The sequence below is a fragment of the Pseudanabaena sp. FACHB-2040 genome, assembly GCF_014696715.1.
Lineage (GTDB): Bacteria > Cyanobacteriota > Cyanobacteriia > Phormidesmidales > Phormidesmidaceae > JACVSF01.
On the sequence record NZ_JACJQO010000005.1, the window covers coordinates 571,460 to 629,130 of the forward strand.

General features: G+C 55.3%; 49 protein-coding genes and 1 riboswitch (2 of these 50 running past the window's edge). Of the genes, 31 read left to right on the top strand and 18 right to left on the bottom strand.

The features are described 5' to 3' along the window. Positions 1-778, bottom strand: the 5' portion of a protein-coding gene (locus H6G13_RS06335; RefSeq protein WP_190482307.1) for a polyphosphate kinase 2 family protein. Its footprint begins 113 nt before the window's first position; only the first 778 of its 891 coding nucleotides appear in the window; it begins with the start codon at positions 776-778; the stop codon falls past the left edge of the window. 128 nt (positions 779-906) lie between these two features. On the opposite strand from H6G13_RS06335, the gene H6G13_RS06340 reads away from it, so the two are divergent. Then, entirely contained in the window at positions 907-1,800 is an 894-nt protein-coding gene (locus H6G13_RS06340) for a DUF72 domain-containing protein (RefSeq protein ID WP_347277438.1), read from the top strand. A gap of 24 nt (positions 1,801-1,824) precedes the next feature. On the opposite strand, the gene H6G13_RS06345 is transcribed toward H6G13_RS06340, so the two are convergent. After that, positions 1,825-2,046: a DUF4327 family protein gene (locus tag H6G13_RS06345; protein WP_190482309.1), complete on the bottom strand. Its 222-nt coding sequence runs from the start codon at positions 2,044-2,046 to the stop codon at positions 1,825-1,827. Between the two features lie 426 nt (positions 2,047-2,472). Continuing rightward, on the bottom strand, positions 2,473-3,549 hold the full coding sequence (gene pdxA, locus H6G13_RS06350; protein WP_190482310.1) for a 4-hydroxythreonine-4-phosphate dehydrogenase PdxA: 1,077 nt from the start codon (positions 3,547-3,549) through the stop codon (positions 2,473-2,475). 124 nt (positions 3,550-3,673) lie between these two features. On the opposite strand from pdxA, the gene petM reads away from it, so the two are divergent. Both petM and H6G13_RS06360 read left to right on the top strand, forming a co-directional pair. After that, positions 3,674-3,778 (top strand): cytochrome b6-f complex subunit PetM, encoded by a 105-nt coding sequence (gene petM, locus H6G13_RS06355; protein WP_190482311.1) that lies wholly within the window; start codon positions 3,674-3,676, stop codon positions 3,776-3,778. 85 nt (positions 3,779-3,863) lie between these two features. After that, positions 3,864-4,820: an SDR family oxidoreductase gene (locus tag H6G13_RS06360; RefSeq protein ID WP_190482312.1), complete on the top strand. Its 957-nt coding sequence runs from the start codon at positions 3,864-3,866 to the stop codon at positions 4,818-4,820. Positions 4,821-4,889: 69 nt separating this feature from the next. On the opposite strand, the gene H6G13_RS06365 is transcribed toward H6G13_RS06360, so the two are convergent. From H6G13_RS06365 to dnaK, 4 genes are all read right to left on the bottom strand, one after another. Then, on the bottom strand, positions 4,890-5,375 hold the full coding sequence (locus tag H6G13_RS06365; protein WP_190482313.1) for a pentapeptide repeat-containing protein: 486 nt from the start codon (positions 5,373-5,375) through the stop codon (positions 4,890-4,892). Positions 5,376-5,482: 107 nt separating this feature from the next. Next, positions 5,483-8,788: a PAS domain S-box protein gene (locus tag H6G13_RS06370; RefSeq protein WP_190482314.1), complete on the bottom strand. Its 3,306-nt coding sequence runs from the start codon at positions 8,786-8,788 to the stop codon at positions 5,483-5,485. A 319-nt stretch (positions 8,789-9,107) separates the two neighbouring features. Then, complete coding sequence (locus H6G13_RS06375) at positions 9,108-10,127, bottom strand: alpha/beta fold hydrolase (protein ID WP_190482315.1); 1,020 nt, start codon at positions 10,125-10,127, stop codon at positions 9,108-9,110. Between the two features lie 237 nt (positions 10,128-10,364). Further along, the gene (dnaK, locus tag H6G13_RS06380) at positions 10,365-12,272 is read right to left on the bottom strand and encodes a molecular chaperone DnaK (RefSeq protein WP_190482316.1); all 1,908 of its coding nucleotides are present in this window, start codon (positions 12,270-12,272) and stop codon (positions 10,365-10,367) included. Positions 12,273-12,639: 367 nt separating this feature from the next. Here dnaK and H6G13_RS06385 point away from each other — a divergent pair, with 367 nt between their 5' ends. From H6G13_RS06385 to corA, 5 genes are all read left to right on the top strand, one after another. After that, positions 12,640-12,996: a glutamyl-tRNA amidotransferase gene (locus tag H6G13_RS06385; protein WP_190482908.1), complete on the top strand. Its 357-nt coding sequence runs from the start codon at positions 12,640-12,642 to the stop codon at positions 12,994-12,996. Between the two features lie 155 nt (positions 12,997-13,151). Next, positions 13,152-14,177, top strand: coding sequence for a formamidase (locus H6G13_RS06390; protein WP_190482317.1), 1,026 nt, complete (start codon positions 13,152-13,154; stop codon positions 14,175-14,177). A gap of 236 nt (positions 14,178-14,413) precedes the next feature. Continuing rightward, the gene (locus H6G13_RS06395) at positions 14,414-15,298 is read left to right on the top strand and encodes a 4-hydroxybenzoate solanesyltransferase (RefSeq protein ID WP_190482318.1); all 885 of its coding nucleotides are present in this window, start codon (positions 14,414-14,416) and stop codon (positions 15,296-15,298) included. A 99-nt stretch (positions 15,299-15,397) separates the two neighbouring features. Further along, on the top strand, positions 15,398-16,906 hold the full coding sequence (locus tag H6G13_RS06400; RefSeq protein WP_190482319.1) for a DnaJ domain-containing protein: 1,509 nt from the start codon (positions 15,398-15,400) through the stop codon (positions 16,904-16,906). A gap of 56 nt (positions 16,907-16,962) precedes the next feature. Beyond that, positions 16,963-18,108 carry a magnesium/cobalt transporter CorA gene (gene corA / locus H6G13_RS06405; RefSeq protein ID WP_190482320.1) on the top strand — a complete coding sequence of 382 codons (1,146 nt, stop codon included), beginning with the start codon at positions 16,963-16,965 and terminating at the stop codon, positions 18,106-18,108. A gap of 70 nt (positions 18,109-18,178) precedes the next feature. On the opposite strand, the gene alaS is transcribed toward corA, so the two are convergent. Continuing rightward, entirely contained in the window at positions 18,179-20,833 is a 2,655-nt protein-coding gene (gene alaS, locus H6G13_RS06410; RefSeq protein ID WP_190482321.1) for an alanine--tRNA ligase, read from the bottom strand. Positions 20,834-21,563: 730 nt separating this feature from the next. Here alaS and H6G13_RS06415 point away from each other — a divergent pair. Further along, positions 21,564-22,547, top strand: coding sequence for a diguanylate cyclase (locus H6G13_RS06415; protein ID WP_190482322.1), 984 nt, complete (start codon positions 21,564-21,566; stop codon positions 22,545-22,547). Here the strand turns inward: H6G13_RS06415 and H6G13_RS06420 are convergent. Both H6G13_RS06420 and H6G13_RS06425 read right to left on the bottom strand, forming a co-directional pair. Then, entirely contained in the window at positions 22,544-23,239 is a 696-nt protein-coding gene (locus H6G13_RS06420; protein ID WP_190482323.1) for an ATP-dependent Zn protease, read from the bottom strand. The two genes, H6G13_RS06415 and H6G13_RS06420, sit on opposite strands and share 4 nt — an antisense overlap. Positions 23,240-23,293: 54 nt before the next feature. Next, on the bottom strand, positions 23,294-24,277 hold the full coding sequence (locus H6G13_RS06425) for a M15 family metallopeptidase (RefSeq protein WP_242028167.1): 984 nt from the start codon (positions 24,275-24,277) through the stop codon (positions 23,294-23,296). Between the two features lie 138 nt (positions 24,278-24,415). Here H6G13_RS06425 and H6G13_RS06430 point away from each other — a divergent pair, with 138 nt between their 5' ends. From H6G13_RS06430 to H6G13_RS06440, 3 genes are all read left to right on the top strand, one after another. Next, positions 24,416-25,399 (top strand): AEC family transporter, encoded by a 984-nt coding sequence (locus H6G13_RS06430; RefSeq protein ID WP_347277439.1) that lies wholly within the window; start codon positions 24,416-24,418, stop codon positions 25,397-25,399. Positions 25,400-25,474: 75 nt separating this feature from the next. Continuing rightward, positions 25,475-26,146, top strand: coding sequence for a peptidoglycan-binding domain-containing protein (locus tag H6G13_RS06435; protein WP_199305747.1), 672 nt, complete (start codon positions 25,475-25,477; stop codon positions 26,144-26,146). Continuing rightward, positions 26,143-27,714, top strand: coding sequence for an endo-1,4-beta-xylanase (locus H6G13_RS06440; RefSeq protein ID WP_190482324.1), 1,572 nt, complete (start codon positions 26,143-26,145; stop codon positions 27,712-27,714). Before H6G13_RS06435 ends, H6G13_RS06440 begins: the two co-directional genes overlap by 4 nt. Before the next feature lie 83 nt (positions 27,715-27,797). Here H6G13_RS06440 and H6G13_RS06445 read toward each other — a convergent pair whose 3' ends face one another. Continuing rightward, on the bottom strand, positions 27,798-27,989 hold the full coding sequence (locus tag H6G13_RS06445; protein WP_190482325.1) for a hypothetical protein: 192 nt from the start codon (positions 27,987-27,989) through the stop codon (positions 27,798-27,800). 298 nt (positions 27,990-28,287) lie between these two features. Here H6G13_RS06445 and H6G13_RS06450 point away from each other — a divergent pair, with 298 nt between their 5' ends. The 3 genes from H6G13_RS06450 to H6G13_RS06460 all read left to right on the top strand — a co-directional run bounded on the left by H6G13_RS06450 (position 28,288) and on the right by H6G13_RS06460 (position 31,186). Then, positions 28,288-29,835, top strand: a complete 1,548-nt coding sequence (locus H6G13_RS06450; protein ID WP_190482326.1) for an FAD-binding oxidoreductase — start codon at positions 28,288-28,290, stop codon at positions 29,833-29,835. Positions 29,836-29,850: 15 nt separating this feature from the next. After that, on the top strand, positions 29,851-30,681 hold the full coding sequence (locus tag H6G13_RS06455; protein WP_190482327.1) for a SirB1 family protein: 831 nt from the start codon (positions 29,851-29,853) through the stop codon (positions 30,679-30,681). A 316-nt stretch (positions 30,682-30,997) separates the two neighbouring features. Next, complete coding sequence (locus tag H6G13_RS06460) at positions 30,998-31,186, top strand: hypothetical protein (protein ID WP_190482328.1); 189 nt, start codon at positions 30,998-31,000, stop codon at positions 31,184-31,186. Between the two features lie 84 nt (positions 31,187-31,270). On the opposite strand, the gene H6G13_RS06465 is transcribed toward H6G13_RS06460, so the two are convergent. The 3 genes from H6G13_RS06465 to H6G13_RS06475 form a co-directional block, all read right to left on the bottom strand. Further along, on the bottom strand, positions 31,271-32,476 hold the full coding sequence (locus tag H6G13_RS06465; protein ID WP_190482329.1) for an argininosuccinate synthase: 1,206 nt from the start codon (positions 32,474-32,476) through the stop codon (positions 31,271-31,273). Positions 32,477-32,803: 327 nt separating this feature from the next. After that, complete coding sequence (locus H6G13_RS06470) at positions 32,804-33,256, bottom strand: cupin domain-containing protein (protein WP_190482330.1); 453 nt, start codon at positions 33,254-33,256, stop codon at positions 32,804-32,806. A gap of 246 nt (positions 33,257-33,502) precedes the next feature. Continuing rightward, complete coding sequence (locus H6G13_RS06475) at positions 33,503-35,128, bottom strand: cation:proton antiporter (protein WP_190482331.1); 1,626 nt, start codon at positions 35,126-35,128, stop codon at positions 33,503-33,505. 97 nt (positions 35,129-35,225) lie between these two features. Continuing rightward, positions 35,226-35,304, bottom strand: a riboswitch (Fluoride riboswitch). 198 nt (positions 35,305-35,502) lie between these two features. Between H6G13_RS06475 and H6G13_RS06480 the strand changes: the two genes are divergently transcribed. The 3 genes from H6G13_RS06480 (at position 35,503) to H6G13_RS06490 (ending at position 38,336) form a co-directional block, all read left to right on the top strand. Beyond that, positions 35,503-35,820 carry a hypothetical protein gene (locus H6G13_RS06480; RefSeq protein WP_190482332.1) on the top strand — a complete coding sequence of 106 codons (318 nt, stop codon included), beginning with the start codon at positions 35,503-35,505 and terminating at the stop codon, positions 35,818-35,820. A 265-nt stretch (positions 35,821-36,085) separates the two neighbouring features. Then, on the top strand, positions 36,086-37,108 hold the full coding sequence (locus H6G13_RS06485) for a spore photoproduct lyase family protein (RefSeq protein ID WP_190482912.1): 1,023 nt from the start codon (positions 36,086-36,088) through the stop codon (positions 37,106-37,108). 262 nt (positions 37,109-37,370) lie between these two features. Next, positions 37,371-38,336, top strand: coding sequence for a hypothetical protein (locus H6G13_RS06490; RefSeq protein WP_190482333.1), 966 nt, complete (start codon positions 37,371-37,373; stop codon positions 38,334-38,336). A gap of 146 nt (positions 38,337-38,482) precedes the next feature. On the opposite strand, the gene H6G13_RS06495 is transcribed toward H6G13_RS06490, so the two are convergent. Both H6G13_RS06495 and H6G13_RS06500 read right to left on the bottom strand, forming a co-directional pair. After that, positions 38,483-39,586, bottom strand: a complete 1,104-nt coding sequence (locus H6G13_RS06495; RefSeq protein WP_190482334.1) for a glycosyltransferase — start codon at positions 39,584-39,586, stop codon at positions 38,483-38,485. 3 nt (positions 39,587-39,589) lie between these two features. Continuing rightward, on the bottom strand, positions 39,590-40,777 hold the full coding sequence (locus H6G13_RS06500; protein ID WP_190482335.1) for a helix-turn-helix domain-containing protein: 1,188 nt from the start codon (positions 40,775-40,777) through the stop codon (positions 39,590-39,592). 496 nt (positions 40,778-41,273) lie between these two features. Between H6G13_RS06500 and H6G13_RS06505 the strand changes: the two genes are divergently transcribed. The 13 genes from H6G13_RS06505 to H6G13_RS06565 all read left to right on the top strand — a co-directional run bounded on the left by H6G13_RS06505 (position 41,274) and on the right by H6G13_RS06565 (position 55,119). Continuing rightward, positions 41,274-42,305, top strand: a complete 1,032-nt coding sequence (locus tag H6G13_RS06505; RefSeq protein WP_190482336.1) for a glycosyltransferase family 9 protein — start codon at positions 41,274-41,276, stop codon at positions 42,303-42,305. Beyond that, a complete protein-coding gene (locus H6G13_RS06510) occupies positions 42,295-42,696 on the top strand; it encodes a hypothetical protein (protein WP_190482337.1) in 402 nt (133 codons plus the stop codon). The genes H6G13_RS06505 and H6G13_RS06510 overlap by 11 nt, the downstream gene beginning before the upstream one ends. A 112-nt stretch (positions 42,697-42,808) precedes the next feature. Further along, entirely contained in the window at positions 42,809-43,789 is a 981-nt protein-coding gene (locus H6G13_RS06515) for a glycosyltransferase family 4 protein (protein ID WP_190482338.1), read from the top strand. A gap of 109 nt (positions 43,790-43,898) precedes the next feature. Continuing rightward, positions 43,899-45,878 carry a glycosyltransferase gene (locus H6G13_RS06520; RefSeq protein ID WP_190482339.1) on the top strand — a complete coding sequence of 660 codons (1,980 nt, stop codon included), beginning with the start codon at positions 43,899-43,901 and terminating at the stop codon, positions 45,876-45,878. A gap of 42 nt (positions 45,879-45,920) precedes the next feature. Continuing rightward, complete coding sequence (locus H6G13_RS06525; protein ID WP_190482340.1) at positions 45,921-46,676, top strand: SDR family oxidoreductase; 756 nt, start codon at positions 45,921-45,923, stop codon at positions 46,674-46,676. Positions 46,677-46,815: 139 nt separating this feature from the next. Next, positions 46,816-47,406 (top strand): HAD family hydrolase, encoded by a 591-nt coding sequence (locus tag H6G13_RS06530; protein ID WP_190482341.1) that lies wholly within the window; start codon positions 46,816-46,818, stop codon positions 47,404-47,406. Beyond that, entirely contained in the window at positions 47,369-48,853 is a 1,485-nt protein-coding gene (gene rfaE2, locus H6G13_RS06535; RefSeq protein ID WP_190482342.1) for a D-glycero-beta-D-manno-heptose 1-phosphate adenylyltransferase, read from the top strand. Before H6G13_RS06530 ends, rfaE2 begins: the two co-directional genes overlap by 38 nt. Further along, a complete protein-coding gene (locus tag H6G13_RS06540; protein WP_190482343.1) occupies positions 48,850-50,010 on the top strand; it encodes a glycosyltransferase family 9 protein in 1,161 nt (386 codons plus the stop codon). The genes rfaE2 and H6G13_RS06540 overlap by 4 nt, the downstream gene beginning before the upstream one ends. Before the next feature lie 161 nt (positions 50,011-50,171). Further along, the gene (locus H6G13_RS06545) at positions 50,172-50,579 is read left to right on the top strand and encodes a glycosyltransferase family A protein (protein ID WP_190482344.1); all 408 of its coding nucleotides are present in this window, start codon (positions 50,172-50,174) and stop codon (positions 50,577-50,579) included. 6 nt (positions 50,580-50,585) lie between these two features. After that, positions 50,586-52,712 carry a glycosyltransferase family 9 protein gene (locus tag H6G13_RS29070; protein ID WP_190482345.1) on the top strand — a complete coding sequence of 709 codons (2,127 nt, stop codon included), beginning with the start codon at positions 50,586-50,588 and terminating at the stop codon, positions 52,710-52,712. 68 nt (positions 52,713-52,780) lie between these two features. Further along, positions 52,781-53,992, top strand: a complete 1,212-nt coding sequence (locus H6G13_RS06555; RefSeq protein WP_190482346.1) for a sensor histidine kinase — start codon at positions 52,781-52,783, stop codon at positions 53,990-53,992. An 85-nt stretch (positions 53,993-54,077) separates the two neighbouring features. Then, a complete protein-coding gene (locus tag H6G13_RS06560) occupies positions 54,078-54,788 on the top strand; it encodes a metallophosphoesterase (RefSeq protein WP_190482347.1) in 711 nt (236 codons plus the stop codon). Positions 54,789-54,792: 4 nt separating this feature from the next. Further along, positions 54,793-55,119, top strand: a complete 327-nt coding sequence (locus H6G13_RS06565) for a cupin domain-containing protein (RefSeq protein ID WP_190482348.1) — start codon at positions 54,793-54,795, stop codon at positions 55,117-55,119. 38 nt (positions 55,120-55,157) lie between these two features. Here the strand turns inward: H6G13_RS06565 and H6G13_RS06570 are convergent, their stop codons facing one another. After that, positions 55,158-55,955, bottom strand: a complete 798-nt coding sequence (locus tag H6G13_RS06570; RefSeq protein ID WP_190482349.1) for an energy-coupling factor transporter transmembrane component T — start codon at positions 55,953-55,955, stop codon at positions 55,158-55,160. Next, positions 55,956-57,671 carry the 3' portion of an ATP-binding cassette domain-containing protein gene (locus tag H6G13_RS06575; RefSeq protein ID WP_190482350.1) on the bottom strand. 33 nt of this gene lie beyond the right edge of the window, so 1,716 of the gene's 1,749 nt are visible here — the last part of the coding sequence; the start codon falls outside the window, past its right edge; the stop codon is at positions 55,956-55,958.

The window sequence follows — 57,671 nt, forward strand, 5'->3', positions numbered from 1 at the left end:
CCACTGATAAGCGAGTAAACCACTTGTGGTCGGCTGGAATAACGTGCCAGGGTGCCCAGTCGGTGCTGGTGTTATTAAAGACATCCTCATAGGAGGCCATGTAGTCATCCCAATAGGCCCGCTCTTTGGCATCGCTAGGAGATAGTTTCCAGTTCTTTTCGGGGCGGTTGATTCGCTCCATGAAGCGTTTTTTTTGCTCCTCTTTGGAGACATGCAAAAAGAACTTGAGAACCAAAATGCCGTTGTTAACTAAATATTTTTCGAAGTGATTGATTTCTTCAAACCGCTGTTGCCAGATGTGATCACCTTTGGCAGTCGGGGGCAGCTGCTGCTTCTCCAACAGCTTGGGGTGAACCCGTACGGCTAATACTTCTTCGTAATAGGAGCGGTTAAAGATGCCAATTCGACCTCTTTCGGGCAGCGCTTTGAAGCAGCGCCAGAGGTAGTCGTGGTCTAGCTCTTCGGCGGAAGGGGCTTTGAAGCTAAAAACCTGACAGCCCTGAGGGTTAAGCCCTGACATGACGTGCTTGATGGTGCCATCTTTGCCCGCCGCATCCATAGCCTGCAAAATAATAAGCAGGGCATAGGTATCTTGAGCATAGAGCATATCTTGAAAGCGGGCCAGCTGCTCTTTGCTCTGCTGCAGAAAATCTTGGGAATCAATTTTGCTCAGCGTTCCGGTAAAGCTGGCATCAAATTCTTTCAGCGTTACAACTTGACCTGGCTTTACCACCATTCCTTGAGGCTGAAGCGCCTCCACAAAGGTTTCGGTTCTCATAGTTCTTTCCAGCCAGAAAAACCTGATCCTACCTGCTCAGATCGGCGGTGACATCTGGATTTAGGCTGTTTAATTCTTTAGCTTTATAGTGTTCAGGAATGCCGCCGCAGCGCTTTGGGGGAACAGGCGTGACTACATCTTTTTATATTGGCTGTGCCGTTTGGGCTTATAAGGACTGGGTGGGCAATTTTTATCCCAAGGGCAGCAAGGCGCGAGATTTCCTGGGACTGTATTGCGATCGCTTCACAGCTGTCGAAGGCAACACGACTTTTTATTCCCTACCCGATGCCAAAACGGTGGAGCGTTGGGCAGCAGAAATGCCGCCGACCTTTCGCTTCTGCCCCAAGCTGCCCAAGGTCTTTTCGCACCAGGGCAAGCTGGGGCCTCACCGAGAAGGAGCGCTGCAGTTTCTAGAGTCACTGAAGCCTTTGGGCTCGCGTCTAGGTCCGCTGTTTATTCAGCTGCCGCCTAGCTATAGTCCGGCGCTGTTTTCTGATCTGCGAGAATTTCTTACGGACTGGCCTCGGCAGGCATTTCCTCTGGCGGTGGAGGTGCGGCACCTAGACTGGTTTCAAGACCCAGTCGCTAGCCGATTGAACCAAATGCTGTCTGCGCTGGGGGTCGGTCGGGTGCTGCTAGACACGCGCCCCATTTACGACAGCATCGAGACTCCTGCCGACGATCCGCAAATTGGCTCAGAACGCAAAAAGCCGCAGGTTCCCCTACAGCCTGTGGTGACGGCTCCTTTTACCCTAGTTCGCTATATCAGCCATCCAGACCTGGCGCAGAATCAGCCCTACTTTAAGGAGTGGGTGCCCCGCCTGAAGCAGTGGCTAGATGAGGGAACAGAAGTGTACTTCTTTGCTCACTGCCCAAAAGAGGAATACTCCCCTGAGCTGGCTCGTTACGTCTATCACCAGCTGCAGGAGGAGGGGGCAAGCATACCCCCTCTGCAATGGGACTTGACTGAAGCTAAAGGCGGTGACGATCAGGAGCCGCCAGCCCAATTAAGTTTGTTTTGAGGCGTTTGTTCCGGAGCAGGGAATTTAGTCGTTTTCCCAGTCTTCTCGGCCCATCAGGTCGCTAATGCGATCGCGCAGTAAATAGCCCTCGGTTTCCAGTTCCCCTTCAACCAGCGCCCACTCACGGGCAGGAATGTAGCGACAGAGCGTGTAGATCGGCTGTTGGCGGCTGACGGCACCCTTTTGCACAAGTTGCCGAGCTTCGTCACGGATAACGTCAATAGTGTAGCGAAGAGACTGAAGCATACCTCATCCTTAGAAAAACGTCGGGTCTTGCAGCGGGAACATCAAGAAATGTAGACAAGAAACTTTGCAAACTGTATCTAATATTACTGATATTCCCAGAGGTCTGGCTAGCTAACGTCCATTTATTCTCACCCCAATCATCTATTTACAGCATTAATAAATGTTGTAGTTCCCTGTAAGCAGGGCCTCAAAATGCTGTATATCTAGATTTTGGTCTTTTTGGCTAAGAAATCGGCATATTCTTGGTTTCTGGGCTTCTGATATAGCCAAGTAGGTTTTACAGAAGATTAAGAGTTGCAGGCCAGCAGGCCAAGGTAACGCGATTGCCACAAATTTTGCCGCAATCGCGCGAGAAAGCTACCTGAATCATGACTTAGGCAGGTTAAACCAGCCCTAAGCTTTTTAGCCAGCACTATTAACTTGCTCTTAAGCCTGGGTAAGGGACGGGGTGAGGTTTTTTTGTCGTTGGGCAACCAGCTCAACAGCCAATTCGATAGCGGCAACCATGCTGGTGGCGTCGGCAATGCCCTGCCCCGCAATGTCAAAAGCGGTGCCGTGGTCGGGCGACGTGCGCACAAAGGGCAGCCCCACGGTAGTATTGACTGCCCGATCAAAGGCCATCAGCTTGACCGGAATTAGGCCCTGATCGTGATAGAGCGCCAGATAGGCATCGTGGGCACGAGCAACTGCTGCCGTGTCGGTGCCAAACCAGGCTTGCCCTGGCAGCACCCACATTGTGTCGGGCGGCAGCGGCCCTACTAGGTGAACTTGGGGGTAGCGGTGGCGCTGCTCCTCTAGCCAAGGAATAAGCCAGTCTTGCTCTTCGCGGCCTAGCTGCCCCTGCTCGCCGCTGTGGGGGTTGAGCCCTGCGATCGCAATGCGCGGCGTCTCTAAACCAAAGTCTTGGCGCAGGTGCTCAATCAAGAGATCGAGCTTGCGGCTCAAGAGGTCTGCCGACAGCACCTGAGGCACCTGGGCTAGGGAAATGTGGGTGGTGGCTAGGAGCGATCGCAACGTCCAGCCCGTATGGGGAGAGCGGGCTACAAACGCCATGCCAAAGCGATCGGTGCCCGCTCCTTCGGCCAGCAGCTCAGTTTGACCGGGGTAGAGGTGCCCGGCTGCTTTCCAGGCCGACTTGGCAATGGGAGCTGTAACAATGCCATCGAAGTGCCCTGCCACAGTTTTTGCGATCGCACTTTTAAGAAAAGCAAAGCTAGCCGCCCCGCTGCTGGCATCGCCCTGCCCCGTCTGAAGGGCCTCTAGAGAAGTCCCTAGCGGTACTTCCAGCAGCGTTAGCGAGTTTAGGAGCGGCAATCCGGCCAGGCTGGGCAACTCATCGTAGGCCCGCTTCAAGAGGGCAGCAGTGCCAACCACGGTAATATCAGCCACCTCATGCCAGGGTTTTGCCCCCAAGGCTTTTAGCACCACTTCTGGCCCAATTCCAGCCGGATCGCCTAGGGTAATGGCCAGCCGAGGCCGCTGCTTACGTGTCGTAGTAGGCATATTAAATAGAGGTATAGAGCGGTTAGAGGGGTAGACAAACTGTTCTAAAATGAGGCTGCTAGGAACACAGGTTTTATACCTGGTACCCGCATGTTGGCACTGTTTCAGGAGGTTTTAGGCAGCTATGACTAGCGAAATTCTCAGTACTGCGATCATACTTTTCACACTGGTGCTTGTGGGCTTGGGTGCTGGCTTTGTGCTGCTCCGCCTACAGGGGGGTGAGGAGTAACCTCAGGCATATCTGTCTCCTGTCGAACCGGATGGGAGACATCTGATATCCTTAGAGTAAGGTTACATTTTGTTTCAAATCCCTCATGAAAATTTTGATTGTAGGTGCTACCGGCACATTAGGAAGACAGATTGTACGCCGCGCCCTAGATGAGGGATACGAGGTGCGTTGTTTGGTCAGGAGCTTCCAGCGGGCCGCTTTTTTGAGGGAGTGGGGGGTAGAGCTGGTTAGGGGCGATCTGGTCAAGCCAGAGACTCTCATAAAACCCTTAGAAGGGGTTGAGGCGGTAATTGATGCCGCTACCGCTAGGCCGACCGAACGAGCAGAGGCAGTCGATTGGCAGGGGCAAGTCAATCTAATTAAGGCCACTCAAGTAGCTGGCATTAAGCGCTTTATCTTTATTTCTATTTTGGATGCTGAGAAGTTTCCTCACGTGCCGCTGATGGAAATCAAGCGCTGCACTGAGAAGTACTTGGCAGAATCGGGGCTGGAGTATACGATTTTGCGGCCCTGTGGTTTTTTGCAGGGATTGATTGGGCAATACGCCATTCCTACCCTGGAAAAGCAGGCAATCTGGGTCATGGGCGAAGCCGGCCCGATTGCTTATATGGATACTCAAGATATTGCTAAATTTGCTGTTAAGGCCCTATCGCTACCCGCTACGATCAACCGCAGCTTTCCGCTCGCCGGACCTCGGGCCTGGGGCGCTTATGAAATTCTTCGCCTGTGTGAGCGCAAGTCGGGGCAGACTGCTCGGGTTTCGCGCATTTCAATGGGCCTGCTAAAGCAGATCCGTCGAGTTGCCCAATTTTTTCAATGGGGCTGGAATTTTGCTGACCGGCTGGCCTTTATTGAAGTCGTTGCAGGCAGCCAGCCCATTGATGCGCCGATGGAGGAGGTCTATCAGGTCTTTGAAATCGACCCTAATGAGATTACAACCCTGGAAGACTACATGCAGGAATACTTCAGCCGCATTATGAAGAAGCTGAAGGAACTCGAGTTTGACAGCGATAAGGCCAACAGAAAGAAACTGCCGTTCTAGAGCGCTGAACCAAGATTCTTGAACGAGGTTATAGAGACGCGATTAATCGCGTCTCTATCTTTTTGGCAATTATCGGCAGCCCAAAGAATCGCGGGTATCAACGCCAGTTTTGGGGTTGGTGCCGCTTGCGATCGCACACAGCTTTCTCACCTGAGCCCCATCAAGCAGCGCCCCCGAAAAGTCGGCCCCAGTAATGTCAGTTTCTTCAAAGCGGGCACGCAACAAAATCGTGTCTGCCAAAACAGCGTCTCTCAGGTTAGCGCGGGTAAACGTAACTACGTCTAGCATCCCCGTTGTAAAGTCAGCTCCCTGAAAGTTCGTTTCAGTCGCCACCGAGCCGCTAAAAATTGCGCCCCGCACATCGGCATCGCTAAAGTTTGCCCGCTCTAAGTTGGCATTAGAAAATTCAGCCGCTTGCAGGGTCTGACCAGAGAAGTCTTTTCCTTTTAGCTCAGAATTGCTGTAGGAAAGCGGCGGCGGATAGTCGTTGGCCAAAGCTGGCTGTCCACCCACTAAGCACAGCAGCAAGCACAGAGCAAACATCAAACGGAGCATCCTGGAGTTCCTCAGTGAGAGAGTAGAGGCAATAGCAGAGGACTTTAACACTATCTCCAAGCGTCATACAACTGGCCCTACAAAAACTTCTGCCCTCTGCCCTCTCCCTACCCAACCAGCCTAAGAATTAATTCAACCAGCCGATCCGAATCAACCGGCTTGGGCACGTGGATGTTGAAACCGGCCTCGAAAGCCCGTCGGTGATCGAGTTCACCCGCATAGGCCGTGAGCGCGATCGCAGGCAGCGTGCCGCCCCGCTCGGGAGGTTGCGATCGCAGCGATCGCACCAGCGTGTAGCCATCCATGCCCGGCATGCCGATATCGCTAATCAAAATATCAGGCAGCGACTCCTCTAGCGCCAATAGCGCGGCTGGGGCTGAAGCAACAGCTGTGACCGTAGCACCCATTTGTTGCAGCATGAAAGTGATAAATTCGCGGGTGTCTGCCTCATCTTCGGCCACTAAAATGCGAACACCTTCTAGAGAAAGGGGGCATAACGGCTGGTGCAGACCATCCTCGGCCGAGAGCACTGGTTCGAGCTGCTCTGCACAGGGAATCCGCAGGGTAAAAACAGAACCTAACCCTTCACCAGGGCTGTCAGCGCTGACGGTGCCGCCGTGCATTTCAACTAAATAGCGAACAATTGCCAGGCCCAAGCCGAGGCCGCCAAACCGCCGGGTGGTAGAGCCATCTTCTTGGCGGAAATACTCAAACACATGGGGCAAGAAGCTGGGGCTAATGCCTTTGCCGGTGTCCTGCACCTGCACCTGAATCTCATTGCCAACCTGGTCTAGCCAAATCGTAATCTGGCCGCCATTGGGGGTGAACTTGACAGCGTTGGAGAGAAGGTTCCAGATAATCTGCTGTAGCCGTCCGGCATCTCCTCGAACTCGACCGGTGCCTCTGGCGAACTGCGTTTGCACCTCAATGGTTTTAGCTTCGGCAGAGAGCCGGACCGTTTCAATGGCAGCGGTGATTACGGTCGAGAGATCGACCGACTCTAGATTCAGATTGAGCTTGCCGCGCAAAATGCGGGAGACATCAAGCAGATCGTCGATCAGCTGGAGCTGGAGCTTGATGTTGCGCTCAATTGTGGTCAGCGCTTTTTCTAAGGTCTTTTCATCGACCTTGCGACGCTGCAGCAGGGTGGCCCAGCCCAAAATGGGGTTGAGAGGCGACCTCAGTTCATGGGAGAGCACTGCCAAAAATTCGTCTTTGATGCGGTTGGCTTGCTCAGCTTCGGCTCGGGCCGCTTTTTCTAGCGCCAGCAGACGATCGCGCTCAGCTTCGGCTCGCTGGCGCTCACTCAGGTCGATGATGAAGGTGACGGCCTCTGTGCGCACCGGCTCTACTAGAGAAAACCCCACCAGTACTGGTACCCGGCTGCCGTCCTTGCGAATGTATTCCTTTTCAAAGGGGGTGCAGGCTCCCTTGTCTTGGGCCTCGGCAATGCGTTCGGCCTCCTGCGGCAGGTACTCAGGTGGGGTGATGTCAGTCCAGCGCAGCAGACCCGACTCCAAATCTTGCCGGGAGTAGCCAATAATTCTCAGCAGCTCATCGTTGGCTCCCCGAATACCGCCATAGATATCGGCAAAGAGAATGCCGATGACGTTGGCCTCTACAAAGCTATTGAGCTTAGACTCGCTGATTTGGATCTGGGCTTCGACGGCTTTGCGATCGCGAATGTCGCGCACAAATAGCTGCCAACGACCATCGGCCAAAATCTTGGCGCTAATTTCTACGGGCAGCAGCTTGCCCAGAGCATCAATCAGCCGCCATTCGCCAACGTGAGTTTCGCCGCTGGCCAGGGTAATCTGAACCGACTCTAGCAGCGGCAACTCCTCTTGGGGCAGCAGGTCGACGAATTGTTTGCCAATCAGTTCGGTGGATTCGTACTGCAACAGGCGACAGGCATTGGTATTGACGTCGATCAAAATGCCCTGATGGTTGGCAATAAAAATAGCGTCGGGAGCATCTTCAAACAGCGCTCGAAAGCGTTCTTTGCTGCGGCGCAGCGCTGCCTCGGCAGCTTTGCGATCGCTAATATTAATCGTGCTGCCCACAATCCTCAGTGGGTTGCCAGCAGCATCTCGCTCGGCAATCAGCCCCTGATCAAGGACATCGACATACTGGTTGTCGCGGTTGAGCACCCGGTACTCATTGGTGTAGTAGTCGTTAGTGAATTGGGACACTCCCTGTTCAATCAGGCGCTTCAGGTCTTCGGGATGCATGCGATCGCGCCACCAATCCGCAGTCGGCTCTGCCTCCTCTAGGGGAAACCCCACAACATGTATCAGCCCCTCAGTTCGCTCCACCCAATTGTTAGGCACATCCCAGTCGTAGATCAGAGACTTAACAGCGCGGGCAGCCAGCTGAAACCGCTCATTGGCTCTTTTTAGCTGTTCCTGGCTCTGGCGCAGCGCTGCTTCGGCCTGCTTCCGCGCAGTGACATCTAAAAAGGCCCCCACCACACCCCGCACATTGCCCTGCTCATCTCGCAGAGGTACCGCTTTGCCATACAGGGAATGTATGTCATCCTCCCCAAAAGCAAACTCAAACTCCTCCTCAATCGCCTGCCCAGTTTTACCCGCCCGCTGCATGGGCAGATGCTCCGCAGCAATCACCTGGCCATCTTTATAAAGCTTAAAGGGAAACTGAAACTGCCGATTTTGGGGCGATTGGCCTGTGATTGAGCCCAGCGGCATCCGCATCAGATCATAGGCTGTCCGGTTGGCTGTCATGGACTGGCAGTCTGGATCAGAGGCCACCCAGACCGCTGCCGGCACCGTCTCCATAATGGTTTCCAATTCTTCTGCCTTGGCTCTAGCTACCTCTTCGCTAGATCGCAGTGCCGCTTCTGTTCGCTGACGCTCCTGCACCTCCTGCTGCAGCTGTTGGTTCGTCAGAGCCAGCTCTGCAGTGCGCTCCTGCACCCTCTGCTCTAGCAGGTTTTGAGACTGGCGGAGATTTTCTTCAGCCTGCAGACGCTCCTGAATTTGAATACTCAGCGCTTTGTTTGCCTCTTCCAACTGAGCCGGACTGGGCAGCGCCAACGCCAGCGGCACCAGCGGAATCAGCTCCAGCGCGGTAAAGACCGAAATCAAGGCGGTCAATGCTTTGATTAAGCCAGATAGCCAGTAGGTTGGGTACCAGAGGGTCCAAATTTCCGCTAGGTGGGTTGTTCCACAAGAGACAATAAAGGCCGCAAATAGCAGAAAGATCCGGTTAAAGGGCAGATCTTCCCTCTTGCGAACAAAGTACAGCAGGGTAATAGGGATGGAGTAATAGGCAGCCGCTATCAGCGCATCGGAAACCAAGTGGAGAGAAACAAGCTCTGGTTTCCAGAGATAGCAGTGGCCATGAGGAATAAAAGGCCCGCTCAACAACCCAAACATTTTTAGCAAGTCGTCCATAGACAGGCAAGGAAGACCCAAGCCAGAAGCTGCCCGATAGCAGAAAAACTTAAAAGCCTAACGCTGGGTCGTCCGTTAGGCTTCTGCTGGCATTTCTATACGCTTTGAGCAGGCAAAACCTGTATTTTTCTACGGTCTACCCCTAGGACGATAGAGCATTTTTTATACCTAATGTCTCTGCCTTAGGGGAGAACACATAGGCAACCTAAGCTGATACGCCAGCCGCTATCAGCGGTTTCACTATGGTAGCGATTATGGGGACGTGGGGACACGGAGACGTGAGGATACGAGGGCACGGAGATGGGGGAGATGCATATTGCTAATACCTGCGGCCTTTGGAACTGAGTTCTCGGCTGACCACAATAGCCCACTTATCGACCATCGTCATCATGGCAGGCATGTCTTTAGAGACTTTGGCCTCTAGCCCTAAATCAGCCACCACTGAGCGAAAAGTACGGCCTTTGGTCATGTAGTAGGCAATTTCCTCGACTTCAATCCAGGTCAGTTTGCTCTCAACAAAAGCTTGAGTCATGACAATTAACAGATTTTGATAGCGGTTTCCCTCCTGTTCCGTCATCATCGTGTGGGGAATATCGAGCACTTTGTCAAAGCGGTTGTACCAGGTCAGCGGCTGTTGCTTGAGGGCTGCTTCAAAAAAGCGTTTGTGGTCAAGGTTGCTAACGGCCTTGTCGCTCTCGCTGGAGATGGTAAAGGTAGGGGCTACAGGGGATTGACGAACCCGCTTCAGGCAGTGCTGACCAATATCGAGGATGGCCCGTAGCGCTGCTATGTCAAATCCGGCGTAGGAGGGGGCTACGGTCTTGGTCCAGCTAAAAAAAGTATCGACGTGTTGGACGAACAGATCGATGACTTTACTGCTGCCGCTTAAATAGGGAGCAAACAAGATTGCCCGCTCAATGGCAGTGGCCCTTTCCAAAGCTAACCAGGCCGCTAGAGTGCCACCCCCAGAAAGACCGCAGACAACTACCCGGTGCCCTAAACGCTGGGCTAGGTTGAGCCACTGCACCGCAAACTGAAGATACTCCTTGGGGTCTTCCGGCAGGGGCGGCGGATTGTCTTTGCCCCAGTTACCCGCTCTACCGTGGCCGGGCAGAAGTGGAACTACAACGTTGTACCCAGCATTGAAAAAACGTCGGCCCAGGGGCTCAAACTGGTACGGGCCAGCTGTAAAGCCGTGAAAGCAGAGGCAGACGCGTTCGGTGGGCTTTCTGTGGAGCAACATCAAACTGTGAAATGCCTCGCCCATCAGAGGGTAGGCCCGCTCTTGCTGCCTCAGCTCAGTCTCCAAAAGGGTCTTGACGGTAATGTAGTCGGTCATGGTAGATCGAGCCGATTGTTTAAGGTGGCAGTTGTTTTTGCATTTATAGCAATTGCCGGAGAAATTAGAACATTTCTAGGGAAGCAATCAGTCCCAACCTTTGCTTCAACCTTCTGGCCCTCTGTAAAAACTGGGTATAGCTAACAAAAAAAGCGGATGGAATTTATCCATCCGCCTCTTGCTAGCCGGAGCAAGTCCAGGCGCTAAGTTTTAAGGTCTCTTAAATGGCCTGATTACTTACTTGTTCTCAGGTTCGGAAAACTCAGCGTCAATCACGTCGTCACCGCCACTGCTGTCGCTGGCGCTAGGCTCAGGGCCGCCTGCGGCTGCCTCTGCTTCACTGCCAGCCTGTTGATACAGGTTGGTGCTGATGGCGTAGAGGGTTTGCTGCAGTTCGGTGGTCAGGGACTTGATCTTGTCGAAGTCTTCGCCTGCGATCGCATCCTTGAGCTCCTTAATCTGCCCTTCTGCCTTTTCCTTGTCAGCAGCAGGTACCTTGTCAGCCATATCGGTGAGCTGTTTCTCTGCCTGGTAAGTTAGAGAGTCGGCCTGGTTCTTCAGGTCAATCCGCTCACGACGCTCTCGGTCAGCAGTAGAGTTGGCCTCAGCATCACGCACCATACGCTCAACTTCCTTCTCATCCAAGGTAGAAGCACCCGAGATGGTAATGGACTGCTCTTTGCCGGTGCCCTTGTCTTTAGCAGTAACGTTCAAGATACCGTTAGCATCGATGTCGAAGATGACTTCGATTTGGGGCACGCCACGAGGAGCCGGGGGAATGCCGTCTAGACGGAAAACACCCAGGTCTTTGTTGTCGTTGGCCATTTCCCGCTCACCCTGCAGGACGTGGATTTCCACGTTGGTCTGACCATCTACAGCAGTTGAGAACACTTCGGACTTCTTGGTAGGAATCGTAGTGTTGCGGGTGATCAGCTTGGTCATTACGCCGCCTAGGGTTTCTACACCCAGAGATAGCGGGGTGACATCCAGCAGCAGAATGTCCTTGACTTCACCGGCTAGCACACCACCCTGAATAGCTGCGCCAACAGCAACCACTTCATCGGGGTTAACGGTTTCGTTGGGCTCTTTGTCCAAAACCCGCTGCACCAGCGACTTGATCGCCGGAATTCGGGTGGAACCACCCACTAGAACCACTTCATCAATGTCGGTCTTGCTCAGCTTCGCATCCTTGAGGGCTTGCTCAACTGGCACGCGGCAGCGGTCAATCAGATCAGCGCACAGTTCTTCAAACTTGGCGCGGGTCAGAGACATTTCCAGGTGCTTCGGCCCGTCTTGGGTGGCGGTGATGAAGGGCAGGTTGACTTCTGCCTGGGTCACACTGGAAAGTTCGATCTTGGCTTTTTCAGCAGCTTCGGTTAGGCGCTGTAGGGCCTGCTTGTCTTTGCGCAGCTCAATGCCTTCGTTGCGCTGAAACTCCGCGGCTAAGTAGTCCACGATCTTCTTATCGAAGTCGTCGCCGCCTAGGTGGGTGTCACCTGATGTGGCCAGCACTTCAAATACGCCCTCGCCTACTTCCAGAATAGACACGTCGAAGGTACCGCCGCCCAAGTCAAAGACCAGGATGGTTTCGTTGCTCTTCTTGTCTAGGCCGTAGGCCAGAGAAGCTGCAGTTGGCTCGTTGATGATCCGCAGCACTTCTAGACCAGCAATCTTCCCGGCATCTTTGGTGGCCTGACGCTGGGAGTCGTTGAAGTACGCAGGAACGGTGATGACAGCCTGGGTCACTTTCTCGCCCAGGTATTTGCTGGCGTCATCGGCCAGCTTCCGCAGCACTTGAGCGGAAATTTCTTCGGGGGAAAACTGCTTCCCTGCAATGGGGCAGTCCAGCTTTACACTGTTGCCCGCTGTGAGAACTTTGTAAGCAACTTCAGTAGATTCGTTGCTCACCTCATCCACACGACGGCCGATAAAGCGCTTCACAGAGTAAAAGGTGTTCTCTGTGTTCATAACGGCCTGACGCTTGGCGATTTGACCAACCAGGCGGTCACCGTTTTTGGCGTAGGCCACGACCGAAGGCGTGGTTCGGAAACCTTCAGCATTTGCAATGACGGTGGGCTTACCGCCTTCCATAACGGCCACTACCGAGTTGGTGGTGCCTAAGTCGATACCGACTACCTTACCCATAAGTTTTCTTACTCCGGCTTGACAGATATCTCTATAGTGCGTGGCTGGGCCTTTTATCTGAAGGAGGGGATACCGAACAAGAGGGTTGGGGTTGCGCGGTTTTGGGTAGATGAGTGAGTGGGGGATGGGTGAGTGAGTCGACGGGTAGAGGGGTGGATGAGGGGATGGGGGGATAGGTGATACGTTCTTGAAAGAGATTGCAAGGTTTTCCGTCTTCGGCTAGCGTTTGGTTGTAGCTGTTGCATCTAGGAATGCGAGCGTTGGTTGCAAAGCGACGTAAGCAGTAAGCATTAGTTTGGCAGGTTTGGATTTGGCGTCTTTAAACTCCAAAACAGAATTCATTAAATTGGCAGTCAATGGCACCCTAATGCGGGGGCTGGAGCTGAATCAAAACTTGCTGCAGGTGGGAGCCGAGTTTGTTTGCGAGGCGACGACGGCTCCGGTGTACCGGCTGTGGTCGATTGGAGATGTGCATCCGGCAATGGTGCGGGTGCGGCAGGGGGGAGTTGCGATCGCACTCGAAGTCTGGGCCGTCCCTGCACTCGGTCTGATCCAGGTGCTGCAGCAAGAGCCGCCTGGGCTCTGCATTGGCAAGGTAACGCTAGCCGATGGCGAAGAAGTGCTGGGAGTGCTGGGGGAGCCGATTCTCTGTGAAGGGCAAAAAGAGATTACCGAATACGGCGGCTGGCGAGCCTACCTCAAAGCCAGCGACAAATCGGCGTAATTGGTAACAGAATTGCGGCCCCCAAACCCTCAGATTAGAAACACATCCTGTAGAGGGTAGGGGCTGACAGTGCGGCGCAGGCTGAGAGCCGCAAGACCATTCCCGCAATGCTATGCTTCCACGACCCCTGTAACAGTTCAACCTGAGGAAAATCTATGAGCGGACTCGGCGGACTTAACAAAACTCCCAACGGCGTAGTGCTAGGCATGGTGCAGCTGCAGCTGCCCAACGTGGTCACCCCAGCCGACCTGGCAGCCCAAACCCAACGCATTGTAGACATGGTTGGCAAAGCCCGACGCAACCTGCCCACAATGGATCTGGTGGTGTTTCCTGAATACTCCCTGCATGGCCTATCGATGGACACCAACCCCGACATCATGTGCCGGCTTGATGGGCCAGAGGTAGAAGCGTTTCGCAAAGCCTGCATCGACAACGACATTTGGGGCTGCTTCTCCATCATGGAGTACAACCCTAGCGGCAACCCTTACAACAGCGGCATCATTATCGATAACTCTGGGGAACTCAAGCTCTACTACCGCAAGCTCCACCCCTGGGTGCCGGTAGAGCCTTGGGAACCGGGCAACCTAGGCATTCCTGTGTGCGATGGCCCCAACGGCAGCAAGCTTGCCCTGATCATTTGCCACGACGGCATGTTCCCAGAGATGGCCCGCGAATGTGCCTACAAAGGGGCCGAAATCATGATTCGCACCGCAGGCTACACAGCCCCCATTCGCCATTCTTGGCAGGTGACTAACCAGGTCAATGCCTTCTGCAACCTGATGGTGACCGCTTCGGTCTGTATGTGCGGCTCTGATGGCACCTTTGACTCGATGGGCGAAGGGATGATCGTCAACTTCGATGGCACTCCGCTAGTCATGGGCAGCCACCGCCCGGATGAAATCATTACTGCCGAAGTCCGTCCTGACTTGGTGCGTGAGGCCCGCCTTCACTGGAGCGTGGAAAACAATATTTATCAGTTTGGCCACCGGGGCTATGTGGCCGTTAAAGGCGGTGCCCAAGACTGCCCTTACACCTACATGAAAGACATGGTAGACGGCTCTTACCGCCTGCCTTGGGAAGACCAAGTCATCCACAAAGATGGCACTGCCTGCGGTTTCCCGAGCCCAACACGAGAGTACAAGGGTGAGGAACTGCCGCCAAGGCTAGCCCGAGCTGAGTAGGTACGCTGAGTAGGTGCGTTGACAAAGGGGCTAGTACCGAGGCTTTTAAGAAGCCCCTCAGTCTATCCGGGATTGCGTTCTCAGGGATTGCTTCGCGGCCCGCAATGACTATAGCGGAGCAATCCCTGATCAAGCCCTTTGCAGATGCGATTAGTACTGGGATGTCGGGTAGACCGCTATGCTGAAATAGAGCGATCCCAACGGATCGAAATTTGACTCAGCCTCATCGAGCAACTATGACAACTCCCCAGGCCCAGTCTCCGGAACCCACTTGGCGTTTAGTTTTTCGGCTGCTGCGGTGGGATAAGCCTACCGGGCGGCTGATTCTGATGGTACCGGCCCTGTGGTCTGTGTTTTTGGCTGCTGGGGGTACGCCGCCGTGGCAGTTGGTAGGGGTGATTATTCTAGGTACTTTGGCCACGAGTGCCGCCGGTTGTGTAGTCAATGACCTGTGGGACCGCAACATCGATCCTCGGGTGCAGCGCACCCGCAACCGACCGCTGGCCTCACGGGCGTTGTCGGTGCAGGTGGGGCTGGTGGTGTTTGCGGTGTCGCTGGTGTGTGCCTACGGCCTGTCGCTCTATCTCAATGTTTTGAGCTTTGTGCTCTGTGTGCTGGCGGTGCCGGTGATTGTGCTGTACCCGCTAGCGAAGCGAAAATTTGCGGTGCCGCAGCTGGTGCTTGCGATCGCATGGGGCTTTGCTGTTCTGATTCCCTGGGCTGCCGTCGCCGGAAACTTGACCCTGCCTGCCTGGATTCTCTGGCTAGCAGTGGTGCTGTGGACTCTGGGCTTCGATACAGTCTACGCCATTCCCGATCGGCAGTACGATACGCAGCTTGGCATCAACTCCAGCGCTATTTTCTTTGGCGACCAGACGCCCCAAGCTGTGGGCTTTTTCTACCTAGGTACCTGGCTGATGCTGATCTGGTTGGGGCTGGTGATGGCGCTGGCCTGGCCGTTTTGGGTGGGGCTTGCGATCGCACTGCTAATCTGGGCCCGCCAAACCTATCGGCTCAATCAGTACAACCCGCCCGCCAAACTCTACGGCCAAGTGTTTCGGCAAAACGTTCTGCTGGGCTTTGTTTTGCTGGTGGGAATGATCTCTGGGAGTTTACTGTAGAGAGCTTATCTGGGCTGATATCTCAAGCAGATCGTTTGACATGGCTGGGTAGTCTAGTTACGGGGCGCTACCGTAGGAGTTGGAGACGCCGCATGAGCCATGAACGACATTGACCGCTGCTTTGAGATTTTAGAATTAAAGCCAGGGGCCTCAAAACAGCAGATCAAGGAAGCCTATCGCAGGCTCGCTAAAATTTGGCACCCAGATCAGTTTGGGCAAAGTGAGCCGCAAAGGCGGCAGGCTGAAGAAAAGATTAAGCGCATTAATGACGCGTACCAGAAGCTCAAAGAAATTTCAGTTTCTCAGCCCACCAAACCTTCTTCATCTCAAGCTGTCAGAACTGACTTTAAGACTCGGCCAATTACCCCTCAAGAGTACTGTGAAGAAGCTAACGCTCTGGTTCAGGACGGGAAATATCAGGAGGCTACAGAGATTCTTGGCATCGTCATAAAACGGTATCCTGACTATGCCGATGCTTACCGCTATCGAGGGTTAATCTACTCTGTACTGGGCTATGAATTACGGGCTGAAGCTGACTTAAACAAGGCCAATTCTCTAGGTTTCAAAAAGACTCAAGCCTCACGAAGAAGCGCTAAAAATGCCCAGCCTAGCCAGCCTCGCCAGGCAGCTTGGGCGACCCGTCAACCCTCGAAGACTGAAGCTGGCCCCTTCAAAGCTGAAGCCCGCCCACGGCCAGAAAGCTCCTTTTCGGTTGAAATAGCGTGCCAGCTGACCTTTGCCGAAAGTTCAGTGCCACTAAATGCGATCGCAGTTAGCCCCAATGTCAAACTGATGGCGGCTGGGGGTGAAAATGGCGTGATTTATTTGTGGAATTACAAAACTAGGAAGGCATTCCATACCCTGGCAGACCATACTGGAGCAATTCATGCCCTGCTCTTTAGTGAAGATAGCCAGTTCCTATTTAGCAGCAGCGCAGACGGCACCATTAAGCTTTGGCATTTAGCCTCAGGCAGTTTGATCAGAACATTGGCTGGTCATACAGGAGGTGTTGCCAGTATTGCCATTAGCTGGCCTCACAAAGTGTTAGTTAGTGGCGGTGACGATGGCACCGTTGGAGTTTGGGATCTCAAAAGCAACCAGCTCATCCGCAAGGTCTTGAATCAAGATGTGCCGGTGCAAGCTGTGGCCTTAAATCCGGACGGTGAGATTGCCATCTGCGGCAGCGTAGACGGTTCGATCAAGCTGTGCCATGTGTTGCGCGGCGGCATTTTGCAATGGTCAGAGCAGCATCGGGCTCCGATATCTGCGATCGCAACCTCCCCAACAGGCAAATACTTTGTCTCAGGGTCTAAAGACGGACAGGTGGTGCTATGGGATATGGCTGGAGACTATTTGCGATCGCTTCAGCCCCCAGGGCAGAGCGTGACGGCGCTACTGCTGGCGCACCAGGATACTGTCGTTATCGGGGGCGGAGCAGACGGTTATTTAAGGGCTTGGGATGCTGAAACAGGGCATCTTCTGCAGAGTCAACCTGCTCACTCAGGCCCGATTCAAGGGCTTTGTGCAGTCCCCAGCACAGAGTACTCCCTTAGCCTGGGTGCCGACAGAACGATTAAGCTATGGCAGGTGCTACAAGTAAGCGGCTAAAGCTCCGAAAAGCCGTCTAAAATGCCGGACATCACGTCTTACAGAAGGGGACACGTATGTCTAGCAGCGCACCCTGGTTGGTTCAGGCTGAGGAGCAGAGCTATGTGGGTTATGCCTACGACGAACCGGGCAGCCTACCTGGAACTTTAAGGATTAAGGCAGACGCGGCACCACCAACGATTGTGCTGATTGACTACAACGAGGCTGAAGCAATTCGGGTCACGCTAGAAACTCCTGAAGAATGCGCTGATTACCTGGATACAGAGTCGGTTTCCTGGATTGATTTGCAGGGGTTCGGCAGTGAGGATGTCTTGCAACGGTTGGGGCAAGTGTTCCAGCTACACCCAGTAGTGCTGGAGGATGTAGTCAATGTGCCGCAGCGACCCAAAACCGAGAACTACGAGGACCAGCTGCTGATTGTGCTGCACATGGCGGTGGCGCTGCCCGATCAGTCTCGCTACGTCAGGGAGCAGGTGAGCCTGGTGCTGGGGCCGAACTACCTGCTGACGGTGCAGGAGGAGCCGGACTACGATCCGTTTGAGCCGATTCGCGATCGCATTCGCTACAAAAAGGGCACCATTCGCCAGCGGGGGGCTGACTACCTGGCTTATGCCCTGATTGATGCTGTTGTCGATGGCCTCTTTCCGGTTCTAGAACTCTTTGGCGAGCGAATTGAGTTTCTAGAAGATGAGGTGATTCGCCAGCCCAACGCTCAAACTCTAGCCAAGATCCATCAAATCAAGCGGGAACTGCTGGCCCTGCGCCGATCAATCTGGCCCCAGCGCGATGCGATCGCAGCCCTGCTGCGCGACGACTGCCCCCTGATCAGACCAGAGGTGAGAGTTTACCTAAAAGACTGCTACGACCACACGGTGCAAATTCTCGACATGGTTGAAACGTACCGAGAGCTGGCCTCTAGCCTCATGGATGTGTACCTATCCTCAGCCAGCAACAAGATGAATGAGGTGATGAAGACCCTCACCGTTATTTCCACTATCTTTATCCCACTGACCTTTATTGCTGGGATCTACGGCATGAACTTCAACCCCGACGCTTCGCCCTTTAACATGCCGGAGCTGAACTGGTACTGGGGCTACCCGCTGGCTTGGGGTCTGATGATTGCGATCGCGCTGGGGCTGATTTATTTCTTCAAGCGGCGGGGCTGGTTTGAGGACTTTTCTACTGTGGCAAACAAGCCATGAGATTAGCCTAAATAGACAAAGACCCCTGGGTTCTTCAGGAACTCAGGGGTCTTGCGAGCCTGTCTTTTAGTTAGCTCAGGGCTTCGAGCAGCTGTTGTTTAGCGCTCTCTAAGGCCTCTGGCAGCTTGGCCGCATCTCGGCCTCCAGCCTGGGCTAGGTTGGGCCGACCACCGCCGCCGCCGCCGCAGATCTTGGCGATGCCGCCAATGAACTTACCGGCCTGTAGCTTTTGAGCAATCACCGCAGGGCTAAAGGCGGCTACTAGGCTAACCTTGCCCTCTTCAGGCACAGAACCCAGCACGACGGCTCCTTCCCCCAGTTTTTGCAGCAGTCGCTCGGCTGCCGTTTTTAAAGACTCAGGATCAACGCCAGGCAGGTCAGCCACCAAAATCTTCAGACTGCCAACGGCCTCTGCCTGATTCAGGAGCTGGTCTGACTTAAGCACCGCCAACTCAGACTTCAGCCCATCTCGCTCCTTCTGAACTGCTTTCAACTCGTTTTGCAGGTTGGTGACCCGCTCGGGCAGCTCCTCCGGCTTGGCTTTGAAGCGATCGCTCAGGTCGCGCACCACGCTATCGCGCAGGTTCAAGTACTCCAACACGGCTGGGCCTGCCACTGCCTCGATCCGCCGCACGCCTGCCGCCACGCCCGACTCAGAGATGATCTTAAACAGACCAATCTCAGCGGTATTGGTAACGTGGGTGCCGCCGCACAGCTCCATCGAGACGCCAGGGAAGTCAATCACCCGCACTTCGCTGCTGTATTTCTCGCCAAACATTGCGATCGCGCCGCGAGCCTTAGCATCATCAATCGGCATGACTGCCACATCCGCCTGGTGCCCTTCTGCAACCCAGGTATTCACCTGCTCCTCTACCTGCTGCACTTCCTCGGGCGTGAGGGCGCGAGGACAGTTGAAGTCAAACCGCAGGCGGTCAAAGGTCACCAAAGAGCCAGCCTGAGAAATGCCGTCATCAACCAGCTTTTTCAGCGCTGCCTGTAGCAGGTGAGTGGCAGTATGGTTAGCCTGAACGCGGCGACGACAGGCCCGATCAATCTGCGCCGTGACCGCGTCACCCTTTTTAATCGTGCCCCGCTCCACCCGGCCATAGTGGACAAAGAAGTCGCCGTCCTTCTGCACATCCTCAACGCGAATCACCCAGTCTTGGCCCGACAGATAGCCGCGATCGCCCACCTGCCCGCCCGACTCAGCATAAAAGGGCGTCTGATCTAGCACCACCTGAACCGGGCTGCCTGCTTCTGCAGCTTCAACCGGCTGCCCTTCTACCAGCAGCACCTCGACCCGACTGGTGCTCGACACCTCGGAGTAGCCTAAAAACTCGGTCGAATGGATGTCTTCGGCCAGGCTATCAAGGCTGCCCTGCACCGTTAGATCAATGGTTTCGTGGGCGTCTTTAGAGCGCTGCCGCTGCTTCTCCATCTCGGCTTCAAAGCCTGAGAGGTCAACGCTCAGGCCCTGTTCCTCGGCAATCTCTTGGGTCAACTCCAGCGGAAAGCCGTAGGTGTCGTAGAGGACAAAGGCATCGGCCCCAGAAATTTGCTTCGCGGCAGACTGGCTTTCGCGCTGCAGCACTTCTGCCAGCAGCTTTTCGCCGCGCTCTAGCGTTTCTAAGAAGCGAGCCTCTTCTCGATCCAGTTCAGCCTTGATGTTGGCTTCTCGCTGCCGCACATTGGGATAGACCGCTTCTGAGAGCTGCATCGCGGTTTCAGCCACCTGACTGACAAAAGCGCCCTCAATACCGATTAGCCTGCCGTGGCGCACCACCCGCCGGATCAGCCGCCGCAGCACATAGCCCCGGCCCACGTTAGAGGCTGTAATGTTGTCGGCAATCATGTGCACCACCGCCCGCACGTGGTCGCCAATCACCTTGAGCGAAACCTGGGTTCTCTCATCGCAGTCGGCGTAGGTGATCCCAGCAAGTTTTGCCGCTGTTTCAATGATCGGAAAGATCAGGTCGGTTTCGTAGTTGTTGGGCACCTTCTGCAAAATCTGGGCCATGCGCTCTAGCCCTAGCCCGGTGTCAATATTCTGGTTTTGCAGCGGCGTTAGGGTGCCTTCAGCATCCCGGTTGTACTGCATAAACACCAGGTTGTAGAACTCGATGAAGCGCGTGTCGTCCTCTAAATCAATCGAGTCGTCGCCCAGTTCGGGGTGAAAGTCGTAATAAATCTCAGAGCAGGGGCCACAGGGCCCCGTCGGGCCTGAGGTCCAAAAGTTATCGGCTTCGTCCATGCGCTGGATGCGGTGAGCCGGAATGCCGATCTGGTCGCGCCAAATGGCAAAGGCTTCGTCGTCTTCGCGAAAAACGCTGACCACTAGCTGCTCTGGCGGTAGCCGAAAAACTTGGGTAGACAGTTCCCAGGCCCATGCGATCGCTTTTTCTTTGAAGTAGTCGCCAAAGCTAAAGTTGCCCAGCATTTCAAAGAAGGTATGGTGCCGGGCGGTGCGGCCTACGTTCTCGATATCGTTGGTGCGAATACATTTCTGGGAAGTCGTGGCCCGAGGAACCTCTGCCTGCCGCTGCCCCAAAAAGATCGGCTTAAACGGCAGCATGCCTGCAATTGTCAGCAGCACAGTCGGATCTTCCGGCACCAGGGAGGCGCTGGGCAAAATCTGATGTCCCCGGGCCGCATAAAACTCTAGGAATGTTTGGCGGATAGCGGCTCCGCTGGTAGCAGTTTGGGGTTGGGACTGAGGCTTAGACATGGGATTTGCGGCGCAGGCTGCGATTCAGTGTAGTAAAGGCATCGAAATAGTCAGATATCTATTGTGACTGATGTTTGCCTCAGCATCAGCCCAAGCTAGCGCTTTCTCTCAGTAAATTCTTGGCTTGAACGGCTTCTTGCCCAGAATCTAGCGTTAAGCGTTAGGCCGCTACCCCTCCGTTGACCTGATCTTGAAGGTAAGCCGATTGAAGTCTCTCCTACGTTGGAGGTCACAAGCGCTTAGTCTGTTCAATAATAGGCGCACGTAACCCGAAGACGGCCGACAGTATCAGCTAGTGCAAAAGCCAGTAATCCAAAATCCCTAAAGGGTATCTATCTTGAGTAGAAAATCCTAATCAGAAGGACAGTCTGCTTTGTGGATCTGATTGAATCCAGCTCAACTTCAATGGGCTATTCTGTCCGGAAAAACTGTTTCATCCGGAAAAACCAGGACTCCATTGAAGAGTTTAGATACTGGCAAAGTTAGCGAATTACCCTGCATACAGTGTGACCCCAAACCGACTAAAACAGGGTTAGGGTCGCCTGGTTGTTGGTAGCCCTCACCCACACCGATGTTTATCCCGCCTGTTTCCTTAACGTCAACTGATTTAGTCCAGGAAATTCCTAGAGGAATCAGGCCCAGCCCCTGCCAGCCTGTCTATGACCATCGGGTGCTCAGCACGACTGATACGTGCTGCTTTGAACTACCAACTGACTGCCGCCTACCCTCCATGAATTCCTCGGTTTTAATCGTTGGGGAGGATGACTTCCCGTCTCGCGTCATCAGCCGAGTCAGGGGGCTTGCCGCTCTCACACTCCGCACAGTCGCATCGGCTCAAGAAGCAGAAGACCTAATTCAGGCCGACCCTTCAGAACTCATGATTCTCCAGGCCAGCCGTGCTGAAACCTGGGAACTGTGCCGTCGCCTGAAGCAGCAGCGCACTCTAAACAGCATTTATTGCCTTTTAGTAGACGATCGCTCTTGTCCTGCTGACCAAGCAGAAGAATCTCTGCTAGGGCGCTATACCAGTTTGATGACCACAGCGCTAGAAACGGGGGCCGACGCCTACGTGTGGTTGGGAGAAGACAACCCAGATCAGGCTGAGCTGGGCTTTGCTGACCATCAGAGCCGCCTGTTTCAGGCTCAGCTCAGGCTGGGGCTGCGGCGCATTCAGTCTTACCGAGAGCTGTCGCGAGCCAATGATTTGCTCTCTGCGATCGCACTTTCCGATCCCCTCACTCAACTGAGCAACCGCCGCGCCTTTGACTGGGAACTGCCCCGCCAAATTCAGGCAGCTCGGGAGCAAGGAGCAGCGCTCAGTCTGCTGATTTTAGACATCGACCACTTCAAGTCGGTCAATGACCAATACGGCCACCTGATCGGAGATCAGGTACTGCAGCTCGTAGCCGAACGACTCAGCCACAATATGCGATTTTACGAAACCCCCTTTCGCTATGGCGGTGAGGAGTTTGTAGTCATCCTCAACAGCACCAGCGCCGACGCAGCCCTGATGATTGGCGACCGGCTCTGTCGGCTGATCGGCGACCATCCCTTTGCCGTTAGCGAAACCTTGGATCTTTCGATCACGATTAGCGTTGGCGTTTCCTGCCTCACCTCAGACGACGACGAACGCGGCGTCAGCCTGCTCGATCGCGCCGACCAAAACCTGCTCAAGGCCAAGCTAGAAGGCCGCAACCGAGTTGTGCAGAGCTAAGCTGCCTCTGCTCTAGTCCCATGTTGTTGAATAATCTGCTGGCAAACCGCTACCGGCTGCCGCTGATCCATCGCTTCAACTAGCTGCTCAAACGCCGCCTGATTGGCCTGCAGCAGAGTCTTGGCCTGTAGCACTGCCCAACGCTGCTTGAGCTGAGCTTCGGCAGCAGGCCGATCCATCTGCTGCCAGAGCTGAGCAAACTTTTGCCGGTCATCGAAGCCACCTTGTGCATCGCCGTAGGTAATTTGCTCCGCCGCAATGCCCGCCATCCACACTCGGCAATAGCGATCTACCATCGTCGCTGGGATCTGGCCTTGGGCAAAGGTCTGCTCTAGCGCTGCTGTATCAAAGACCACGCCGCCCTGCCCCGGCAACCCCTGTTTCCAAGCTTCCCAGGTGTTGAGGGTGTAGCCTACCACGGGGATTTCTAGCAGGCTGGCGACCAGGAAGTGACCTGCTTCGTGGCGGAGCACCCGCTGACGATGCTCAGCGGAAGTCCAGGCAGCCCAGTCCACCACAATATTGCCCATGCGCCCCTCTAGCCCCAGCTGATCTAGTGTTGCCAGCCCCAGCAGACCCGCTGCCGCCACTGCCGGAACGGCCGGAGACAGGCTGAGCATCGGCCCCAGCAGGCTGAGCATCGTGAAGCTAAAAACAGAGATGGCAATCAGGTTGAGGGTAGAGTCGCGCATAGCAGAGGGAAAGGCTTAGGGGGACGGAACCGGGCTGAGAAGGTAACCACAGCTCTATTCATTATCTGCTGTTCTGGGAGTTGCGCCTTCCTCCTCGGTTTCACCAGTATCGGTCTGATAAAACGTCTCCAGGCTTTCGCGATCGCCGACAAATCGCCAGTGCCAAGGCTCAAAGGCGACACCCTGAGGGTTGTTGCGGTCAAAGGAGAGCTCAAAGCCATAGTAGGCAGCATTTTGCTGCAGCCAACGATAGGCTTCGGTTTGCTCAAAGGATGGCTCTACATCAGTCGCCGGCCTTCTGCCATCTCCAATATCCAAGGCATAGCCGGTATGGTGCTCACTGTAGCCAGGTGGAGCACTAACCTCGGCTCGGGTGCTGGCTGTCTCACCTCGGTCAGCCTTGATCTCAAAAAACAAGCGAGACTGGTCTTCCTGAGAGCGAAAACCGGATAGCGGCACCAAAATGACGCCCTCGGCTGCCGCTGCCGCTGCCATATCTTGAAACTTATCGGCGGCTGCCTGCCGCAGCCGAATCTGACCATCGGCCGTGAGCGCGACTAGGTCGTTAGCAGGGGCATCCTCGTAGGCTCGATGGCCCAGCAGCACCTTTTGGATCGGCACCAAGGGGGCTGCCGCAGCGGCATCTGGAGTAGACGAGTCTGCTGCAGTCGCCGTAGGTTCAGGAGGGGTAGTAATGCCACGAATTGGTTCTGGCTCCGATAGACCTGCTTGGCGCACCGAAGCCAGCAGCAGTCCACCGCTCAGAAGTGCGATCGCACCCAATCCTCCCCCCAACCAAAGCCAGGTTCGACCGCTTTTCGCCGGTCTTTGGTCAGATTCGACCAACTCCCGTCGAGCTTCGGGAACATCGTCAATCGGCGGCAGAGAGCCATCCTTTGCCTGATCCATTTCTTCTTTTCCCACCTGGTCATGCTCCAGATCTGACACTCGCTGCAGGCGCTTACCCAGCTTAACGTGCTGTCTGCCCGTCGGGTTATGCGTCTGCCCGTGATTATTATGGCCTGTCCCTGGAGTCATTGATGCGGAGCCGGGAAGCCGAGGAACGGATTGAAAAAGCTTTACCCCCTTGCCCCCTTACCTCATCTGACTCTGCCTGCTTGACGCTCCCGCTTTCTGCACCAACCATAGGTACTCAGTCCCCTCAGGGAGGTGGGTGTGCCTACTCTGTTAGTTTTAGTTCGGCTCTATATCCCTTTGGTGGCAACAGTGCTGCTGGGGGTGGGTGTCAGTGCACTGCTGGCGCTGCCTGTCGTGCAGCGGGTTGGAGGGGGGCTAGCGGCGAGAGCGCCTGTGGCCCTGGGCCAATTTTTGTTTTGGGTAGGTGTGCCGCTGGGCATCATCAGCTTTCTGCACCGGGCAAATCTGTCGGAGGGGGTTTTTCTGGCCCCAGTGGTGGCCTGGAGCGCTATGCTGCTGTGCCTGGGTTGCGGCTCACTGTGGCTCAAGCCTTACCGCAAACGCTGGTCTCGCCCCAGCCAGGGCAGTTTCTCTCTGGCCTCCATGTTGGGCAATACAGGCTCTATTGGCTACCCGGTCGTGCTGCTGCTGCCTCAGCTCGGCCCCGACTATTTTGGCTGGGCACTGCTGTACGATGCTCTGGGCACACTGCCGGGAGCCTACGGGTTTGGGGTGGTTTTGGCCTCTCGCTATGGCGATCGTCCGCTGCCTCGGGCTGAGGCTGCGGCCCGCTGGCTCACCCCAGTACTGCAAGTGGTTGGCAACCCCAATATCATTGCCTTTTTCGTTGCCATTGCGCTGCGCCCAGTACCCTTTCCGCCGCTGCTCGATCAGGGACTGTACGGATTCGCCTGGTTGGGAGTAATGCTGTCGCTGGTGCTGATGGGCATGCGGCTGCAGCAGATCACGTCTTGGCGAGCTTTGCAGCCTGCGACCATCGCTGTCAGCATCAAAATGCTGCTGATCCCGCTGGTCATTGGCATAGCCCTAACGCTAATTGGCTTGGATGGCCCGTCTCGCCTGGTGCTAGTGGTGCAGGCGGGTATGCCCTGTGCCTTTGCCAACCTAATTTTGGCCGAGGCTTACAGCCTAGATCGGCAGCTGACTGTAACCTGTGTCGGCCTTAGCTCAGGATTGCTGCTGCTGACGTTGCCTCTCTGGCTGTGGGGCTTTGCCCCTTAAGTCAAGCACGCTTGGGGGCAGATCCAAAGTCACTTCACGACCCGGCGGGAACAGCTCTAAAACAGGGCTGTTACTATGGCCCTTAGTGTTGTTAAGAGGATGGACTGTGCAGAGGTCAGCGAAGGAGTTGATCGGGTTATGAGGCGTCGCTTTTGGAGAAGCGGAGCAGGCGTGGTGGCTGGGCTGTTGAGCGTTGCTTCGGCTGGCGGCATGGTTGGAGCGCGATCGCAATCGGCTCCCGCTACAGCTCACCCGGCTTTGCTCTCGCTCAACCAATCGGCTCCTCCACTGCAGCAAAGCACTCCAGCAGAAGAGCCGCTGCTGCGGCCTGGCAGCGATGGGCCAACCGTAGAGAAGCTACAGCAGCATCTAGAGCGTCTGGGACACTACGCTGGCCCGATTGATGGGCGGTATGGGACGAGGACAGCTGAAGCTGTGCGGGATTTTCAAAGCCAGCACGGTCAGGTAGCCGACGGAGTCGTGGGCGCAGACACCTGGCGGACCTTGTCCATCACCCTCAATGCGGAGGCCCAAATCGTTCCGATTCAACTGCCGGCAGTCACCCCTCCAGCCTTCACGCTGCTGCAGGTTGCTTCTCCCCAGCCACCGCCCTCCCGGCTCTGGCTGCTGTTGATGCCGATGGTGCCTCTGGCTGGCGGCGGGCTGACCTATCTGACGCGCCGAATCAGCTCTAAAGATCCCTTTGCTCCGTCTGAGCCGCCCCCTCCACCCAACCCGTCTCCATGAAACGTCGTCAGTTTTTAGCGGGGTCTGCCGGTGGTTTGGCCCTTACCCAACTGCACCCAGCCTCAGCTTTCTGGCCAAGTGCAGACCTAACGCTGCGGGCCTGGCTGCCAGAGGGGCAGCCCCTCCCCGTTGAGCAGCTGCGGCAGCTCTATTTTCTGGATTTACAGGATGAACCCCTGCCTAATCCGCCTCGCGCAGTGGCCCCAGGGCACCTGAAATCTCAGGCTCCGACTCATTGGCCTGTTGCGATCGCACTGCGGATGCCGGTATCGGGCTTTGGTCAGGTCGCTCTCTATGCCGATAACCGGGGGCAGGGATTTTTGCCCAGCGATTTTCCACTCAGCCTGAATGAGGTCTTTGCTCGCGATCGCATTCACCGAGTTCAAACCGCCCTGACTCAGTGGCGGCAGGCAGGCTACACCTTTGCGGCCAGAATTGAGGCGCGATTAGCCAAAGCTGGCCAGCTACTGGAGCAGGCCGCCGCTACTGACAGCCTTCCTGCCCAGGTGCACCTGTGGAACGACTCTCTGGTAGAAAGCCTGTGGGCCGGGGAGGAAAGTGCGATCGCTCGGGCCCAACAGCGTATCCAGCAGCGCCCGCCACGCCAGGATTTTTTGTTTGGCTGCAATTTCTTTGGCCACCCTCATCAAGGCGACGTTTACGACCAACGCTTTCGCCAAATCTTCAACTTTGCTACAGTGCCTTTTTACTGGCAGGGCTTCGAGCCCGTCCAGGGTGACCCCCAATATGCCCCTATAGATCGCCAGGTAGCATGGCTGCGGCAGGCAGGTATCATACCCAAAGGGCATCCGCTGGTATGGTTCCACGACGTCAGCGTACCCGACTGGCTGCGGGACTTACCCTACCCCGAGGTAAAAGGCTTAGTGCAGCGTCGGGTACGCCAAATTACTCAGCGCTATGGCAGCCAGATTCCCTACTACGATGTCATCAATGAGGCCCATGACGTCCCCTGGGCCAACGCACTAAACTTCTCTGATGACCAGTTCCTAGATCTCACTCAAGCAGCCTGTGAAGCCGCCCAGCAGGGGTACTCGCAGGTCAACCGCATCGTCAATAGCTGCTGCCTCTGGGCCCAAAATGTAGCCTACAACGGCCCGCCCCAGCGCAGCCCCTACCGCTACCTACGGGCCTGCCTAGACGCCGGAATCGAGTTTGAAACCATTGGCCTGCAGCTGTATTACCCCGACCAGGACATGTTTGAAATCGATCGATTGCTAGATCGCTTTGCTGGTCTAGGCAAGCCGCTGCACATCACAGAAATGGCGACTTCTTCAAATTCGGGAGTCGATGAACAGTCACAGCTGCAGGAAGCTAGGGGCCTTTGGCATGCACCCTGGAGCGAGTCGGTGCAGGCAGATTGGGTTGAGCAAATCTACACCTTGGGCTACAGCAAACCTGAGGTGCAGGCCATTACCTGGTGGGATTTTTCTGATTTGGGTGTGTTTTGGCCCTTTGGGGGGCTGCTAGATCGAGACTTGCAGCCCAAAGCAGCTTTTGAGCGGCTACGGCACCTGCTGCAAAGCTGGCAAGTCCCCCACGTTCTGTAATCGCTAGACTTGGTGCGTCACGCGCTGCGATGACACACCTTACAGGGCTGCACCTTTGGCCTTGTCAGACTGGGAGAGCCAGCCTAAGCAGACTGCAGGTTCATCTGCTGAAAGTCGTCAGGGTCTACCACTCGAAACACCTGGGGCGGACGCTGGAGAACCGGCTCGGGCCGATCCCCTGACTTCGGGATCACGGTGACCCAATAGCCAGTATCTGGGTCACGGTAGGTCAAAAATGGGTTGGTCCGCAGCTTTTGTTGGGGAGGCATTTTCATAGGTGCAATTTCGTAGCTAACCCTGATGGTAGAGAGCTCAAATCTATGGCTTGGTACGAAAAGCCTTGGACAACGTCAATCTGCCCATCCCCTAAACTGGGGAACTTTTTGTCGCAACTGCCCCAAGCCCGGTGGCAGCTGCGACAGCCGCTAGCGAGATGAGTCGCTTAGCTTTCACTATGCGTGACTGGAAACACTCAGGCATCAGATAAATCCCGGAGATTGGGGATGAATCTACACCTTTGCAGGCAACCATATCAGTAGGATGAGGGAGACCGCAATTGGGCAGAGACCCCCTATGACTAAAACGGAGGAATTGCTAGCCAATCTGTCGGAAAATCCGCTGAATGGCTTACGTCAAGCCGATCGGCTGTGGCAGCAATACCGGCAGGGCACCCTTCCCGTTGCCGATAGCGTCAAAAAAAATACTGAAGCCCTGGGTCAGACAGATTGGGATGTGGTGATCAGCGGCGGTACGTTGGGCGTGCTATTGGCTGTTGGCCTGGCTCAGCGAGGCTGGCGAGTGGCGCTGCTAGAGCGCGGCAAGCTCAAGGGCAGGCAGCAAGAGTGGAACATTTCCCGGCGAGAGCTGCAGGATTTAGTCGAACTGGGGTTATTGAGCGAGGCAGAACTGGGCAATGCGATCGCATCCGAATACAACCCAGCCCGCATTCAGTTTCATGGGGGCGACCCCCTCTGGGTGCGCGACATTCTCAACGTCGGCGTTGACCCGATCTACTTGCTAGAAACCCTGAAGCAAACGTTTCTGCAAGCAGGCGGTCAGCTGTTCGAAAACACCCCTTTTGAAACAGCAGTTGTGCATCCAGATGGCGTCAATGTGCAGGCAGGGCAGAGCTTTAAAACTCGGCTGCTGATTGATGCCATGGGCCACTTTTCACCCATTGTTCGGCAGGCTCGTGAGGGGCAGCAGCCCGATGCCGCTTGCCTCGTTGTGGGCACCTGCGCCGAAGGCTATACCCGCAACGACAGCGGCGACCTGATCGTCTCCTTTACCCCCATTCGCAATCAGTGCCAGTATTTTTGGGAAGCCTTTCCAGCTAAAGACGGTCGCACTACCTATCTCTTTACCTATCTCGATGCTCATCCTGACCGAATCAGCCTAGGAACCCTGTTTGAGGAATACTGGACCCTGCTGCCGCAGTACCAAGACACACCTCTAGCGCAGATTAGCCCCAAGCGGGCCCTGTTTGGCTTTTTTCCCTGCTACCGCAACAGCCCTTTGCAATACCCTTGGGATCGGCTGCTGCCTATCGGCGATAGCAGCGGCAGTCAGTCGCCTCTCAGCTTTGGCGGCTTTGGTGCGCTGATTCGCCACCTCACCCGGCTCACCCACGGCGTTGACGACGCCCTGCGGCAAGACTGCATCGATGCCTCTGCTCTAGGCTGGCTGCAGCCCTATCAGCCCAATCTATCGGTCACCTGGCTATTTCAGCGCTCTATGAGTGTGGGCATAAACCAGCAGATTTCAGAGCAGCAGATTAATCAGATGCTGGCAGCTATCTTTGCCGATATGGCCGCCTTAGGCGATTCAACCCTGAGGCCATTTTTGCAAGATGTAGTGCAATTTCCGGCCCTAACTAAGACTTTGGCGGTCACAGCGGTCAAACATCCTACTTTAGTTGCCAAAATAATCCCTCAGGTAGGGCTTGCCCCACTGCTGGATTGGATGAGACACTACGCTAGCCTGGCTGCGTATAGTGCCCTCTACCCGCTAGGCCAAGCCGCTAGTCCTCTGCTGGAATCCTTATCTGGCCCCCAGCAGTACCTTGGTCATCGTTGGCTGGAGGCTCTACGATACGGCACCGGCAACGACTACAGCCGCTAATGTCCTGTTAATGTGATGGAATTTTCGCCCGCTCGCCAACGGTTTTATCAGGAAATACAGCAGCCAGAGGAGCAGATTGATCTGGCCGCTGCCGCCCTCTACATTGCCCAAGAAAACTACCCTGACCTCGAAGTTGAGGCCTATCTCAATGCCCTGGATACCATGGCAGATGAGGTGCGGGAGCGCCTGCCCGAAGAAGCCTACCCGCTCAAAATTATTCGCACCCTCAACCAGTATCTGTTCACAGACCTGGGGTTTAAGGGCAATACCGACGACTACTACGACCCGCGCAACAGCTTCTTGAATGAGGTGATTGAGCGCCGCACCGGCATTCCCATCTCGCTTTCGCTGGTTTACCTGGAGGTGGCTCGACGCATCGACTTTCCGATGGCGGGAGTGGGGCTGCCTGGACATTTTTTGATTCGACCGACGCTCGAAGAGATGGCCATCTTTGTCGATCCGTTCCACGAAGGCGAAATTTTGTTTGAGGCAGACTGCCGCGACCGGCTGCAGGCAATCTACGGCGAAGGGGCAAAGCTGCAGCCTGAGCACCTAGAGGTGATTAGCCCCAAAGCGCTGCTGGCGCGTCTGCTGAGCAACCTCAAGATTATCTATCTGCATCATCGAGACAGGATCAAAGCGCTGGGAACAATGGACCGCATCTTGCTGATGTTCCCTAACGCTGCGCCTGAACTGCGAGACCGGGGCCTAATTTACTACCAGCAAGGCCGTTTGACCGAAGCCCGCTACGACCTAGAACTGTATCTGTATGAACGACCGGATGCGGCAGATGCTTTCGAAGTGCGGCAGGTGATTGAGCAAATTGAGCGGGTCAAAGACAGCTGATATCAGGCAGTTCTTTTCTAAGGAAAAGCGGGCATGCTGAAGCGTGAAAGACATTTAGCCCGCTTCTTTCTTCATGAATCGACTGAAGCCGGTTTTTTCTGATTTCTGCTGCTGAGTGGGCTTAGGGGCCTAATTAGAACCCTTCTATGGGGTCAGGCGGCCGAGTTCGATGTGGGTTAACATGTTGAAACGAAATGGGGCACGCATAAGTGGCTCCTAAAGCTAGAAAGTAGAGCTAGAGAGAGTTTGTCAGCATCTGCCCTCTACTGCTTTAAGAAAATTGCTGTTTTAGCGATGGTTGCTTCCTGGTATCCCCATGAGGAAACGTTGTCTACCTTCTAAACTAATTGTCCGCAATGTAGTCTTCCTGCTAGTAGCTTGGATTGGTGCGTTGTTGGTGGCTGTAGAAACCCACGACACCGCTAACCAACAGTCACAACGCTCTGAGGAACTGCGTCGCCTGTTCCTCTATCGGGTTGTGACGAAATTGGAGCAGGGCAGTTAGGAAATTTGCTTCACAACCTAAACGCGATCAACGGTAGAGACGCAGTCAACTGCGTCTCTACCGCAAAAATTCACCTATACCTGATCAGCCCTGTCGGGTCTTTTCCGACCAAACGCGGGTAGGCAGACCCCAGACGTAGATAAAGCCTTCAGCGGCTTTGTGGTCAAACTGATCGTCGGAGCTGTAGGTTGCCAGTTCTTCGGTGTAGAGAGCCTTGTCAGACTTGCGGCCGACAATGGTCGCTGTGCCTTTAAAGAGCTTCACCCGAACTGTGCCTGTCACTCGCTCCTGGGTCTTTTGAATAAAGGCATCCAGGGCATTTTTCAGGGGGCTGTACCAGAGACCGTTGTAAACCAGCTGGCTGTAGGTTTCTTCGATGCCCCGCTTGTAGTGGGTAACATCGGCGGTCAGAGTTAGGCTTTCGAGATCGCGATGGGCTGCAATCAGCACCAGCAGGGCCGGAGCTTCGTAAATTTCGCGGGACTTGATGCCTACTAAGCGATTTTCGACCATATCAATTCGACCAACGCCGTGGCGGCCTGCCAGGTCGTTGAGCTGGGTCACCAGCGCAACAGGGGAAAGGTCGCTACCGTTAAGGCTGGTGGGAATGCCCTGAACAAAACCAATTTCGACGTACTCCGGCTCGTTTGGAGTGTCGGCAATGCCCTTGGTCATCAAGAAGACTTCTTCCAGAGGCTCGTTCCAGGGGTCTTCGAGGGGACCAGCTTCGATGCTGCGGCCCAGCAGGTTGCGGTCGATGCTGTAGGGGGAGGATTTTTTGACGGGCAACTCTAGACCACACTTTTCGCCAAAGGCAATGGTCTCCTCGCGGCTCATACCCCACTCGCGAGCGGGGGCCAGCACCTTGAGGCTGGGGTTGAGGGCAGAGATGGATACATCAAAGCGCACCTGATCATTGCCTTTGCCGGTGCAGCCGTGGGCCACAGCGTCGGCTCCGTACTTGGCGGCAGCTTCGACTAAGGCCCTGGCAATTAACGGGCGGGCTAGAGCGGTTGAGAGGGGGTAGCGGTTTTCGTAAAGGGCGTTGGCCGCAATGGCGGGAAAGGCGTATTCGGTGATGAACTCTTCTGTGAGGTCGGCAACCAGAGACTGGGTTGCGCCTGCCGTTAGGGCTTTTTTGCGGATTGGTTCGAGTTCGTCTCCCTGGCCTAAGTCTGCTGCTAGGGTGATAATTTCTTTCACGCCCCACTCATTCATTAAGTAGGGAATGCAAACTGTGGTGTCTACCCCGCCAGAGTAGGCCAGTACAACTTTTTCAGCACGACCCATGATTCTTTGACCTGCTAATCCATATATGAGCGTTCTATTATCTATCGTTTTGCGATCGCATCTCAGTTCCTTTCAAACAATCTGCTGACATTTGAGGTGCTAGAGCAGCAGCGCGGCTACTGTGTTTCCGTTGAGCGGTAATAAATTGTGATCAACTGACTTAAAAACTAGGCTATCGGCTAGCCACGTAATAGTTGAGGGGACGCTACCTCAGTAGCGCCCCCGCTCCATGCCAGTCCCCTATCTACGAAGCGCCGAGGGCCCCGCCCCCGCAAGGGCCTGATTCGGGCTGCAGCCCAGAGACTGGCAAACCTACTGGCGTTTAGCCTACTTTTGAATTAGCTGCACGCCATGCTTGATGCAGATCTCTTGAAAAACCTCCGCGTTGGGCGGCAAAGAGGTGATTTTTTCGCTAGTCTCGCGGTAAAAGGCTTCTGCATAGGCAGGAATCATGACCAGAAAGCGCACTGTAGGAGAAACGATCGTGAAATCGTGAGCACAGTTTTCGGGCACGTACAGAGTGCTGCCAGCTGTCGCTCGAACCTTGCGGTTGCCCACCTGCAGCTCCAGTTCGCCCTCTAATATGTAGAAAACCTCGTACCAAGGGTGGGTATGAAGCGGTGCGCCAAAGCCAGCAACGTCGGTGACTTCAACCATTACCCAATCGCCATTAGTTTCTGCAGCATCAACTTTTTTGGTGAAGGTATGGCTCAACATCTTTGAGGTTTCACCTTCACCAGCCAGCAGAACTTTGGGGCGAGATAGTACTTGTGCAGTCATTTTGATTCTCCAATTCAGTGGGGGGAAATATGTTCTAGCTTTCTATTAGCTTGAGGCGCTTTCGGCTGCTGAACATATCTCTAGAATAGAGAACCCTTCAAGCAAAGTCAGGGAGAAAAGTCGCACGTTTCGAGGCATTTCAGGCAAGAGACATTGCATAAAAGTGCAGCCTGCTTCCATCGTTAGAAACCGGATTTCTTGTCCAGTGGTCAAGCCTTTGCAGTAGCACAGAAGAAATCCGGTTTTTTAATCGACCTGTTCGGCAACGACAATCACTGGAATTGGGCTGATTTCCAAAACTGCTTGGGAGACAGAGTCCATCCAAACAGCTTGCCCAGGGCGATGCCTTCGCTTGCCAATGACCACGTCGGTTACCTGCCGGGACTGGGCTATTCGAACAATTTCTTCAGGGACAATTCCCGGCAGCGTCAAAAACTCAAAGCGAATATCGGCTAAGAACTTTTGAGCTTTCTGGCGCAGTTCAACTACTGTAGATTGATCGCCTACGTTGTCTACATACAGCACAACGACCTCGCCGCTGCTGCGCCGCGCTAGATCAGCCGCTTTGAGCAACACCGGAGTTGCTAGGGGTGAGGCATCTACTGCTGCTAAAAATATTGGGCGGCCCGCGATCGCAACCTTAGTCGGATCGACTTCTCCCTTTTCTAAAAGGCGTGGGGCAAAGACCTGAGTCGCCCACGCCCCAATGGGAGCTGTAGTCAGGATAGAAAGGGCTGCGATCGCTAAAATGATTTCTCCCCCTTCAATTCCTGCGGCTAACGGCAAGGCCCCGATTGCTGCCTGCATCGTTGCCTTTGCCATATTGCCAGGCAGCAGAAATAGCTTCTCCTTCCAGGTCCAATTGCTGCCTAGCGTTGAGAGATACCAGCCCAGCCCCCGACCTACAATCAGCCCCATTGCTAACAGCAGCAGCCCCGGCAGCAACACATTTCCCAATATCTGAAGCTGGATGCTGGCACCGAGCAGCACAAACAGAACAATCTCTGCCACTGTCCATAAGACGTCGAATCCTCCCCGCAAGAAACGAGCCAAGGGCGCATCAAATTCAATCAAAAAGAACCCCATTGCCATCACAGCCAGATAGCCCGAGTAATAAGGAAACACCCGAGCAAAGGTAACTAGAAAGAGCGCTACGCTAGCAGCGATAATCACGTCCTGAACGACAGTGCGAGTCCAGTTTTGCTTGACCAACAGCAGCACTAGCAGTTGGGCTGCCAAAAAGCCAGCCGCCAGCCCCAAAGCAACTTCTAGCACCACCTGAAACGGCAGCAGCTGTAGAGGGGATAAGGTAAGGCCCCCCGGCAACATCAACGTCTCCGCCCCATCCTGCCCTAGGAAGTTGAGCAGCAGCGCAAACACCAGCAGTAGCAGCACATCTGACAAGGCACTGCCGGTCAAAATCGCATCGGGAATGCCCTTGGTCACGCCCCAGCCCAGGCTTTTGAGCCGCAGCATCCCCGGCACAATAACCGCAGGCGACTCAGCCCCAACCACGCAGCCCAGCAGCAGACCCGTCATAAAATCAAAGTTGAAAAAGAGCATGGCTGCGATCGCAACCACTACCACCTCCGCTAAAGCAGGTAAAAACCCCAACCTCAGGGCAACCGTTCCCTGCTGAGCCAGCTTTTCCCGGTCTAGCCCCAGCCCAGCTTTCATCAAAATAATCATCACGGCCACTAGCCGCAGATCGTCTGCTGCCCCCAACACTTCAGGGCCAATAAGGTCTGCAAACTGGGGGCCAATAGCAATGCCTATGAGAATCATGCCAATCAGCGGCGGCGCACCCCATCGGCGGGCCAACTGACCCGCAAAAAAGCCCATGAACAAAATCCATAGGGCACTGTTTAGCATGGATTCCCTCTCTTAGTGGGTGAACTCAATGGAGACTTGAGCACTAGAGCAGAGGGGTCTTAAAAACAACAAAACCCCTACCCTCTAGCAACAAGCTAGACAAGTAGGAGCCATCAGCTTAAGTGAACAGCTAAGTCACTTCAGCGGTCAGGGTGAGCTCCATCACCCATTAATGCAGGTGTCTTCCAGCCGTACTTTGCAGGAAGACGCTTCTCCAAAGCCTAACATGGCCGAGTTTCTGCATAGTTTTGCCCTGAGGTATGGCCGCCTTAAGTCATGTATCAAATTTAACCCTAATTGCAACAACCCGTATTTACCCGCATATCAAGCAAAGTTCTTTAAAGCTAGAAATGAGGAACATTTAGAGAAATTCAATGAAAAAGCTACTCGTGCTTGGCGGCGTTGCTCTGTATAGTTTGATGCTAAGTCTGCCTGTGGTGGCTCAAGAAGTAGAGGTGTACGAGTATGAAGATGGCAGCGTGACGGCTGTAGACAGCGACGGTAATGCAGCTTATGTCGATGAAGAAGGCAGCATCACTGCCGTCGACAGCGAAGGCAACGTCCTTCATGAGGATGTAGACGGTAGCACCACCGTAATTGACAGCGAAGGCAACGCTGTTTATGTCGATGAAGAGGGCAACACCGTTTACGTGGATGAAGACGGCAACACGGCCGTGTTTATGGAAGAGTAAGCCTCTAGATTTAGCTTTCTACTTCCAAGATTAACGACAGCCTTAGAGACGTGACTGTAGATCCTGCAGATGCGCGTCTCTAGGGTTTTTGGTTCTAATACTGGGGTTCATTGCCTGGGGTAGAATCCATACCCCAGAGGGAGGGGAAGTCCCCCCTGAGAGCCCTCTTGGGCTCAAAACCCCGCGCCACAATAGAAACAGGCGCATTTGTAAAGAAACATTGCTAACTGAAACTGCAACCGCCCCAACCAAGACTCGTCTGTGGATGCCGGAACGGGTTCTCTTCACCCCAGCTGCACTAGACGAACCGTGGGGACAGCACATTTTAGAGCGGGTCAAGGCCCTAGATTTGCCCATCGAGGAGCTGCCGCGCAACCGCGTGACTGGTCTGCGGGGTGAGACTGAGCGAGAGACATATGCGATCGCAAAGCGCACCCTGGCCGTTGTCACCGCTCCACCCAGCCAGTTCAAGCTCAGCCCCATTCCTCCGTCTGCCGACTGGCAGTTCCACTTAGCTGAAGGCTGCCCGGCCCACTGCCAATACTGCTATCTGGCAGGCAGTTTGCAGGGACCACCCGTGATTCGGGTCTACGCCAACTTGCCTCAGATCCTGGGCAACCTGGCGAATTATGAGAAGCCCGACAAAGATACCTCTTTTGAGGTGAGCTGCTACACCGACCCGCTCGGCATTGAGCACCTAACTGGTGGCCTAGCTGAGTGCATCCGATACTTCGGCACCCGTGAGACAGGCTACCTGCGATGGGTCTCTAAGTTTGATGCAGTCGAACCCCTGCTAGATCTGCCCCACAACGGCCATACCCGCTGCCGTCTCAGCGTCAACGCAGCCCCCGTCTCTACCCGCATGGAAGGCGGTACCGCTGCCGTCAAAGATCGCTTGAGTGCCGTGCGGCGTTTGGCGTTGCCTCGCTCTGAAGGTGGCGGCGCTTACCCAGTGGGGTTGGTGATTGCTCCAATTATGGCGATCGAGGACTGGCAGAGTCACTATACCCAGCTGCTTGACGACATTGAAGCAGCCCTTGATTTTGACTGCGATCTTACCTTTGAGCTCATTTCCCACCGCTTTACGCCTGGCTCTAAAGAGGTGTTGAACCAGTGGTACCCCAATAGCAAAGTAGACCTAGATGAAGCCAACCGCAGCATTAAACGCAATAAGTTTGGTGGCACCAAGTATGTCTATGAAGCTGACATAATGAAGGCCCTAAAGAGCTTCTTTTATGAAGAGATCGGTCGCCGTTTTCCTCAGGCGAACATTCTCTACTGGACTTAATTCGTAGCTAAAAATACAGAATTTAAGGGTTCTGATTTTCGCTAGAAATTATCGCTAACAGCCGTCTTCTACAAAATTTACGAAGGCGGCCTATTTCTAATGGCATTTCCCCCTCTTCAGGCAGACGCATGTTTAGCCACTTGGTGCAAATTAATCTGGACTCGCGATAGAGGAAGGTAATGAATTCTATTGTTAACTTTTGAAAATACAGCCTTGCAAAAAAGGCCGTTGCTCCTAACAACCTATCTCTAGTGATTCGAGTATGTTTAGCGACGTCATAGAAAACCAGGACTTTCCTGGTTCTTTGGAAGATAAGTTTGCAGTAGAGCGATCGCTCTACAACCGGATTATGAAGACGGCGGTCTGGGTGATCGGTATTCCAGCTTGGCTTTTTGGAGTCGCTGACAGGGGAGTCGCCGCTTTCTTCGACCACAGCGTTACTACCAGCGAAGTTTCCCAACTGCTGTTCGTCTCCATCATTTTCGTTAGCTGGCTGCTGCTAAAGCCTGAAGAAACGGCTTCTGTGAGTAACCTGAGGGCGCTGCGCAATCATAATGTATTTTCATCTATATCTCAGCCCCAGGAGAAAGCTAAAAGCAAGACCCAGCGACGCATGCAGGAGCTGAGTGATCAATTCATCACCAGCCAAGAACACACGCTGCCCTTCCCTTACTACTGCCAGATCTATCACCTGCTGAACCTGAAGCATCTAGAGGACATTCACAGCTTTAGCCTAGGCAACCTGAAGATTGTAGAGGTTAGCGAATTTCAGGCTACTCAAGAGGGCGGAAAACTGAAGTTCAAGACTCTGCTCGATTCGCCTATGAACATTTTGCGGCTCTGGCGCGATGCCACCGTTGAGGTTGAGCTAACGCTGCACAATCCCTACACAGTTGAGCTGCGAATCCCGGCCTACGCAGGCAAGGAAGTCTCGGTTATCTTTAATGCGATGCCGATTGATGAGTCGAGCCACAAGCTATACATCGATATGTACTCTGACTTGGGTTGGCCTAAGCCTTTGCTGCGCTTTGTTTTCCATATGGCGGCTATTCTCACCCTACTAGAAGATCTGCCCTACCTGCGGAAATTGGCAGAGCGCAACATTCAGCACCTGATTAACAAGCAGCGAGTTTCACGCCATAATTCGATGCAGCTCTTTAATCGCTTCATCGATTTGTATGGGGGGTCCGAAGCAGCTATGCTGCAGCCTCAGGCACAAGGAGTTTAAGTAGATGCGGGTAAGCAGTCTCCTAGGCGCTCCCACTCTGTTTTCCTTTGCGCACCTACGGGCTTAGCTAAGTCATTCTCTGAGAGAAATCTTCTGTAGCATGGCTTAGCTAAGCCTGTAGGTGCGGATAGCTGAGGATAGCTAGGTTAATCCCGAGGTCTGGGTATCCAGAGCCGGGATTTTTGCGGTTGGGTCAGAAGTTTTTGCCAGAGGGCTTCGTACTGGTGAGTCATGTGGGTAACGGTGAACTGGGCAGAAGCGATCGCACGTGCCCGCTGCCCCAACTGTGCCCTCAGTGTAGGATCGTCCCGCAGTTGCCGCAGCGCTGCCGCTAGCCCCTCTACGTCATCTTTTTCGATCAGCAGGCCGGTCTGGCCATGTGCGATCGCTTCTGCCACACTGCCCACCCGTGTCGCGATCACCGGACGGCTGGCCAGCATCGCTTCTACCACAGTCAAGGGAAAACCCTCGGAGCGAGAAGGCTGGGCAATCACATCAAAAGTACTAAGGTAGGGGCGCGGCTGCTCCACCCACCCCAGCAGCTTAACCCGCTCTTGAATGCCCAGTTCTGCCGCTAGCTGCTCTAGCTGAGGCCGAAAAGCCCCTTCCCCCAAAATCACCAGCCGAGTACGCTCCACCTGAGCCAATGCCCGCAGCAGCACATCGTGGCCTTTCATTGGGTCTAGGCGGCCAATGCTGCCGACCTGTAGCCAGCCGTCTGCGGGCGCTAGAGAAACTGCCTCTAGACAAGGCTCATCTGGCACGCCATTAGGGATAGATTCCACCGTGTTGCGGCCCAAAGCGTAAAAATCTTCCATTCTCCGGCTGCTGGCAATGCCCACTGCCACATGAGCATCTACCCGCAGCGACAGCAGCCGCACCCGCAACCAAGTCCAAAAATCCGTCGTTCGCAGCGGCAGCTGATCGACCCGCACTACTCGCGCCTGAGGAACACTCAGGGCCGCCAGCAGACCTACCATTCCAGCCCAGGGTGTACATAGGTTGAAGTGAATCAGGTCGGGCCGCAGGCGGTAAAAGGTGCCGAAATGAGCCAGCAGGGAAGGTAGCCCAGCACCCGGTAAGACGACCGTTGCAATTTGGGGCCGCCCTGCTGCTACAGCTTCTACAACAGCCTGACTAACACCGACCACAATAAGCTCAGTCTCAGCAGCAGCGGCTTTAACCAAATGACCCAGGCTAATTTCAGCCCCACCAACCCCGGCCGCATCGGTGTAGACAACCACACGCATGGTTCACCGCTGCCTTGCTTTTAGAGGCTTAAGCTCCTGCAGCAGCATAGCCAGGCGAATTTGAATAGCCTCATCGAACTGGCGTGGATCAAGCCCGGTTAGAGAGGTAATCTTGTCTAGCCGGTAGCTTAGCGTGTTGCGATGAATTAGCAGCCGCTTAGCCGTGGAAGACAACGCACAGTCTTCATCAAAAAAGACTTTCAGGGTTTCCAGCAAATCTGGCTCGGCATCGAGAGGGCTGAGCAGATGCCGGGCCAGCTCTACCTTAGTACGCTCATCAGCCACACAGGCAAAGGCTGCGATGCCCAGCCGATCCAAACAGTACACCTGATTTTGCCCGTTGAACTGCCGCCCCAGCCGTAGCGCCATACGCGCATCTTGGTAAGAGCGAGACAGCCCCAATACGCCCGGATGATAGCGCCCGATACCGACACTGACAGCGGCCCCCGTATCCTGCCGGAGCCGCAGCAGCAGCGCATCCCCTGCCCGCTTCAGGGCCTCTAGGTTAGTCCAAGAACTGGCCGCTTCCTGGGAAGTCAGGCTGCCTGCAGCCCAAGTGCCCATATTTTTAGTATCGCTGGCCTTGAGCACTGCAAACTCACCGTCTCCCAGATCGGTACAGATCGTGTCATCCGGCAGATAAAAGAAACGGACCACACTTTCGATGATGCGCTGGGCTCGCTTGTGCTGCTCAAAACCAGAGCGTTCAGGCGGATCTTGATCGGAGTGAATGAAGTCAGTTGCATCGATCAAAATGACGGCCCGAGGCGGGGCTAGATCTAGACCCAAGAGCTTGGACTGCCTGAGCACCAGGGATTCATCCTGGATATGACCGTGCAAAAGGCTCTGAATCACCTGATTTTTCTGAGTTTGCTCGTCAGGCAGCAAGACGGGTTGGGTAATCTGGCTCAGAACTAGGTCCAAAAAGGCTTGGGCGATTCGGGGGGAAATGACTTCGCCACCCGTAGATTGCTCAATTAAAACTTCTCCTGCCTGGTCTTGAATATGTAGAGGAAAGCGAAGAAAATGGCCCGCTTCAGGATTAGCTTCACTCGATGTAGCAGGCTTAGACCCCAGTAATCCACTGGCTACCACACTGCCCTGAGAATTGCTGACAATCACCTCTCTTTGCAGAATTTCAGTCAATCTATTGGCAACAACACTAGCAATCTGAGTAAACTTTGTAGACACGGTTACACGCTACTGTGATTGAGGCTACAGCTAAAAGTAGATGACTAATGCTTGGCGTCTGTCATGTCAGATTGATAAAAACACTTTTATGTCAGCCTAATGAAGATGTTATGAGAGCGGTCAATCTGTCGCCTGCATCACTAAACGGCCCATAACGAGGCAGTTTGAGAAAGCAGGCGAAGTCTCTATCGGAAGACGGGTTGACTCGCTCTTATACCTATCTAAGGACGTAGACAAAGTGTCTTTTAGGTCTAACCAAAGTAATAGAGAAAATGCTGCAAAGGCACTTTTCATTTTTGTTAAAAAAAAGTGTTTGTTCATCTTTCCCAAGAGAGATTGATAACATGCACAAGCATGCTTGTGCAAATGCCCAATTAATACTTTCAGGAAAGTAAAATTCTTCTGGCAAATGCCCAATGAAATTCATTAGCTACCCCCCCTAGGATGCAGATCATAGAATGCGCTTTGGGTTCAGAAATTGGCATTTCAACTATCTATGGCTCCTGTTGGACGAATCGTGGTGGTGCGATCGCTTCCCGGTCTTGGTGATCTGCTGTGCACCGTTCCGGCGTTGCGGGCATTGCGGTCAGCTTTTCCGGCGGCCCATATCACTCTATTGGGCCTACCGGGCAGCCGTTGGATGGTTGAGCGTTTTCCCGATCTACTAGATGACTGGCTGGCCTTTCCGGGCTACCCCGGTATCCCAGAAGGCTGGCAGAGTGTGCAGACTACTGTTCAATTTTTAGCTCAAACTCAGGCGCAGCCCTTTGATCTAGCTATTCAAATGCACGGCAACGGCAGCTACATGAACTCCTTTGTCACCTTACTAGGGGCAAAGCAGACGGCAGGCTTTTACATGCCGGGGTTGTTTTGCCCTAGCCCTGAGTCTTTTTTGCCCTACCCTCAAGACGCCCCAGAAGTTGAGCGTATGCTTCAGCTCATGGAGTTTTTAGGAATTCCTTCGCAGGGCAGCGAGATGGCCTTTCCGGTCACTGAGGCTGAGGTGCGATCGCACCAGCAACTAGCCACTGCCCACGGGCTACAACCCTACCGATACCTCTGCCTCCACCCTGGCGCTAGCGACGCTAGCCGCCGCTGGTCTCCAGCTAACTTTGCCCAAGTCGCTGACCACTTAGCGATAAAGGGATACCGCATTGTGCTGACCGGCACCGATGAAGAGCAGCCGATTATCGAATCTGTCATTAGCCAAATGCACACCCAGCCGATCAACCTGGCCGGCAAGACCAACTTAGGCACCTTAGCGGCCCTACTTCAGCAGACCGCTTTGCTGATCTGCAACGATACCGGCGTCTCCCATCTGGCCGCCGCTCTCAAAACGCCCAGCATCGTGATTTTTAGCAACTCCGAAGTCAAGCGTTGGGCTCCTCTTAACCGGCAATACCACCGCCCCATCGACTGCCGAGAAGCCGGCATTGCCACCACAGCAGCTGTCTTAGTGCAGGCCAACGAGTTTCTGCGGCAGCTACCCAAATCCTTATCCCGTGAAGAGGTTAGTCATGCCGTTTGAAGACTGGGCAGCCCTGCAGCGGCTCTTAATTTGGAGTGCAGATAGCCCAAAAGCCCTACAGCCTGCCCTAGAAGCCCTGCATCAGGCATTACCAGAAACAGCATTGACAGTCTTAGAAAGTCCGGCTCGCCCTAAAAGCCAGCTCAACGAACCGCTCCAAACCGTGCAGTGGCTGCAGCAGCACCCCTTTGACGCAGCCATTATTTTCTCTGCCCCCAACCAGTCCCCCTATGCCCCAGCCTACCTCTGCTACTTGGCAGGCATTCCTGTGCGGATCGGCCAATCCCGAGAATTTGGCGGCCAGGTGCTCTCTCACTGCTTTGAACCCCCTGCTCCCCTAGAGCCAGTCGATCCACATCTGCATCTGCTGCAAGCCGCTGGTCTGCTATGAGGCGGAGGCACAAGAAGGGCGGAGAAACAAAGCTGTATCAATCCTCTCCCCCATCATCCCACCTCCCCCATCTCATCTCCTGCCCACTCTCCCCTGCCCCTACTCCCACGCCATGAAACGACTCCGCATTCTCACCTGGCACATCCACGGCAGCTACCTCTACTACCTAACTCAGGCACCCCACGAGTTTTACCTGCCAGTCAAGCCCAATAAACCAGAGGGCTACGGGGGAAAGCTGTCGGGCTTTGCCTGGGGCGACAACGTCCATGAGGTCGCAGCAGAAGAGGTGCAAAATCTCGAATTTGACTGCGTCTTGTTCCAGTCGCAGCGCAACTATTTGCAGGATCAGCACGACATTCTTTCCCCCGCTCAGCGGCAGCTGCCCCGCCTGTTTTTGGAACACGACCCCCCTCGCGAGCACCCGACCGATACCCGGCATGTAGTGGACGATCCGGCGGTGCTGCTGGTACACGTCACGGCTTTCAATCAGCTGATGTGGGACAGCGGCAGGACACCTACGCGGGTGGTGGATCATGGGGTGATCGTGCCCTCCGGTGTGCAGTACACAGGCGAGATTCCCAAGGGCATTGTGGTGGTGAATGGGTTGCGATCGCGCGGTCGTCGCCTTGGCCTCGATATTTTTGAGGCCATCCGTGAGGAAATACCTCTAGATCTGGTGGGTATGGGCTCAGAAGCGCTGGGCGGTCTGGGGGAGGTGTCTCACGCTGAGCTGCCCGCTTTGATGGCTCGCTACCGCTTTTTCTTCCATCCCATTCGCTACACCAGCTTGGGGCTGGCACTGTGCGAAGCGATGACGCTGGGCCTGCCGGTGGTAGGGTTAGCCACCACAGAGTTGACCACCGTCGTTGAAAACGGCATTTCTGGCTACATCGACACCTGCCTGCCCAAGTTGGTACAGCACATGCAAACCCTGCTCGACGATGCCCGACTGGCCCGACGGCTCGGTGAGGGGGCCAAGTGGCAGGCCCAAGAGCGCTTTAGCATCCAACGCTTTATCCGCGATTGGGAGGATGTTTTTGCCGAAGCGATTGCCCGCAACCGGGAACAACAGCCCCTGGTAATGGGCCGATGATTTGCGATTAGGGCACAGGCCGCCGCCTCTACCAATACGCACCTCTACCCAGTAGCAAGTGGGCGGTGCCCACCTATCCACTCCTCACCCCTCACCCCCCGAAATCGCTATGACTAAACGGATTGCCCTGATCAGTGAACACGCTTCGCCCCTTGGGATTTTTGGAGGCACCGACAGCGGCGGCCAGAATGTCTACGTCGGCCAGATCGCCAAGCAGCTTGCGGCCATTGGCTACAGTGTGGACGTGTTTACCCGGCGCGATCGCACCGACATCCCCGATGTCGTCACCTGGCACAATGGGGTCCGCATCATTCATGTGCCGGTGGGGCCAGCCCGGCCCATTCCCAAGGAAAGGCTGCTGCCCTACATGGAGGCGTTCACTGAGTTTGTTCTGGCCTTTATGCGGGAGGAGCGGCTAAAGCTCAATGGGTCTTTTAAAGGGCGACACTTCTACGACCTGATCCACGCCAACTTCTGGATGTCGGCCCTGGTCGCTAACCAGATCAAGCAGCAAACGGGCGTACCCTTTGTCGTCACCTTCCACGCCCTAGGCCGAGTGCGGCGGCAACACCAAGGGCAGGCCGATGGCTTTCCCGATCGGCGCTTTGCCGTTGAAGACGAGATTGTGCAGGCGGCTGACTTCATTGTGGCTGAGTGCCCCCAAGACCGAGATGACCTGATTCAGCTCTACCAAGCCGATCCCAACAAGATTCGCATTATTCCCTGCGGCGTAGATGCCGCCGAGTTTTGGCCCATTCCTAAAGACAAGGCGCGGGCCACGCTGGGCCTGCCCCAGGACGAGCGCATTGTGCTGCAGCTGGGCCGGATGGTGCCGCGCAAGGGCGTAGATAATGCATTGCGGGGCGTCGCTGCCCTTAACTATCAGGCGCAGATGCCGACTCGGCTGCTGGTGGTTGGGGGTGAGGCTTCTGAACCTGACCCAGCCCTCACGCCTGAGATTGGGCGGCTCCAAACCCTGGCTCAGGAGCTGAACCTGACGGATCGCGTCACCTTTGTCGGCCAGCGGGGCCGCGAGGTGCTGAAGTACTACTACAGCGCTGCTGATATCTTCGTCACCACGCCCTGGTACGAGCCCTTTGGCATTACACCCCTAGAGGCGATGGCCTGCGGCACCCCCGTCATTGGCACAAACGTGGGCGGTATCAAGTTCACAGTGAAGGATGGGGAAACGGGCTATCTGGTTGCGCCCAATGAACCGCAGGCACTGTGCGATCGCATGGCCTTTCTCTACCGCAACCCCGCTATGCTCAACCTGTTTGGGCGGCAAGCGATCCGCCATGTGGCCAGCCAGTTTACCTGGCCCAAGGTGACCAGTGCGATCGCAGCTCTCTACGAAGACGTGCTGACCCTAGAGCCCCAGCCCATTACCCTGCCCTCTCAAGACATCGGTGAACTGACCCGCATGGAGGACTGCTTTGATGCCGCCATTATGGCTCTTAAACAGTCCCAACAAGTGCTCAGCACCGATATTCTGGCAGCGGCAAGGTTAATGGGCCAGTGCTTTACCCAGGGCGGCAAGGTGCTGGTCTGCGGCAATGGCGGTAGCGCTTCCGACTCTCAGCACTTCGCGGCTGAGCTGGTGGGCCGCTTTCGCTCGCCCCACCGGGCTGGGCTGCCTGTTATCGCCCTCACTGCCGACACCGCCCTGATCACCGCTTGGTCCAACGATGTGGGCTACGAAGATATCTTCGCCCGCCAAGTCCACACCTTTGCCCAGCCAGGGGACGTGCTGCTCATGATGAGCACCAGCGGACGCTCCCCCAACCTGATTCGCGCCGTCGAGGCCGCTAGCACCCGCAATGTTTCCACCATTGCCTTACTCGGCGGCAGCGGCGGCGACCTGATGCCACTGGTAGATCTGCCCCTTTGCGTCCCTGCCAGCGACACCCAGCGAATTCAGGAAGTCCACATTTTGATCCTGCATCTGCTGTGCGAGTGGATTGAGGAAGATCTGCTGCGGGCCAAATGTCCCCAATCGGCCCCGGCTCTGTCGCCGGTTTCCGCCCCTGGGGTAGAGACACGGTTAGCCGCCTCTCTACGCCCTTCGACCCAAAAGCGCCTGCTTTAACCCGTTTTTGAACCCCTATTTTGAACCCCTAGGAGAATATCGATGCAAACCCTTCCCCAAAAAACGGCTTCCGATCAACCCCTAGCTAATAAAGTCGTCGTCGTCACTGGTGGTGCCCAAGGATTGGGTGAAGCCACCTGTTACTGTCTGGCTGAAGGCGGGCTGAAAGTCGTTGTAGCCGACGTGCAGCCCGCTCGGGGCCAACAGCTAGCTGAGAAAATCCAGGAACAGGCGGGAGATGCGATCGCACTGCCCCTCGACGTCAGCGATCCCGACCAGAGCACCCGCCTGGTTAACCAAGTGCTTGACCACTACGGCAAGATCGACGTTTTAATCAACAACGCCGGTATCGACGTCACCCTTTCCGTCGAAGAACTCGAGATCAACGACTGGCAGCGGGTTATGGGCGTCAACCTCAATGGCCCCTTCTATATGTCTAAAGCCGTCTTTCCCCACATGCGCGAACAGGGCAGCGGCCAGATCATCAACATCGTCTCCACCGCCGCCAAACGCGCCTGGGCCAACGCCTCTGCCTACCACGCCAGCAAGTGGGGCCTGCTCGGCTTCTCCCAAGCCCTCCATGTCGAAGGCCGCTTGCACAACATCAAAGTTACTTCAGTCATCGCAGGCGGCATGCGCACCCCCTTCCTGCTAGATCGCTTCCCCGACATCGACATCAACACTCTGCAAGACCCCATGAACGTGGCCGAAACCATCAAGTACCTGCTAATGCAGCCTAAAGACACCGTGATCTCAGAAATTATGGTGCTGCCGATGAAGGAGACTTCCTGGCCGTAGAAAGGCAGGGGGTGGATGGGTGGTCGGGTAGATGGGTATAAAACCACAGCCTTCGATAACTCTTTACTCCTACTTCCACTCATCCACTCTCTCACCCATCCACCCTCCCACTCCCCACCCATCCACTCCCTCTCCACTCATGCAGAAGGCTATCTTCCTCGACAAAGACGGAACCCTGATTGAAGACGTCCCCTACAACGTCGATCCAGCTCGCATGATGCTGTGTCCTAGGGCGTTGAGTGGCGTCCACAAGCTCTATCAGGCGGGCTACCAGCTGATTGTCATCACCAACCAGTCCGGCATTGCCCGAGGATATTTTGATGAATCGGCCCTGACTGCTGTAGAGCAGCGACTGCGCCAAATGCTGGAACTGCCGCTAGCAGGCTTTTACTATTGCCCTCACCACCCCAATGGCACAGTGGCGGAGTATGCCGTCTCCTGCGACTGCCGCAAACCTAAGCCAGGGATGCTGCTCCAGGCCGCTGCCGATCACGATATTGATCTGCATCAGTCTTGGTTTATTGGCGACATTTTGAACGATGTCGAAGCAGGGCTGCGGGCGGGCTGCCGCACAGTTCTGATCGACAACGGCAACGAAACCGAGTGGGTGCTCACGCCACAACGCACGCCCCATCATGCGACCACCAATCTCAGCCTTGCTGCCGACTACATCCTCCACACCCAACCCGCCCATGACTACTCCAGACGCACAAACCAGCCGGTTGCTTGATCTGATCGATCGCTTTGCTCACCTGAAAGTACTGGTGATTGGCGAAGCTATTCTCGATAGCTACCTCCAGGGCGGAGCCACCCGCCTCTGCCGAGAAGCGCCCGTACCTATCGTTGACGTGGATCAGCGCCAGTATGCGCCGGGAGGCGCGGCCAACACAGCAGCCAACGTGGCGAGGCTGGGCGGCGAGACGTACTTTTTGTCGGTGATTGGCTGCGATTACGAGGGCGATCGCCTACGGGAAGCCCTGACCGAGCGGAGTGTGCAGCTCGACGATCTGTTGAGCCACTCTGACCGACGCACGCTAGTAAAACAGCGGGTCATGGCCGATGCTCACCTGCTGGTGCGATTTGACCAGGGCAGCACCGGAGCCATTTCAGAAGCCGCAGAGGCCCTGCTGATTCAAAAGCTGGTGCAGCGGTTCCCGCTTTGCGATGCTGTAATTATTTCAGACTACGCCTATGGCATCTTCACGCCAGCGGTGATTGCAACTCTGCAACAGCTTCAGGCCCAATATCCACGGGTGATTGTGGCCGACTCCAAACGGCTGCAGGCTTATGCTGAAGTCGGCGTTACTGCAGTTAAGCCCAACTACGATGAGGCGGTGCGGCTGCTGAATTTGTCCCGGCTGAATGGACATGCCCGAGTTGAGCAAATTTCTCGTCACGGCCAGACGGTGCTGCAGCTAGCAGGCAGTCAAATGGCGGCCCTGACCTTGGACGAAGAGGGCGCAGTGATTTTTGTGGGCGACTTACCCCCCAGCCGCACCTTTGCCAAACCGGCCCCCAGTTCCCACGCTACTGGGGCAGGCGATACCTATGTGGCCGCCCTGGCTCTAGCTTTGGGTGCGGGCGCAGACCCCCATGCAGCAGCATCTCTTGCGGCGATGGCAACGGCGGTAATTGTGCAGGAGGAAGGCACTACCTGCTGCAATCCGCTGGCCTTGCGCCGGGCTCTGTTTGACCAGAACAAGCGCATCTTTAATCACACTGAGCTGGTGTCGCTGGTGGAGCAGCACCGCGCCCTGGGCAAACGAATTGTGTTTACTAACGGCTGCTTTGACATTCTCCACTCGGGCCATGTCACCTGCCTTGAGCAGGCCAAGGCCCTGGGGGATGTGCTGATTGTGGGGGTCAACAGCGATGAGAGCATTCGCCAGCTCAAGGGGCCAACCCGTCCGGTCAACTCGCTGGCGGATCGGCTGACGGTGCTGGCGGCTCTAGGCTGTGTGGATTACGTGGTGCCCTTTGGCGATCTTTCTCCGCGTGAGCTGATTCGCATTATCCGCCCCAACGTATATGCCAAGGGCGGTGACTACACCCGCGACACTCTGCCCGAAACGCCGCTGATTGAAGAGCTGGGCGGCGAGGTGAAAATTTTGCCCTACCTGGGCGATCGCTCCACAACCCATCTAATTCAGCAAATTCTTGCAGGACACGCCGAATGAAGACTGCTGACTGGACCACAGCCAACCGCATTCTCTGCATTCGCCTAGACAGCCTGGGAGATGTGCTGATGACGACTCCGGCTCTCGGCGCAATTAAGGAGACGAACCCTCAAGCTCATCTGACGCTGATGACCTCAGAGGCGGGAAGTGCGATCGCACCCCTCCTCCCCATCATTGACGAAACTCTGGTCTACGATGCCCCCTGGCTTAAGGCCACTGCTCCCCGCACCAATAGCCAGCCCGAATATGCCCAGTTCGAGGCCCTGCGCCAGCAGTTTGATGCCGCCATCATCTTTACGGTCTACAGCCAAAACCCGTTGCCCTCGGCTTTTATGACCTACATGGCAGATATTCCTCTGCGGCTGGCCCATTGCCGCGAAAACCCCTACCAGCTTCTGACCCATACGGTCAAAGAACCGGAGCCAGAGCAGTTTATCCGTCATGAAGTGCAGCGCCAGCTCGACCTGGTCGCCAGCGTCGGCTTTCACACAGCCACTCCCCGCATGAGCCTCGATATTCCCCTCAAGGCCCAAAAGCGGGTCGCCCTGCTGCTGTCGGAACTGGGTCTGAGCAGTTCAAGCCCTTGGGTAGTCGTTCATGCTGGTGCATCGGCCCCCTCTCGCCGCTACTCGCCCGAGCAGTTTGCTCAGGTGGCTGATGCCCTTCAGACCAAAGGCATCCCAATCGTCTTCACCGGCACCAAAACCGAGCGTCCCCTGATTGACCAGATTCGGTCTCAAATGGGGACATCTTCTCTGTCTCTTGTGGGGATGCTGGATTTAGCGGGCTTAGCGGCCCTGCTCCAGACGGCACCGCTACTTCTGTCCAATAACACTGGCCCAGTTCACCTAGCAGCGGCGGTGGGAACCCCCGTCGTTGATCTGTACGCCCTAACCAATCTCCAGCATACTCCCTGGGGCGTGCCCAACCGGGTGCTCTACCACGAGGTGCCCTGCCGCCTTTGCTATAAGAGCATTTGCCCTGAGGGGCATCATGACTGTCTGCGGCGAGTGGAGCCAGAACAGGTAGTTGCGGCGGTTGTGGAGCTATTGGCCGAAACCCATCGCCCCTCCGATTCCTTTCCCTCCATGGAGATGCAATTAGATAGTCCTTCGGGCAATAGCCCTTTGGGCATGGCTTCGTTAGGGTTTCGCTAGGGCACAGAGGCCTGTGCTCCGACCAGATTATTCTGCCCTGTGCCCTTCTATTGGGTCGTGCTGCGCTTGACACCAACCTACAAGACCTCCCTTCTGGGTTTTGGGTGGTTGCGCTGTGCTTAACCCCAACAAGCCTTTTGTCCTTCCCCTCTGCTTTCTCCATGTCCACCCTCAACGTCCTTATTCCTACCTACAATCGGCCTACGGTGCTAGCGATCACGCTGACTGGCCTGTGCGCCCAAACGTTTCAAGATTGCAGCGTAATTGTTTTTGACCAGACCGAAGGTCAGGCTGTAGTCAATGTCAGTGAAGTTCAGGCGGTGGCGAGAGGGTTGCGATCGCACCAGCACCCCGTCCAAATTCTCCAGCACCTGCCGCGCCAAGGCGTGGCCGAGCACCGTCAGTTCCTCTTGGAGCAGGCTACTGCGCCCGTGCTGGCCCAGCAGCGGGTGACGGCCCGCTACGGAGACTGCGGCATTCTGCCTTCAGGGGCCTACCACCAAGAGATGGTGACGACAATTTGCGATCGCACCCATGACGCCCACCACCTTTTCCCGGTTGAGGTGTAGGGGCCTATGCAGCGGATTCTGTTTATTGAACTTTTGGGCGGCCTAGGCGATACGCTGATTGCCCTACCGGCAATGCAAGCCCTAGCGGCTTCCCATCCCCAAGCCCAGCTCAGCGTCCTCACCTTCGAGCCGGGAGGTGAACTGCTGCGCCACCATGCCCTCATTCACAAAGTCATCCAAACGCCTAAAGGAACCGCACGACAGGCAGTCGAGCAGCAGCTTGCCCAAGCCACCTACGACCTGATCGTGACGGACGTGACCTACGAAGGCATTGCCAACCTAGTGCAGCAGAGCGGTGCAGCCCGAGTAGTGACAAACCTGTGGCGCAACCCGCCCAGTGATCAGCTAGTTTGCGATCGCTTCCTGCAAATCCTGCTGTTCGAAAACCTCATCGACGAAAGCGCCGCCCGCCGCTACCGCCATCCCCAAATTCACCTCACCCACACCGAGCACACCCAGACCCAAAACCGGCTAGGAGCCACCTATCGCCCGCTTATCTGCCTCTATCCCGACGCTGGGATGTCCATCAAGCACTGGTCAACTGACCATTTTGTAACCCTGGGCAAAGCACTGCAAGAACGCTACAGCGCCAGCCTAATCGTGCCAGAAGGCAATAACCCCGATCAGGTCAAAGCCATCACCAGCGCCCTACCCAGTGCCCGCCCCTGGCCCCGAGGTTCCCTGCGCGAACTCGCTGCCCTCTTTGCCCAGGCCGACTGCGTCATCGCCGGAGACACGGGTCCCGCCCGCATCGCCGCCGCCCTCGGCACCCCCACCATCACCCTGTTTGGCCCCTCCTGGCAAGGCCGGTACGGCCAACCCGCCCCCCACATCAACCTGCAAGGCTACCCCAACTGCCCCGAACGCAACCTCGCCAACTTCACCGAACAATCCTGCTGGTACAGCGGCAAGTGCCCCTTCGAATGGGCCACCTGCGTGGATCTGATCACCCCCGCTCAAGTATTAACAGCAGTCGATCAGGCACTGTCCAATCAAAATAGCTCCCCCACCGAAATCACCCCAACAGCGCACACCCACACGCCCCCATCCACCCATCCACCCATCCACTCATCCACCCTCCCTCCCTGGCCCGCCCCCCAAAATATCCTCATCATGCGGCTCGACAACATCGGGGACGTGCTCATGACCAGCCCCGCCCTACAGGTCATCAAGGAGCACCAGCCCGATGCCAAGATCACCCTCATGGCCAGCCCCGGCGGCTCTCTAGCAGCCCCCCTTCTGCCCTGGATAGACGACGTGTTGACCTGGCGAGTCCTCTGGCAAGACCTGGGGAAGCTCGACTTCGACCCCCAGCGAGAATGGGAACTGGTGCAAATCCTCAAAGACCGAAAGTTCGATGCCGCCATCATCTTCACCAGCTTCAAGCAAAGCCCTCATCCCGCCGCCTTTCTATGCCAGCTCGCAGGTATCCCCCTCCGCCTAGGCGAATCTAAAGAAACCAGCCCTACCCTCACCCACCCCATCCCTGCTGCCCCCGACGACCTCCATCAAGTCGATCGCAACCTCCGCCTCATCGAATTCGTCGGCTACCCCGTCAACAACCGCCACCTCTCCCTCTCCCTCCCGTCTTCCCCACCCCCCCAATCTCCCCAATCCACCCCCTACCTCCTCCTCAACCCTTGGGCCAGCTGCCAATCGCGCACCTACCCCGCCGAACGATTTGCGATCGCAGCCCACCAACTCTCCCAAATCACCGGCTGGCCTGTCGTCGTAACGGGCGTGGAGAAGGATTGCGATCGCGCCGCCCCCCTGCTCGACATCCTGGGAGAGCGGGCCATCAACCTAATTGGCAAGACCACCCTGCCAGAGCTAGCAGCCCTGATCGATCAGGCCCAGCTCATGCTCTCCAACAACACCTCGACTATGCACATTGCCGATGCGGTGCAAACTCCGAGCGTCATTCTCTTTGCGGGGACAGAGCTGGAGTGCCAGTGGCAGCCGCGCCAGACCCAAGCCATTTTGCTGCGCCGCCCAACCACCTGTAGCCCCTGCTATCAGTTCACCTGTCCCTACCAGCTAGAGTGTTTGGATATCGAACCAGAAGCAGTTGTCACCGCTGCTTTAGAACTGCTGCACATTCCGGCTCCCGCACCTTTTTCCCTCAAGAGTTAGATGTGCTCGTCTCCCAACTTCCGCATCATAGGGAGAGGTTGCTAGATCTGCCCTTCTTCTTTTGCAGCATGGATTTTAGTCAAGCCCTTCTGGAAAAAAGCGACTACATCGTAGAGTCCTGGGTTTCTGCAGTCAGACAGGATGAGCAGATTTCGGTTACGCAAGAGCTGACCTACACCGCCATTCGCAATAGCCTTCCTGACGTGTTGTCGGCTTTGGGCACCGTTCTTTCCAAGTCTACAGACAACGACCTTCACAGCCTCGTAGAGGCCAGTCTAAAGCACGGCCAGATTCGTGCTGAGCAAGGCTTTGAACCTGCCGAGATCGCCCGCGAGTATCGCCTGCTGCGCTCCATCATCTTTTCTGAGCTAGAGCCTGACCTATTGCGCGGCAGCCCCGCCGACATGCTGCGGGCTGTGCGGCTGATCGATACCGTGATTGATGAGGCTATTGCCCGCTGCTTCCACAGCTACACCGATGGCCGTATGGAAGAACTCAAGCAGCTGCAAGGCCAGTTAAATCTGACCAACCAGGAGTTGACTCGGCTAGTGCGGGCCAGCAAAGAAAACCTATCGCACCTAGCCCATGAGCTAAAAACCCCGCTCACCTCAATCATTGGCTATACCGATCTCTTTCTGCGGCAGCAGCGCAAACAGTCAGACCTCCGCGACACGTTTCCCAACTTGGAAAGCATTGAACGGGTGCTGCAGAGTGGCAGGCTGCTGCTGCGGCTGATCAACGATGCTCTAGAAATCTCCCGCTACGATGCTGGGAAAATGTCTCTACAGCTGATGCCAACCCATGTCCCGGAAGTTCTCAATGGGGTCATGACAATGGTCGAACCTCTGGCTCGATCAAAGGATTTAGCCCTGATTTTGAGATGCGATCGCGCCCCCGCTTCGGTCACCACCGATCCACTGCGGCTGCAGCAGGTCATCACCAATCTGCTCAGCAATGCCATTCGCTACACCGAAACCGGCTCGATCAGCCTAGAATGCTACGCCCTCTCAGAAGAGCAATGGGCCATCACTATTACTGACAGCGGTGTAGGCATTAGCCAAGAAGACCAGTCCCACATCTTCGAGCCCTACTTTCGGGCCCCCGCCTCAGAACTGGCCCCATCCCAAGATGGCACCGGACTAGGCCTCTCCATTGTTTCTCGCTTGACCAAGCTGTTGCAGGGCGAAATCAAGCTGGAGTCTTCACCGGGGGTTGGCTCTGCATTTACTGTCGTTTTGCCCACGGTGCCACAGCCAGCGGCGGTGCAGGTGGCCCAATAGTCGGTCGAATCTCCCTTTTGGCAGCGGCAGGTCAAACTTCAAGAATTACAATTTTAATAGAGAACTTAATCCTTCGTAACCTTGTATGGCCCCTTCCAGCCGCCCCAGTCGATGCTTTGCCATCGGAGATATCCACGGCTGCGATGTGGCGCTAAAAGTTCTGCTGGAGGCAATTGACCTCCAGCCCCAAGACACTCTAATTACGCTGGGCGACTACATCAACAAAGGCCCAAACGCTAAATCGGTTTTAGACACCCTGATTAATCTACACGCCCAGGGGCAGCTCATCCCGCTGCGGGGCAACCACGAAATCTTTTTTCGCACTGCAGGCAAATACGGTAGAACCCGGCTCAACGGCAAAGACCTGATTGACCGCAAAACCCTGGTGTCTTACAGCCCTACCCGCAAACCGGCTGGCCTGAGCGACATCCCAGAGGCCCACTGGAGCTTTATCCAAAAGAAATGTCTGGACTGGTGGGAAACCGAGCGGCACATCTTCGTCCACGCTACGCTGGCTCCCGATAGGCCACTGTCGGAGCAGCCTGACAAGTCACTATTTTGGGATAAATTTACTGATCCGCAGCCCCATATGTCGGGTAAAACCTGGATCTGCGGCCACACCCCTCAAAAGAACGGTAAGCCCCGCAACCTAGGCTATGCCGTCTGCCTGGATACCTGGGTGTATGGCAAGGGCTGGCTGACTGGCCTAGATGTAGACAGCGGCCAAGTGTGGCAGGCTAATCAGCGAGGCAAGCTCCAGAGCGCCCATATCGAGGACTTTAAAGAGGATTCTTGAGTTGATGCCGCCCGCTAAAGCCAATCTGTTCTCACTGCCCAACCCCTTGTCCAACATCGAGGTATTTGAACCGCTCTTTGATAAGGGTAATTGCCTAATAGAGCGCATCATTTCGAGTGGGCAAATCACCCCTGCCGGTGAATGGTACGACCAGAAACGCGACGAATGGGTGATCTTACTGCAGGGTCAGGCGAGGCTGGCCTACGAAGACGGCAGCGAAACCGCTCTAGAGTCAGGAGACTACGTTCTGATTCCGGCTCACTGTAAACACAGAGTTGTCTACACCAGTGCAGAACCCCCCTGTATCTGGCTAGCGGTTCATTTGGACTAGGAAGCCAGGAAAAGACTCGCAAACTCAATGAGTTGCCATTAGCTAGAACCATCAGAGGAGCCAGAGAACCAAGGTAGCCAGGAATCTGGCAACCCACCTACCCGATCTGCCAAAGCTAGACCTAGGACTGCTACCCCGATGAGCAGCATAATCCAGTCCAAGAGATTCAGCTTCCCCAGCCCCGACGATTTGCGGCCAAAACCTCGGGTTTCCAGAGTGGCCATTAAGGTAGGTGCCCGTCGCAGCACCGCAAATAAAATGGGTAACGACAGCCTCATAGAGTTCCAAACCAGCTTGAAAATGTTCTTCGTGTCCAACTCAACACCCTTGAGCTGCATTGCTTTGCTGATTTGCATAGCTTCAGCCAGGGTGGTGTAAAGCAGGCGGTAAGACAGCCCTACTGCAAAGGCAACAATTCCAGGTAAGCGCAGCCCTCGCAGCCCTCGCGTCAGGTCATTGGGGTCCATCGTAGAGAGCAAGCTGATGCTGACGACAATGGCAGCTGTCCAAGCCAGAATCAGGCGCAGTTCAGTTGTTGCAACCTCTATCACTTTGCCGTAATCTCCTGCTAGGATTGCGCCTCCCGCCGGGATGATCATCAGCACGATGAAGGTCGGTAGGTGAATTGCCCACAATACAGCCAGCCATTTCCAGGGAGTGCGTGCCAGTACAGCAGTAAGAAATCCTAGGACGACGGGCACCAGCATCCATTGCCAGGTTGGAGCCACAAATAGATAAAAAAATAGTAGAAGCAGCAACAGGATTTTTACGCGCGGATCTCGGTCATGAACGACCGTATCGTAATCTCGATAAAGGACAGGTACACGAGCTGTCATCTAGGCCTCCTGGTATTGAGATAGTTTTGCAATCAACTCATCGACCGTTGTGGCCTGAGTCTCTAACCGCTGAGCGAGCTGAGCCGCATAGGGGGGATGAATATATAGATCGGAAAGTTGAGGCCAATTTTGCTCGGCAAACACCTCTTGCACCGACCCTTGCAGCACGATCTGTCCCCGATCCATTACGGTGATGGTGTCTGCAACTTCAGCAACAAAATCGACATCGTTTTCGGTGATTAGAATGGCTTTACCCATGTCACGGAGCCGGGCAATAGTTTCCTTGAGCTTGCGGCGGGAAGTTGCACTCAGCCCAACCGAGGGCTCATCTAGCGAAATGACCTGAGGGTCAACGGCTAAGGCCTCTGCAATCGTAACCAGTCGGCGCAACCCTGCAGGGAGTAGCACCGGGTCTTGATCAAGCAGCTTTTCTGAAATGCCGACCAGCTCGCAAGCTTGGGAAATCTTTTGTTGAATATACTGGTCGTCGTATCGCTGATGCTTACCAAATAACCCTTTGCGTTTGTATTGACGCTCCCGCAGCGGAAACCTAATTTCATCCCTGACGCTACGTTCGGTAATGTGTTCGTCTGGGTTTTGAAACACGGTGCCGACTTTCATGGCTAAATCGGTTGCACTGCTGCACTGGGTATCAATGCCGCAAACAGAAACCTTTCCGTTGCTGGGTTTTAACAGGCCTGCAATATTTAGCACTAGGGTGGTCTTACCGGCGCTGCTGTTGCCTACAATGGCACGGACTTCTCCTTCCCGCAGGGCGAAGTTCACGTCTTTCAGAGCTTGAGTGCCGTCTGGGTAACAGAAGCTGAGCTGTTCAACTTGCACTAGGGTTTGACCAAGCTGAGGATCAGTTACTGAGGCCCCGTTGCCTAACTGCTGCTGTCTAGGCTCTGGGCCGAACTTAGGATCAAAAGCCTGCTCAAACTCCTCGAAGGTTAAGGGAGAACTGGGTAATCCTAACGCGCGAGCCAGCCGCAAGCTCACAGGAGGCGTCGCATCTGCATGGGATACCAGGTCGTCATCGCGCAGAATATCCTCTGGCTTCCCTTCGGCAACAACACTTCCATCAACAATGACCAGAATGCGATCAGCAATCTCTTGCAGCAGATGGGTGTCTTGCTCGACCACCACCAGCGTTTTTTCTCCGGCCAAGTCTTCAATAATTTGACGGACTTTGTCTTGTCCCCGTGGGTCGAGACGATCGATTGCTTTGTCGAAAATCAGAATTTGGGGGTCGAGGGCAAGGGTCGCTGCGATCGCAAGCCGCTGTTGCTGTCCCCCCGAAAGCTCCCACACTCGCTTCTTCTGCAGCTCGTCGAGGTTTAACCCCACCTGATTTAGCAAATCTCGCGCCCGGTTTTCTGCCTCCTGATCCGAGAAACCCCGATTTATTAAGGGATTTTTAACTTCATCGAGTACTTTTAACTGCGTCAGTTGTCCGGCATAGTCTTCAAACACCATGCCAATGGGATGGTCAGCCTCTTCGTCCTGATTAGTCTGGGAAGGCTGGTGCCCATTCCGATGCACCTCCATTTCGCCGGAGGTTTCGCCCCCTGTGATGCGAGGTGCAAGCCCTGCAATCGCCATACACAACGTCGTTTTTCCGGCTCCAACGGGTCCAATAATCCCTAGGATTTCTCCTTTTTGAATGTCAAATGACACCCTATCCAAGGCACTCTTTTCAACTCCGGGGTAGGT

Excerpts from the sequence above, each read along its gene's own strand:
- H6G13_RS06515 (WP_190482338.1), top strand. The coding sequence starts at position 42,809 with ATGAAACGACTCCGCATTCTCACCTGGCACATCCACGGCAGCTACCTC.
- H6G13_RS06395 (WP_190482318.1), top strand. The coding sequence starts at position 14,414 with ATGACAACTCCCCAGGCCCAGTCTCCGGAACCCACTTGGCGTTTAGTT.
- H6G13_RS06485 (WP_190482912.1), top strand. The coding sequence starts at position 36,086 with ATGCCGGAACGGGTTCTCTTCACCCCAGCTGCACTAGACGAACCGTGG.
- H6G13_RS06425 (WP_242028167.1), bottom strand. The coding sequence starts at position 24,277 with ATGACTCCAGGGACAGGCCATAATAATCACGGGCAGACGCATAACCCG.
- H6G13_RS06565 (WP_190482348.1), top strand. The coding sequence starts at position 54,793 with ATGCCGCCCGCTAAAGCCAATCTGTTCTCACTGCCCAACCCCTTGTCC.
- H6G13_RS06480 (WP_190482332.1), top strand. The coding sequence starts at position 35,503 with ATGAAAAAGCTACTCGTGCTTGGCGGCGTTGCTCTGTATAGTTTGATG.
- H6G13_RS06510 (WP_190482337.1), top strand. The coding sequence starts at position 42,295 with ATGCCGTTTGAAGACTGGGCAGCCCTGCAGCGGCTCTTAATTTGGAGT.
- H6G13_RS06400 (WP_190482319.1), top strand. The coding sequence starts at position 15,398 with ATGAACGACATTGACCGCTGCTTTGAGATTTTAGAATTAAAGCCAGGG.
- H6G13_RS06385 (WP_190482908.1), top strand. The coding sequence starts at position 12,640 with ATGCGGGGGCTGGAGCTGAATCAAAACTTGCTGCAGGTGGGAGCCGAG.
- H6G13_RS06545 (WP_190482344.1), top strand. The coding sequence starts at position 50,172 with ATGTCCACCCTCAACGTCCTTATTCCTACCTACAATCGGCCTACGGTG.
- H6G13_RS06435 (WP_199305747.1), top strand. The coding sequence starts at position 25,475 with ATGGCCCTTAGTGTTGTTAAGAGGATGGACTGTGCAGAGGTCAGCGAA.
- H6G13_RS06445 (WP_190482325.1), bottom strand. The coding sequence starts at position 27,989 with ATGAAAATGCCTCCCCAACAAAAGCTGCGGACCAACCCATTTTTGACC.
- H6G13_RS06375 (WP_190482315.1), bottom strand. The coding sequence starts at position 10,127 with ATGACCGACTACATTACCGTCAAGACCCTTTTGGAGACTGAGCTGAGG.
- H6G13_RS06540 (WP_190482343.1), top strand. The coding sequence starts at position 48,850 with ATGAAGACTGCTGACTGGACCACAGCCAACCGCATTCTCTGCATTCGC.
- pdxA (WP_190482310.1), bottom strand. The coding sequence starts at position 3,549 with ATGCCTACTACGACACGTAAGCAGCGGCCTCGGCTGGCCATTACCCTA.
- H6G13_RS06520 (WP_190482339.1), top strand. The coding sequence starts at position 43,899 with ATGACTAAACGGATTGCCCTGATCAGTGAACACGCTTCGCCCCTTGGG.
- H6G13_RS06450 (WP_190482326.1), top strand. The coding sequence starts at position 28,288 with ATGACTAAAACGGAGGAATTGCTAGCCAATCTGTCGGAAAATCCGCTG.
- H6G13_RS06440 (WP_190482324.1), top strand. The coding sequence starts at position 26,143 with ATGAAACGTCGTCAGTTTTTAGCGGGGTCTGCCGGTGGTTTGGCCCTT.
- H6G13_RS06555 (WP_190482346.1), top strand. The coding sequence starts at position 52,781 with ATGGATTTTAGTCAAGCCCTTCTGGAAAAAAGCGACTACATCGTAGAG.
- H6G13_RS06415 (WP_190482322.1), top strand. The coding sequence starts at position 21,564 with ATGAATTCCTCGGTTTTAATCGTTGGGGAGGATGACTTCCCGTCTCGC.
- dnaK (WP_190482316.1), bottom strand. The coding sequence starts at position 12,272 with ATGGGTAAGGTAGTCGGTATCGACTTAGGCACCACCAACTCGGTAGTG.
- corA (WP_190482320.1), top strand. The coding sequence starts at position 16,963 with ATGTCTAGCAGCGCACCCTGGTTGGTTCAGGCTGAGGAGCAGAGCTAT.
- H6G13_RS06360 (WP_190482312.1), top strand. The coding sequence starts at position 3,864 with ATGAAAATTTTGATTGTAGGTGCTACCGGCACATTAGGAAGACAGATT.
- H6G13_RS06420 (WP_190482323.1), bottom strand. The coding sequence starts at position 23,239 with ATGCGCGACTCTACCCTCAACCTGATTGCCATCTCTGTTTTTAGCTTC.
- H6G13_RS06365 (WP_190482313.1), bottom strand. The coding sequence starts at position 5,375 with ATGCTCCGTTTGATGTTTGCTCTGTGCTTGCTGCTGTGCTTAGTGGGT.
- H6G13_RS06490 (WP_190482333.1), top strand. The coding sequence starts at position 37,371 with ATGTTTAGCGACGTCATAGAAAACCAGGACTTTCCTGGTTCTTTGGAA.
- H6G13_RS06505 (WP_190482336.1), top strand. The coding sequence starts at position 41,274 with ATGGCTCCTGTTGGACGAATCGTGGTGGTGCGATCGCTTCCCGGTCTT.
- H6G13_RS06560 (WP_190482347.1), top strand. The coding sequence starts at position 54,078 with ATGGCCCCTTCCAGCCGCCCCAGTCGATGCTTTGCCATCGGAGATATC.
- petM (WP_190482311.1), top strand. The coding sequence starts at position 3,674 with ATGACTAGCGAAATTCTCAGTACTGCGATCATACTTTTCACACTGGTG.
- H6G13_RS06370 (WP_190482314.1), bottom strand. The coding sequence starts at position 8,788 with ATGGACGACTTGCTAAAAATGTTTGGGTTGTTGAGCGGGCCTTTTATT.
- H6G13_RS06470 (WP_190482330.1), bottom strand. The coding sequence starts at position 33,256 with ATGACTGCACAAGTACTATCTCGCCCCAAAGTTCTGCTGGCTGGTGAA.
- H6G13_RS06390 (WP_190482317.1), top strand. The coding sequence starts at position 13,152 with ATGAGCGGACTCGGCGGACTTAACAAAACTCCCAACGGCGTAGTGCTA.
- H6G13_RS06495 (WP_190482334.1), bottom strand. The coding sequence starts at position 39,586 with ATGCGTGTGGTTGTCTACACCGATGCGGCCGGGGTTGGTGGGGCTGAA.
- H6G13_RS06455 (WP_190482327.1), top strand. The coding sequence starts at position 29,851 with ATGGAATTTTCGCCCGCTCGCCAACGGTTTTATCAGGAAATACAGCAG.
- H6G13_RS29070 (WP_190482345.1), top strand. The coding sequence starts at position 50,586 with ATGCAGCGGATTCTGTTTATTGAACTTTTGGGCGGCCTAGGCGATACG.
- H6G13_RS06570 (WP_190482349.1), bottom strand. The coding sequence starts at position 55,955 with ATGACAGCTCGTGTACCTGTCCTTTATCGAGATTACGATACGGTCGTT.
- H6G13_RS06475 (WP_190482331.1), bottom strand. The coding sequence starts at position 35,128 with ATGCTAAACAGTGCCCTATGGATTTTGTTCATGGGCTTTTTTGCGGGT.
- H6G13_RS06525 (WP_190482340.1), top strand. The coding sequence starts at position 45,921 with ATGCAAACCCTTCCCCAAAAAACGGCTTCCGATCAACCCCTAGCTAAT.
- H6G13_RS06465 (WP_190482329.1), bottom strand. The coding sequence starts at position 32,476 with ATGGGTCGTGCTGAAAAAGTTGTACTGGCCTACTCTGGCGGGGTAGAC.
- H6G13_RS06530 (WP_190482341.1), top strand. The coding sequence starts at position 46,816 with ATGCAGAAGGCTATCTTCCTCGACAAAGACGGAACCCTGATTGAAGAC.
- rfaE2 (WP_190482342.1), top strand. The coding sequence starts at position 47,369 with ATGACTACTCCAGACGCACAAACCAGCCGGTTGCTTGATCTGATCGAT.
- alaS (WP_190482321.1), bottom strand. The coding sequence starts at position 20,833 with ATGTCTAAGCCTCAGTCCCAACCCCAAACTGCTACCAGCGGAGCCGCT.
- H6G13_RS06345 (WP_190482309.1), bottom strand. The coding sequence starts at position 2,046 with ATGCTTCAGTCTCTTCGCTACACTATTGACGTTATCCGTGACGAAGCT.
- H6G13_RS06460 (WP_190482328.1), top strand. The coding sequence starts at position 30,998 with ATGAGGAAACGTTGTCTACCTTCTAAACTAATTGTCCGCAATGTAGTC.